The following is a 54,194-nucleotide window of genomic DNA, read 5'->3' as shown; positions in this document are numbered from 1 at the left end:
CGTCAGCTCGCAGCCGGCCGTGGTCACCCCCGCGACCCGGCTGCGCAGTCCGTCCGGCACGTGCTCGTAGACCACCGTGGACAGGATCGGGTTGAGCATGCCCGCCCCGAGCCCGGACAGGACCATCGTCACCGCGAGCGGCAGCGGGGTGCCGGTGAGGGCGGCCACCGCGAACCGGGGCGCCCCGCACAGCAGGAACGCCACCGCGAACACCGCCCTGCGGCTCAGCCGCTCGCCCCACGCCCCGTACAGCAGGGCGCCGAGCAGCGCGGAGCCGCCGAAGAGGGACACCATCAGGCCGAGCGCGGTGGGGCCGCCGAGGGCCTCGCGGCCGTGCACGGGCAGCAGCACCGAAGACCAGCCCTGGTCCAGGCCGTTGGTCATCATGACCATCCCGGTGATGCCCAGCAGCAGCCGCGACCGGGTCAGGAAGGCCCAGCCTTCGGCGAGTTCGGCACGGTAGCCGGAGAAGGAGATCTTCCCGGCGGCGCGGTGCGGTTCGGCCGCCGGGACTCCGCGCAGGAAAGCGGTGACCAGCAGCGCCGACGCGCCGAAGGTGGCGGCGTCCACCAGCAGGATGGACTCGGTCCCGAACGCGGCGATCAGCAATCCGGCCAGCGCGGCCCCGATCATGCGGGCCCCGCGGGAGACGCCGTCGTAGAGGCTGGCCGCGCGGGCGAGGGTGGTCCCGGCGTGCTCGGCGAGGTCCGGGAGCAGGACGCCGCGGGCGGTCAGGCCCGGCGTGTGCACGAGGCCGCCGAGGGCCATCAGGGCGCACAGCATCCAGAACTCCAGCACCCCCGCGTAGTGCAGCAGCGGGATCGCGGCCACGGACAGGGCGCAGACCAGGTCGGAGACGGCGGAGACGCGCCGGCGCCCGATGCGGTCGATGACGGGGCCGCCGACGAGGGCCGCCACGACGACGGGCAGGGTGGCGCAGAAGGCGACGACACCGGCCCGGCCGGCGCTGCCCGTGGTCTGGAGCACGAACCACGGAACGCCGATGAGGGTGAGGGAACTTCCGGCTATGGAGATCGTGTTGGCGGCCAGCACCGCCGCGAAGGGGCGCCTGCTCATGCCGTGCGCCGGGTGCGGTCGTCTTCGCGGGGGAAGGTGTGCGTGTGGACGCGGACGGGCTGCCGGCCTTCCGCGGGCGGCAGGTCGCGGTAGCTGTTCACCAGGTCGTGCATCTTGTGGATCAGCTCCAGGGTCTCTTCGGCCGTCAGGTGCAGCGTGAAGTCGCTGAGGTCGGAGCCGCGCCGCCATTCGACGGACCACGCCTGGGCGCTGCCGAGCCAGGAGTTCACCTCCTGCGCGTGGATCGTCGCGATCTCGTGCAGGAAGAGGTCCGCCGCGCCGCGGGTCGACGGGTCGTCGTCGTAGAGCAGGGACTCGTCGAACCGCGTCCCGTCGTGCGAGGCCTTCCACCACCGCTCACGGCCCTTGCCGTGCTCGGGTGCGTCCTCGACGAAGCCGTAGGCGGCGAGTTGGCGCAGGTGGTAGCTGGTGGAGCCGCTGGACTCGCCCAGCCGCTCGGCCAGTTGGGAGGCGGTGGCGGGCCCTTCGTGGCGCAGCGCGGCCAGCATGCGCATGCGCAGCGGGTGGGCGAGCCCGCGCAACGAGCGGGCGTCGAGGGTGCGGAGCTGGGGCTGTGGGACTTCCGGTGTCTCGGGCACGACTCAACGGTAGAGTTGCAAAGACTTCTCTGCAAGGGTTTCTTTGCAACTGGTTCGCGCCCAACTCCCTTGGCAGGTAAGGCTCATCGGCCGTCGGCCGGTCAGTCGTCCGGCCGGTCAGTCGTCCGGCCGGTCAGTCGTCCGGCTCGTCAGTCGTCCGCAGCCGCCTGCTCCACCAGGGGGATGATGCGCAAGGGGACGGGGTTCTCCATGACGATCGCCGTCGACGCCCGCACGATCCCCTCGAAGCCGACCACCCGGTCGATCACCCGTTGCAGATCGGCGTTGGAGCGGGCGACCAGCCGGCAGAGCATGTCCCCCTGGCCGGTCGTCGTGTGCAGCTCCAGCACCTCCGGCACCCCGTCCAGGTGGGCCCGTACGTCGGCGCCCTGCCCCTGCTTGATCTCCAGCGTGGCGAACGCGGTCACCGGGTACCCCAGCGCCGCCGGGTCGACCTGGGGGCCGAAGCCGCGGATCACCCCGTTCGACTGGAGCCGGTCCAGGCGCGCCTGGGCCGTGCCGCGCGCCACGCCGAGCCGCCGGGACGCCTCCAGGACCCCGATCCGGGGTTCGCGCGCCAGCAGCACGATCAGACGCCCGTCCAGTTCGTCGATTCCCATGGCTGCCTCCGGACGGCTCGGCTGGTGGTCATCCTGCACAGATCTCTCAGTCATCCTCTGCCCGCGCTGGTCAATCTGTACAGCAGAAACGGAAACTATTGCGCAGCTTGTGGATCGGCGGGACTCTGCGCTCATGACTGAGTCTTTGGCGAACCTCGAAACCACCCCGGCCACCGCGCGTGAGGCGGACCCCTTCCCGGTGAAGGGCATGGACGCCGTCGTCTTCGCCGTGGGCAACGCCAAGCAGGCCGCGCACTACTACTCCACCGCGTTCGGCATGAAGCTCGTCGCCTACTCCGGACCGGAGAACGGCGTCCGCGAGACGGCCAGCTACGTCCTGACCAACGGCTCCGCCCGCTTCGTCCTGACCTCCGTCATCAAGGCGGCCACGGACCACGGCCGGTTCCTCGCCGAGCACGTCGCCGAGCACGGCGACGGCGTGATCGACCTCGCCATCGAGGTCCCCGACGCCCGGGCGGCGTACGCGTACGCCGTCGAGCACGGCGCGCGCGGGCTGGACGAGCCGTACGAGGTCAAGGACGAGCACGGCACGGTCGTGCTCGCCGCGATCGCGACGTACGGGCAGACCCGCCACACGCTGGTGGAGCGCAAGGACTACTCCGGCCCCTACCTGCCGGGCTTCGTCGCCGTCGACCCGATGGTCGAGCCGCCGGCCAAGCGGACCTTCCAGGCGATCGACCACTGCGTGGGCAACGTCGAGCTGGGCCGGATGAACGAGTGGGTGGCGTTCTACAACAAGGTCATGGGCTTCACGAACATGAAGGAGTTCGTGGGCGACGACATCGCCACCGAGTACTCGGCGCTGATGTCGAAGGTGGTCGCGGACGGCACCCTCAAGGTGAAGTTCCCGATCAACGAGCCGGCGATCGCGAAGAAGAAGTCGCAGATCGACGAGTACCTGGAGTTCTACGGCGGTGCGGGCGTCCAGCACATCGCGCTGGCGTCGAACGACATCGTGGCGACGGTGCGGTCCATGCGGGCGGCGGGCGTGCAGTTCCTGGACACCCCGGACTCGTACTACGACACGCTGGGCGAGTGGGCCGGCGAGACGCGGGTGCCGGTGGAGACGCTGCGCGAGCTCAAGATCCTCGTCGACCGCGACGAGGACGGGTACCTGCTGCAGATCTTCACGAAGCCGGTGCAGGACCGGCCGACGGTGTTCTTCGAGATCATCGAGCGGCACGGGTCGATGGGCTTCGGCAAGGGCAACTTCAAGGCGCTGTTCGAGGCGATCGAGCGGGAGCAGGAGAAGCGGGGCAACCTGTAGGTTGCGGTTGCGCCGAGCTGTGGCCCCGGCCCCGCCGGTCCCCTCACGGGGGCGGCGGGGCCGGGGCATGCGGTCGGCCCGTGCGGGGCCGCCGTGCGCAGTGGCCCCGGCTGCGCCGGGCTGCGCGGGGCTCCGCCCCGCACCCCGCGCCTCAATCGCTGGCGGGGCTGGATCTGCCCGGCCTCGCGCCTCAATCGCCGGCGGGGCTGGATCTGCCCGGCCTCGCGCCTCAATCGCCGGCGGGGCCGGATCTGCCCGGCCCGCGCCTCGAACGGGGCTCCCGGCCCGTGTCTCAGGCCGTTGACGATGGTTTCGGGGACGGCTGGGCGGGTTTGGGCTTCGGGGCGGCCTTCGGGAGGTCCGGGGCGACCCAGGGGGTGGTCGGCTGCATGTTCTCCGGGCCGCCCGGCGGGGGCTGGGCCAGGGCGGCCAGAGCCTCCTTCGCCAAGGGCCCCCGCACCGGCGAGAAGCCCGGGTTCGTCCGCAGGGCCTCCTGCAAGTGCCGCCGGGCCCCCGCCTCGTCGCCCAGGGCGCGCTCGATCATCGCCCGGTGGAAAGAGAACTCCGCGCTGCGCAGCCCCGGTTCCGTCGCCTTCTTCGCGTACTCCAGCGCCATCGCGTCGTCGCCCGTCCTGTGCAGCGCCCACCCCAGCGCGTCGGCGACCTCCATGCTCTTGTGCCGCCCCCACTCCTGCGTGAGCCGCCGCACCGCCGCCTCCGGATCGCGGTGGTCGGCCTCGAACAGCCCGAGCACCACGTTCTCGTTCACCGGCTGCGTGCCCTCCAGCCCCGCCAGCGCCCCCAGCGCCTCGTACTGTGCCCGCGCCTCGTCCGGCCGCCCCAGGGACTCCAGCAGCTCGCCCAGCTCCAGCTGCAGCCGCGGTACCGCCGCCCGCCCCAGCGCCATCCGGTAGTCGCGGACCGCCTCCCCGCCCCGCCCCAGCGAGGCCAGCGCCCGCGCCCGGCCGCCCAGCGCCTCCGCCTGCGCCGGGTCCGTCCGCAGCGCCGCCTCGTACTGGCCCAGCGCCTCCTCCGCGTCGCCCCGCTCCCAGGACAGCTCCCCGAGCCGGAACAGCGCGTACGCCTTCTCCGCCGGGGCCTTCGCCGCCCCGGCCGCGTGCTCCATCGCCATCACCGCGTCCTCGCGCCAGCCGCGGTCCCGGTACACCTGCGAGGCCTTGACGTACGCCGCCAGCCCCGAGTGCAGTTCGTCCAGCTGCTCCAGCGCCTTCTGCGCGGCCTTGTAGTCGCCGAGCCCGGAGTACGCGTCCACGAGCACCGGGTACGCCGTCCAGCGCCGCGGCGCCTGCGCCCGTACGAGTTCGCCCCACTTCTTCGCGGTCCCGAAGTCGCGCCGGGCGTTGGCCAGCGCGCCCATGCCCGTCATCGCGTCGAGGTTGCCCTTCTCCGCGGGCCGCAGCTCCAGCGACCGTTTCAGCGCCCCCTCGGCCTTCGGGAACCAGTCCGGGGCGGCCGTGCGCCGTGCCTGCTCCAGGTACGCCGATCCGAGCACCGCCCACGACGCGTCGTCGCGGGGGTGCCCCGCGAGCCACTTCTCCCGGTCCGTGACCAGCGCCGTCAGGTCCACCGCCGCCGCCGGGGCGCCCAGGCCCATCGCCGCCGCCGCCCGTTCGCCGGGCCCCGGCGGCCGCGCGTCGTCCCCCGTCCTCGCCGGCCTGATCACCAGGGCCCCGACGATCAGGACCACCGCGACCGCGGCCGCCACGAGCGTCTTGCGGCCGGTGAACGTCACGGCCGGCTCGGCCTGCTCCGATGCGTAGTCGATACGGTCCATGCGTTCACTGTGCGTCAATATGAAGAGTACGCCGGGGTGTCCGAAGAAGGTCGCGTCCGTGTTCACACCTATGGCCCCAGCTGCCACGCTGACCCCATGGATGATGACCTCTCCACCCCACCGCGCGCGGACCTCCTCACAGCGCTCCACGAGGCGCTCCTCGAAGGACTACCGGCCGAAGCGGTCCTGGCCGACGCTCAGGTGACCGCCTCCTACGCCACCGACATGGCGAGCTTCTGCGCCGCCGGCACACCGGCCGCCGTCGTCCTGCCCCGGACCGTCGAGCAGGTGCAGCACGTCATGCGCACCGCGACCGCACTGCGCGTACCCGTCGTCCCCCAAGGCGCCCGGACGGGCCTGTCCGGGGGCGCCAACGCCTCCGAGGGCTGCATCGTGCTCTCCCTGGTGAAAATGGACCGGATCCTGGAGGTCAGCGCCGTCGACCGGATCGCCGTCGTCGAGCCCGGCGTGGTCAACGCCGTCCTCTCCCGCGCCGTCGCCGAACAGGGCTTGTACTACCCGCCCGACCCCTCCAGCTGGGAACAGTGCACCATCGGCGGCAACATCGGCACCGCGTCCGGCGGCCTGTGCTGCGTCAAGTACGGGGTCACCGCCGAGTACGTCCTCGGCCTCGACGTGGTCCTCGCCGACGGGCGGCTGCTGCGCACCGGCCGGCGCACCGCCAAGGGCGTCGCCGGGTACGACGTCACCCGCCTGTTCGTCGGCTCCGAGGGCAGCCTGGGCGTCGTCGTCCAGGCGGTACTCGCGCTGCGCCCCGCGCCGCCCCGGCAGCTCGCGCTCGCCGCCGAGTTCCCCTCGGCCGCGGCGGCCTGCGAGGCCGTGTGCGCCGTCATGGAGGCCGGTCTGACGCCCTCGCTGCTGGAACTGATGGACCGTACGACCGTCAGGGCGGTCAACGCCCTCGGCAAGATGGGCCTGCCCGAGACCACCGAGGCGCTGCTGCTCGCCGCCTTCGACACCCCGCACGCGCCTGACGACCTCGCCGCCGTCGGTGCACTGTGCACGGCCGCGGGCGCCACCGCCGTCGTACCGGCCGAGGACGAGGCGGAGTCGGAGCTGCTGCTCCAGGCCCGGCGGATGTCGCTGACCGCGCTGGAGGCCCTGCGGCCCGCGACGATGATCGACGACGTGTGCGTCCCGCGCTCGCGGCTCGCCGAGATGCTCGACGGGACCGCCGCGATCGCCCGTACGCACGACCTGCTCATCGGGGTGTGCGCCCACGCGGGCGACGGCAACACCCACCCGGTGGTCTGCTTCGACCCCGCCGACGAGGACGAGACGCGCCGGGCCCGCGAGTCTTTCGACGCCATCATGGCCCTCGGGCTGTCGCTGGGCGGCACCATCACCGGCGAACACGGGGTCGGGGTCCTCAAGAAGGAGTGGCTCGCCCGCGAGCTGGGGCCGGTGGGGCTGGAGGTGCAGCGCAACCTGAAGCGCGCCTTCGACCCGCTGGGGCTGCTGAACCCCGGCAAGCTGTTCTGACGGGACGCCCGGCGCCGGGGGCCGTTCACGCGCGGGCCCTCAACGGTCCCCGTCCGGCGACTCGTCCGAAGGCCAGGGGTCCCGCAGCCACAGGTCGTCCGCCGGGGTCGGGGTGAGCAGCTCCGCCAGCGCCGCGTCCAGGCCGAGCCGCTCGGCCTCCGTCCCCGGCGGGACCACGCGCAGGGTCCGCTCCAGCCAGGCCGACACGGCGGTGGCGGGCGCCTCCAGCAGGGCGTCGCCGTCGGGCGAGCTGAGCGCCATGCACAGCACCGACCGGTCGTCGGACTTCGTGGGCCAGATCCGGACGTCTCCGTGGCCGCACGGGCGGAACACCCCCTCGACCAGCAGCTCGCGTGCGAAGGTCCAGTTCACCGGGGCGCTGGAGCCGGTGTGGAAGGTGATGTGCACGGCGTACGGGTCGTCGGTCAGGTAGAGCAGCCTGGCGGGGACGGGGATGCTGCGCTCGGGGGACATGACCAGCTTGAGTTCCAGCTCGCGCTCGACGACGGGGTGGTGCATGACGGCCTCACTTCTCTGCGGATCTCGCGTGCGGTGCGCGGGGCCGGTCGTGGCCCCGCGTTCGGAGAGAGCCCCGGTGTGCCGGGGTATGACGCGACTTCGCGCGGTGCGGCGGAGATTGGCCTGAATCTGTCGGATGACCGAAAAGGGGCGGCTGGGGAAAGGATTCGCTCGAAGGCTTGGATTCTCCCGTTACCGGACCGGCCGGAGGGAGGTTCTTCGCTATGGTCCTGCCCTTCACAAGCCTCAAGCCACGATCGGAGTTGGGGACATTGACGGCCTCCCCTGGTGACGGCGAGCACGCGGCCCGCGAGGGCTACTACCCCGATCCCTCCATCCCCGGGTACGTCCGGTACTGGAACGGCTCCGCCTGGGTCCCGGGCACGAGCAGGCCGGCCACGCCCGCCGACGAGACGGGTCCGGTGTTCCTGGACGAGACGTCGGCGACCGAGGCCCTGCCGGACCCCGACCCGGACCGGGACCCGGATTCGGATGCGGACGCCGGGCCCGGGCCGGAGGGCGGGCCCGGGCCGGTGGCCGCCGCCGTGGCGGGGGTGGCGGCCTGGCAGGCGGACCCGGCGCACCAGGCCGGCTTCGGCGGCCCGCGCGACGTCCGCGTGTCCTGGGGCCACGCCGAGGAGCCGGCCGGGGCGCTGCCCGCCCGGGCGGTGGTGGCCGCGCCGCCCGTGGAGCGGTTCCCCGCGCAGACCCCGGCGGAGGCGGTGGGCATCCTGTCGGCCCGGTCGCCGGTGGCGGCCGCCGCCCCGGCCGCCGCGCCGCCCGTCACCGTCCCGGCTGCCGTCCCGGCCCCGGCCGCCGTCGCCGCCGCGCCGTCCGTCCCCGCCCCGGCTCCCGCGTGGCCCGCGGCTCCCGGGGGCGGCGACACCCCCTCCGGGGTCACCTCCTCCTGGCCCGAGGCCGCCGAGGCCCCCCGCCCGGCCCCGGCGCGACCCCGTGCGGTGGTGACCGCGCCCCGGCCGGCCCCCGGACCCCCGCGGCCCGCGCCGGTCGCCGCCCGGCGTGACCCCGCCCCCCAGGCCCCCGCCCCCCAGGCCCCCGCCCCCCAGGCCCCCGCCCCGCAGGCTCCCGCCCCCCAGGCCTCCGCCCCGCAGGCCCCCCTCCCGCAGGCCCCCGCACCCGTCCCCGCCCCGCAGGCTCCCGCCCCGCAGGCCCCGGCACCGCTCCCCACCGCGCACGCCGTCTTCGAACGCATGGCAGAGCGGGCCGTCCGCCCCGCCGGGCTGGTCCGCCGCGGCGTGGCCCGGCTCCTGGACTCCCTCGTGCTCGGAGCCGTCGCGACGGGGGCCGCCCTGCCCCTCGTCCCCCGGGCGACGGCCCACATCGAGGCCAAGGTCGACGCCGCCCGGGGGATGGGCAGACACACCACCGTCTGGCTGCTCGACGCCACCGTCACCGGCTACCTGGGCCTCGTACTCGCCGCCGTCCTGCTCTTCGGGATCCTCTACGAGGTCGCCCCCACCGCCCGCTGGGGCCGCACCCCGGGCAAGAAGCTGCTCGGCGTCCGCGTCCTGACCACCGCCACCCGGCGCCCGCCCACCTTCGGCGCGGCCCTGGGCCGCTGGCTGGTGTACGCGACCCTCGGCCTCCCGGGCGGCCTGTGGTGCCTGGTCGACCGCCCGCGCCGCCAGGCCTGGCACGACAAGGCGGCAGGGACCTACGTGTCCCGCTGAGGGTTGCCCCGTCGTCGCGGCACCCCCCGGACGGACGCCGTCCCGTTGCGGGGTCCGCGCGCGCGGGGTCGACTCGGGCCATGAGCACCGATCAGCCGCCGCCGGGGCAACCGCCCGAGGACGATCCGTTCCGCAAGAGGCCCCAGGAGCCGACGCCCCCGTCGGGCGGTTCGCCGTACGGTTCGCCGCCGCCCGGCGCGGGCGGGTACCCCCCGCCCCCGGGCGGACCCGGAGGAGCCGGCGGAGGCGGGGGTTACCCGCCTCCGCCGGGCCCGTACAACGGCAGCGGCGGCGCCGGGGGCCCGTACGGGATGCCGGACCCGCTCGCCGGCATGCCCCCGCTCGCGGACTTCGGCAAGCGGCTCGGCGCGCGGATCATCGACCTGATCATCGTCGCGGTCCCGCTGTTCCTCATCCAGCTGCCGTTCGGCACGCGGCGGTACGTCGTCGACACGGGCAAGGGCGAGGACGTCACCGAGGTCATCACCAAGTCGTACAACGGCACCGGGCTGCTCTGGACGCTGATCTCGATCATCGCGTACGTCGGCTACGACTGGTGGTTCACCAAGAGGCACGGCCAGACGATCGGCAAGCGTGCGCTCGGCCTGCGCGTCGCGATGCTCAACGACGGCAGCGTGCCGCCGTCCGGCGCCGCGCTCAGCCGGGGCGCGGTGCTGTGGGTGCCGACCCTGATCTGCTGCTTCTGCCTGTGGCCGCTCGCGCTGATCATCTCGATGCTGATCGACAAGCCGTACAAGCAGGGGCTGCACGACAAGGTGGCGAAGACCGTGGTGGTCCGCACCACTTGAGTCCGCGGCCCGTCATGCGCCCGGTGCGGGCGGCCGCCCCCCGGGGACCGGCCGCCCGCACCGTCGTACGCGTACGCGTCAGTGGTGCACGGGGTGTTCGGACGCGGCCCTCTGCTCGGGCACCCGCGCTCCCGGCGTGACCTCGACGGGGGCGGCGGAGTCCTGCGGCCCCGCACCGGAGCGTCCGGCGGCGTGCCGGCCGCGCCGGCGCGGGATCGGCACCGTGAGCGCGACGAGGAGCCCGAGGGCGAGCGCGGCCGCGGAGATGACCGCGATGCCGATCCCCGTGCTGGTCTGCGACAGCAGCAGCATGGCGATCGTCGACACGATGACGGTGGCGGACCCGTAGGCGAGCTGTGCGGCAGTCGGACGCGGCATGGCGGTATCCGTCCTCAAGGCGGTGAGGGAGAGTCGGCTCAACTCGTCGCGCGGCAAAAGACTCTACGACGGGGCATGCCCGAGCGGAACCGTCAGTAAGCGTGCCCTAACCGAACGGTCGCCCCGCGCGGGAGCACAGGGGGCGCACGGCGTCACGAACCGTGCATCCTCCGGCATTTCCCCGGCAGTTGTCCGGCAGTCATCCGGCCGTCCTGTGGTGTTCCTCCGCCGGTCCGCCGGCGTTCCCCCAGGGGGCGGGAACCTACCCTTCGCCCCGACTGGTGACGAACGTCCGAATAGCGGAACCAGCTGCCCGCATAGTGCAGTTGTAAGGAACAAGTCAAGGTCTGTCTTTTCTCCCTTCTCTCCGGTCAAATGTCGTCACTTGAGACGCGCGCCGCGCGGAACCCCCCACTCCTTTGGAGACGTTCCGACCAACGCTGCGGCCGCGGGAGGGGAACGACATCAAGTGACCGGCAACTCCACGAGAAGGCGCACGCTGCGTACCGCGGCCGTCGCCGTGACGCTGGCCGCCACCGCGGCCTCGGGCGCCTTTCTCACCACGGCACAGGCCGACCCGAGCCGGGCCGCAGCGCCCGCAGCGGAACGCCAGGACCCGACGGCTCCGAACAAGGAGCAGGTCCAGCACGACCTGCCCGGCCCGTTCAGCAAGCAGCAGGCGCAGGCGCGCGAGGCCGCCCTCGACCAGGTGCTGAGCGGCAAGAAGGCGGTCGAGCAGCGCGGGGCCTCCAAGGTCGTCAAGCTGGACGACAAGAAGTACGTCGAGCTGGGCCGCGAGAAGACCGACAAGATCTTCACGATCCTCGTCGAGTTCGGCGACCAGGTCGACAACACGACCATGTACGACCCGGACGGCCCGAACGGCCCCAAGCCCCCGGCCCCGAAGTACGGCGGCACCCCGGGCCCGGCACACAACACGATCGCGCAGCCCGACCGCGCGACGAACAACAGCACGGCCTGGCGCAAGGACTTCAGCCGCGACTACTTCCAGGACCTGTACTTCGGTACCGGCCAGGGCAAGAACTCGCTGAAGACCTACTACGAGAAGACCTCCTCGGGCCGCTACTCGGTCGACGGCCAGGTCGCCGACTGGGTCAAGATCCCGTACAACGAGGCCCGTTACGGCTCGAACTACTGCGGCCAGACGAACTGCTCCAACGTCTGGGACACCGTCAGGGACGGCGTCAACGCGTGGGTCGACGGCCAGAAGAAGGCCGGCAAGACCGACGCCGAGATCAAGGCGACCCTGGCGCAGTACGACCAGTGGGACCGCAACGACTACGACGGCGACGGCAACTTCAACGAGCCCGACGGCTACATCGACCACTTCCAGATCGTCCACGCGGGCGAGGACGAGTCGGCCGGCGGCGGCGTGCAGGGCACCAGCGCCCTGTGGGCGCACCGCTGGTACGCCTACGGCACCGACGTCGGCAAGACCGGCCCGGCGAACAACAAGGCCGGCGGCACGCAGATCGGCGACACCGGCATCTGGGTCGGCGACTACACGATGCAGCCGGAGAACGGCGGCCTCGGCGTCTTCGCGCACGAGTACGGCCACGACCTGGGCCTGCCCGACCTGTACGACACCAGCGGTGGCGGCGACAACAGCGTCGGCTTCTGGTCCCTGATGTCGGCGGGCTCCTGGCTCGGCGACGGCAAGGACTCCATAGGCAACCTTCCGGGCGACATGGACGCCTGGAGCAAGCTGCAGCTGGGCTGGCTGAACTACGACAAGGCCAAGGCCGCGACGAAGTCCACCCACAAGCTGGGCGTCGCCGAGTACAACACCAAGGACAAGCAGGGTCTGCTCGTCGAGCTGCCGAAGAAGCAGGTCAAGACGGACATCGTCGCTCCCGCCGAGGGTTCCTCGCAGTGGTGGAGCAACATGGGTGACGACCTAAAGAACACCCTGACCCGCTCGGTCGACCTGACCGGCAAGTCCTCCGCCGCCCTGTCCCTCAAGAGCTGGTGGGACATCGAGCAGGACTACGACTTCCTGTACACCGAGGTGTCCACGGACGGCGGCGCCACCTGGACCGCCCTCGCCGGCACCGCCGACGGCGCCGCCCTCCCGGTCGACGCCTCCGGCGCCCCCTCGCTGACCGGTGCCTCCGGCGCCTGGAAGCAGCTGAACTTCCCGCTGGACGCCTACGCGGGCAAGAAGATCGACCTCCGCTTCCGCTACCAGACGGACGGCGGCGCGGGCGGCAAGGGCTTCACCGCCGACGCCATCGACATCACCGCGGACGGCTCCACGCTGTTCACTGACGGCGCCGAGAACGGCGACAACGGCTGGACCGGCAAGGGCTTCTCCCGGGTCGGCGCCGGCTTCACCAAGGAGTACCCGCAGTACTACCTGGCGGAGAACCGTCGCTACGTCTCGTACGACTCGACCCTCAAGGTCGGCCCGTACAACTTCGGCTTCGCCAACACCAAGCCGAACTGGGTGGAGCACTACCCGTACCAGGACGGTCTGCTGATCTGGCTCTGGGACACCTCCCAGAAGGACAACAACACGAGCCAGCACCCGGGCTCGGGTCTGATCCTGCCGATCGACGCCAACGCCAAGCCCATGAAGTGGGCGGACGGCACCCTGCTGCGGAACAAGATCCAGCCGTACGACGCGACGTTCAGCGCGTACTCGACGGACGCCTTCACCCTGCACAAGAACGGTGAGGAGCTGTTCCTCAAGCCGAAGCCCGCGAACCTCGTCTTCGACGACCACAAGGGCAAGTACTTCTACGACGAGAACCCGACCGGTTCGGTGAAGACCACTGACACCAACACCAAGATCAAGATCGTCAAGGAGCCGTACGACGGTCTCCAGATGACGGTCGAGGTCGGTCCCGCCGCCAAGTAGTCCGGCAAAACTGCAGGTCAAAACATGATCGGCCGTCGCCCCCTAGCGGGCGGCGGCCGATCGCGTTTAGATGCGGGTCGGAAGTTGTCTTATTGACGGGGGAGCTGAAGATCATGCCCGGTGGAGGATTCGTCAGACTGCCAGGCGGCAGCGTGGTGGTCGCGCTCATGCTGCCGAGGCCGTCCGGCGAGGACGGGAACGTCCGCGTGCTCGTCCACGCCGCGAACCGGGCCCGCGCCCTGACCAGGCTGCGGAACCTCGGCATGCGCGCCGTCTACCTGCGGGGCAACACCCACCCCCCGACCCCCGACGAGGTCACCGCCGTCCTCCACCACCCGGACGGCCTGCTGTGGCGCTGCACCCCGGACCGCGCCCAAGAGCTCTGGCACCCGATCCGCGCCCTCCTGCCGGGCGCGTAGGCGCCGCTACGCCCCTCCGAGCACCGGGGCGCCGGTGAGGCGCACGCCGGCCGTGCGCAGGTCCTCCAGGGCCCGCGCGGTGGTGTGGGGGGCGACGCCCGCCGTGAGGTCGAGCAGGACCTGCGTGCGGAAGCCCTCGCGGGCGGCGTCCAGGGCGGTGGCCCGGACGCAGTGGTCGGTGGCGATGCCGACCACGTCGACCTCCGTGACGCCCCGCTCCCGCAGCCAGTCGGCCAGGCCCGAGCCGTTCTCGTCGCGGCCCTCGAACCCGCTGTACGCGGCCTCGTACGCCCCCTTGTCGAAGACTGCGGCGATCGCGCCGGAGGCCACGGCGGGGGCGAAGTTCGGGTGGAACCCGACGCCCTCGGTCCCGGCGACGCAGTGCACCGGCCAGGTGCTCTCGTAGTCGGGCGCGGCCGGCGGGTGCGCGAAGTGCGGACCGGGGTCGATGTGGTGGTCGCGGGTGGCGACGACGTGCCGGTAGCCCGGCGTGGCCTGACCGATCAGCTCGGTGATCGCGGCGGCGACGTCGGCCCCGCCGGTGACCGCGAGGCTGCCGCCTTCGCAGAAGTCGTTCTGTACGTCGACGACGATCAGTGCGCGGTGCATGTCGCGTGTCCTTAGGTCGATGTGGTTGCCGCTGGGCGGGCTCTTCCCCCACCCGGCCCCTTCCCGAACCTGCGGCCGCAAGCCGCAAGCCGCAAGCCGCAAGCCGCAAGCCGCAAGCCGCGGGGCCGGGGCCGGGGCGGGAGCGGGGCCTAGACGTACTCCGTCGGGATCACGGCCTCGCCGCGCGAGAGCTGCGTCGCGGACAGCGGCAGGCCCGCCCGGGCCGCGAGGTGGCGCTCCCTGGCCGCCTCCAGGGGCTCGCGGGCCACGACCTCGCCGCCCTTGACCAGCTGGACCAGCAGCTGCCGGTCCGCCAGGGCCGTCGGCACGGGGCCCACGCCCACGACCTCCGCCTCGGCGACCCCCTCCGGGTCCGTCCTGCGGGCCGCCCACTTGCGGCCGCCCAGCGAGGTCTTGCCGCCCGAGGACTTCTTCGCCACCGGCAGCAGCGGCGCCTTGGGGTCCGCCGAGACGGCCCGGGCCACCAGCTTGTAGACCATCGAGCAGGTCGGGTGCCCGCTGCCCGTCACCAGCTGCGTGCCGACCCCGTACGCGTCCACGGGCGCCGCCGCCAGCGAGGCGATCGCGTACTCGTCCAGGTCGGAGGTGACCACGATCCGCGTCCCCTTCGCGCCCAGCTCGTCCAGCTGCTGCCGCACCCGGTGCGCGACCAGCAGCAGGTCCCCGGAGTCGATGCGCACCGCGCCCAGGCCCGTCCCGGCGACCTCCACGGCCGTGCGCACCGCCTCGGCGACGTCGTACGTGTCCACCAGCAGGGTGGTGCCGCTGCCCAGCGAGGCGACCTGCGCGGTGAACGCGTCGCGCTCGCTGTCGTGCACCAGGGTGAAGGCGTGCGCGCTGGTGCCGACCGTCGGGATCCCGTAGCGGAACCCCGCCGCCAGGTCCGAGGTGGAGGTGAAGCCGCCGACGTACGCGGCGCGCGAGGCGGCCACGGCCGCCAGCTCGTGGGTGCGCCGGGCGCCCATCTCGATCAGCGGCCGTCCGCCCGCCGCCGAGGCCATCCGGGAGGCGGCCGCGGCGATCGCCGAGTCGTGGTTGAGGATCGACAGGACGACGGTCTCCAGCAGGACGCACTCGGCGAAGCTGCCCTCGACCCGCAGGACGGGGGAACCGGGGAAGTAGACCTCGCCCTCGGGGTAGCCCCAGATGTCGCCCGAGAAGCGGTACGAGGACAGCCAGTCCAGCGTCCGCGCGTCGACCACGGCCCGCTCCCGCAGGAACTCCAGTACGGCGCCGTCGAAGCGGAAGTTCTCGACCGCGTCCAGCACCCGCCCGGTGCCCGCCACCACGCCGTAGCGCCGCCCCTCGGGCAGCCGCCGGGTGAAGACCTCGAAGACCGAGCGCCGGTCGGCGGTGCCGTTGGCCAGCGCGGCCTGGAGCATCGTGAGCTCGTAATGGTCCGTGAAGAGCGCTGTCGACGGCACGTCCACCGGCAGGCCCAGGTCCGCAGGGTTCATGTCACGGATGCTAGCGCACATCTCGTCAGAGTGACGAGATGTAGGGCCGGTTTGTGCGACGGGCCCGTCACAGTGGCAGCATGGGACGGGTGAGTGTTGCTCCCATTGAGATCGAACGCACCGAATCGGCCGAAGAGACCTCCGCGGTCCCCGAACCCGACGTCCCGTGGGTGACCCTGGTGCACAACGACCCGGTCAACCTCATGAGCTACGTGACGTACGTGTTCCAGGCGTACTTCGGCTACCCCAAGGACAAGGCGAACCGGCTGATGCTCGACGTCCACCACAAGGGCCGGGCGGTCGTCTCCAGCGGCACCCGCGAGGAGATGGAACGGGACGTGCAGGCCATGCACGGCTACGGGCTCTGGGCGACGCTGTCGCAGGACCGCGGCTGATGGGCACCTTCGAGTCCCGTCAGGGCGGCGGCGCCGCGATCGCGCTCGACGACATCGAGATCTCCATCCTGCGCTCCCTGGCCGTGCAGCTGCTGGAGCTGATCGGGCCGGGCGAGCCGGAGCCGGCCGAGGACGCCGACCCGCTGGCCGTGCTGTTCGCCTCGGACGGCCCGACCGAGCCCCCGTCCGATCCGGCGCTCGCCCGCCTGTTCCCCGACGCGTACGGGGCCGGCCCGGACGCGCGGGACGGTCTCGGTGACGGCTCGCAGGGCGGTCTCCCGGCCGCCGAGGAGCGGGAGCTGCGGGCCCGCTCGGCCGAGTTCCGCCGCTTCACCGAGAACGACCTGCGCACCCGCAAGCGGGAGGACGCGCTGGCCGTCGTCCGCAGCCTGGACGGGCTCACCCCGGCCGGGGACGGGGCGGCCGTACTGGAGCTGACCGGGGAGCTGCCGCTGCGCTGGCTCGGTGCGCTCAACGACCTGCGCCTGACCATCGCCGCCCGGCTGGAGATCACCGAGGACGACGAGAGCGCGACGCTGTTCCGGCTGCCGGACGACGATCCGCGCAAGCCGATGGTGATGGCGTACCTGTGGCTCGGCGGGCTCCAGGAGAGCCTGATCGAGACCCTCTGAGCCCACCGCCCGCCCGGTAGCGGCTCTGTTCGCTCAGCGAACGCTCAAATCCGGATAACGATCAGATCACCGCGATGCGGTGATCTGATCTGTTTCGGGACCTATGTCCTTGTTTGGCTGTGCAGTGCGTCACATTCCGCCCTCTCGATCACCCGTAAGCACGTGATAAATCTTCACGACTGCCGACGGGACGCCACCCATGTCCCCCGGCTCGCTTGAACCGGCTGATCGCCGGCGTGCAACTCCATCCGTATCCGGGGGGATCGAGGACCCGATCCGCAGCCATCGAAGGCGCGGGTCGGCGTGGAGAAAGGCGCACCAGACATGACCTCTGTGCAGGTCGAGCAGCACGACAAGAAGCCCGGCGCGGACGCCGGGTCCGAGGGTGGCGGCGAGGGGTACCACCGCGCGCTCGGAGCCCGTCAGATCCAGATGATCGCGATCGGCGGTGCCATCGGCACCGGCCTGTTCCTCGGCGCGGGCAAGGCCATCTCCAAGGCCGGCCCCAGCCTGATCCTGGCCTACGCCATCGCGGGCCTGGTCATCTTCTTCATCATGCGGGCCCTGGGCGAGCTGCTCATGTACCGCCCGGTCTCCGGATCGTTCTCGGACTACGCCCGCCAGTTCCTGGGCCCCTTCTGGGGATACGTGACCGGCTGGACGTACTGGCTGTTCTGGGTGGTCACCGGCATCACCGAGGTCACCGCCGCCGCGCAGTACATGTCGTACTGGACGCACGACAGCTTCCCGCAGTGGGCGTACGCGCTGATCTTCACCGTCGTCCTCTACGCCGCCAACCTGATCTCCGTGAAGCTCTTCGGTGAGCTGGAGTTCTGGTTCTCCATGGTCAAGGTCACCGCCATCGTCGGCATGATCCTGATCTGCGCCGGCATCCTCACCGTCGGGTTCTCCGACGCCGCCGACACCGCGACCGTCGCCAACCTGTGGAACGACGGCGGCTTCTTCCCCAAGGGCATCGGCGGCACGCTGATGACCCTGCAGATCGTGATGTTCGCCTTCCTGGCGGTCGAGCTGGTGGGCGTCACCGCCGGCGAGTCGAAGGACCCCGAGAAGACCCTCCCCAAGGCCATCAACACCGTGCCGTGGCGGATCGCCGTCTTCTACGTCGGCGCGCTGATCATGATCCTTTCGGTCGTCCCGTGGCACGAGTTCCAGCCCGGCGTCAGCCCCTTCGTCGCCGCCTTCGAGAAGATGGGCCTCGGCGTCGGCGCCGCCATCGTCAACTTCGTGGTGCTCACCGCCGCGCTGTCGTCCTGCAACTCCGGCATGTACTCCACCGGCCGCATGCTGCGCGACCTCGCGCTCAACGGCCAGGGTCCGAAGGTCTTCACCAAGCTGACCAGGAGCGGCACCCCGCTCGTCGGCACGACCTTCTCCGCCGCGCTGATGCTGGTCGGCGTCTGGATCAACTACGTCGCGCCGGGCAAGGCCTTCGACTACGTCGTCTCCTTCGCCACGATCTCCGGCATGTGGGCCTGGATCATGATCCTCGTCTGCCAGATCCGCTACCGGGCCGCCTCCGACCGCGGCGACCTGCCGAAGTCCCCGTTCCGGGCGCCCGGAGCCCCGTACACCAGCTGGTTCGCGCTCCTGTTCATCGGCATGGTCATCGTGATGATGGGCGCCGACAAGGACTCCCGCGTCTCGCTCTACTGCGCCCCCCTGTGGGGTGTCATCCTGGGCGTCTCGTACCTGTTCATGAAGTCCCGCAACCCGCGCGGTGCGGCCTTCACCAAGGCCGAGTAGACGCCGGGCGGACGCAGGCGCCCCGCGGCGTCCGTCCACCATTCGGGCCCTCCCGTACCACTCCTCGGTACGGGAGGGCCCGTCTGTTTATCCTGTCGCTCATGCTGACCCTCACCCAGGCCCTGTACGACCAGATCGTGGAACACGCCCGCAAGGACCACCCCGACGAGGCCTGCGGGGTCGTGGCCGGCCCGGCCGGAACCGGCCGGCCCGAACGCTTCATCCCGATGCTGAACGCCGCCCGCTCGCCCACGTTCTACGAGTTCGACTCCAAGGACCTGCTGCGGCTCTACCGGGAGCTGGACGACCGGGACGAGGACCCCGTGATCGTCTACCACTCGCACACCGCGACCGAGGCCTACCCCTCGCGCACCGACGTCACCTACGCGAACGAGCCCGCGGCGCACTACGTGCTCGTCTCCACCGCCGACCACGACGGCCTCGGCGAGTTCCAGTTCCGCTCCTACCGCATCGTCGACGGAGTGATCACCGAGGAAGAAGTGCAGGTCGTGGAAGCCTACTGACCAGCATGTGAGCACAGGGGGTCCACGATGCGGGATCACACTCCAAACGGGGGACCGGGAATCGTTAACATGACCGCATGGTTTCCCACGACGTGAGCAACGAGACGCCCGGCAGGCCGCTGCTGCTCGTGGCGCGGCTGCACGTCGACCTGTGCCGCCTCGCGAGCGCCATCTGTCCTGCTGCTGCCTGAGCACGAGCACCACAGCCCTGCCGGGGGCACCACGCGCACTCGACCCCGCACGCCCCCTCCGCACGCCCCTTCACGCTTTGACGACTTGACGACACTGGAGCCCGCCATGGCCATCGAGGTCCGCATCCCCACCATCCTCCGCACCTACACCGACGGCGAGAAGGCCGTCACGGGCGAAGGCAGCACCCTGGCCGACCTCTTCGCGGACCTCGAAACCCGCCACAAGGGCATCCAGGAGCGCATCGTCGACGACACGAAGGGCGGCGAGCTGCGCCGCTTCGTGAACGTCTACCTCAACGACGAGGACGTCCGCTTCCTGGACGGCATCTCCACCGCGCTCAAGGACGGCGACAGCGTCACCATCCTCCCGGCCGTGGCCGGCGGATCGAAGTAATGCGCTACGACTCCCCCCTCGCGGCGGTCGGGAACACCCCGCTCGTCAGGCTGCCCCGGCTCTCGCCCTCCGACGACGTACGGATCTGGGCGAAGCTGGAGGACCGCAACCCCACCGGCTCGATCAAGGACCGCCCCGCGCTCCACATGGTCGAGCAGGCGGAGAAGGACGGCCGCCTGTTCCCCGGCTGCACCATCCTGGAACCCACCTCCGGCAACACGGGCATCTCGCTCGCGATGGCCGCGAAGCTCAAGGGCTACCGGATCGTGTGCGTGATGCCGGAGAACACCAGCCAGGAGCGCCGGGACCTGCTGACGATGTGGGGAGCCGAGATCATCCCGTCCCCGGCGGCCGGCGGCTCGAACACCGCCGTCCGGGTGGCCAAGGAACTCGCGGCCGAACACCCCGACTGGGTGATGCTCTACCAGTACGGCAACCCGGACAACGCGGGCGCGCACTACGCCACGACCGGTCCCGAGATCCTGCGCGACCTGCCGTCCGTGACCCACTTCGTGGCGGGCCTCGGTACGACGGGCACGCTGATGGGCGTCGGCCGCTACCTGCGCGAGCACGTGCCGGGCGTCAAGATCGTGGCCGCCGAGCCGCGCTACGACGACCTCGTCTACGGCCTGCGCAACCTCGACGAGGGGTTCGTCCCCGAGCTCTACGACGCCTCGGTGCTCACCACCCGATTCTCGGTGGGGTCCGCGGACGCGGTGACCCGGACCCGGGAACTGCTGCGCGAGGAGGGCATTTTCGCGGGCGTCTCCACGGGCGCGGCGCTCCACGCGGCCATCGGTGTCGGCCGCAAGGCGGTGGCCGCCGGCGAACAGGCGGACATCGTGTTCGTCGTGGCCGACGGCGGCTGGAAGTACCTCTCGACGGGCGTCTACACGGCGGCCACGACCGAGGAAGCCATCGAGGTCCTCCAGGGACAGCTCTGGGCCTGATCCCGCCCGGGCGGATCCGGCCCGTCCTTTCCCGGCCCCGCCGGCGTTTGAGGCGCGGGTCCGGGCGGTGCCGGGTTGCGGGAAGGGGCGGGGTGGGGGAGGGCCCCGTGCAGCGGCACCCCGCCCCGGCCCGGCCGCCCCGGCCCGCCCGGCGGACCGGCTCCGGACTCACCGCGCCAGCAGCTCCGCCAGCACCGCCGCGTGGCTGCCCTGCGGGTCCTTGACCGCCGTCAGCAGCGTCACCCGCCCCGCCGCGGCCAGCCCCCGCAGCCGCTCCAGCTCCGCAACCGCCTCCGGCTCCGCCAACTCCGCCTCGTACCGGGCCCGGAACTCCGCCTCCGTCCCCCCGCCCCCGTGGTACCACTTCCGCAGCTCCGCCGACGGCGTCACCGCCTTCGGCCACTCGTCCACCGCCGCCTCGGCCTTCGCCAGCCCCCGTGGCCAGAGCCGGTCCACGAGGACCCGTACCCCGTCGCCGTCCGCCCCCGGCTCGGGGGGATCGTAGACCCGCCGCACCCTGATCACCGGCTCGCTCACCCGTAGCCTCCGCCCAGTCCTTTGACTTCGTCCCACACCGTCGGGTCCAGCGTGCCCAGCCGCCTGTCGAACTCGGCCGGCGACACCTCCGCGGGCCGGTCCGCCTCCAGGTAGCCCGTCCGCCCCGGCCGCCCGCCGGCCCCCGGCGGCAACGGGATCACCCCGGCGCGCCGGTCGTCGTACTTCCCCGTGATCCACGCGACCCGCGCCCGCCCCCGCGCCCCCACCGCCAGCACCAGGCACGACCGCCCGTCCGCCAGACACCACAGCTCACCCGGCCGCACCCGGCCCGCGGCCCCCGGCGCACGCCGCCGCGCCGCGCCCCGTACACCCGGCCGGGGCAGCAGCACCAACACCACGACGGCGACCACCGCCACCGCGGCCGGCCACCAGGACGTGTCCATAACCCGACCGTAGCCGCGGCCCCCGCCCCCGGCGCGGCAACGCCCGTACGCGGTGTCGCTCCCCCGGGTGACAGCACAGGTGATTCCCCCCACAACGGCCCGCCGCGGAGGAGCGACCGGAGGTTTCGCGCCTTACGCTCGACCCACGCTCGGCCCGCATTCCGTCCACGGACCGTCCACGGAGGTTCACGCTCCATGAAGCTCACCGTCGTCGGCTGCTCGGGGTCGTTCCCGTCCGCGGAATCGGCATGTTCGAGCTACCTCGTCGAGGCCGACGGCTTCCGGCTGCTCCTCGACATGGGCAACGGCGCCCTCGGCGCGCTCCAGCGCCACATCGGTCTCTACGACCTCGACGCGATCTTCCTGAGCCACCTGCACGCCGACCACTGCATCGACATGTGCGCGTACTTCGTGGCCCGCTACTACCGGCACGAGGGCGGCCGCTGCGGCACGATCCCGGTCTACGGTCCCGAGGGCACCGAGCAGCGGCTGACGGCGGCCTACGACGACGTCCCCGACGCGCGCTCGATGAGCGAGGTCTTCGACTTCCGGACCCTCAAGTCCGGCGCCTTCGAGATCGGCCCGTTCCAGGTCCGCACGGAGCGGGTGTGCCACCCCGTCGAGTCGTACGCGATCCGCGTCGAGCACGGCGGCCGCTCGCTCACGTACTCGGGGGACACCGGTGCCTGCCCGGAGCTGGCCACGCTGGCCGAGGGCGCGGACCTGTTCCTGTGCGAGGCGTCCTTCACGCACGGCAAGGAGGACATCCCGGACCTCCACCTCAACGGGCGCGAGGCGGGCCGGTACGCGGCCGGCGCCGGAGCGGGCCGGCTGGTCCTGACCCACGTCCCGCCGTGGACGGACGCCGCCCGCAACCTCGCCGATGCCCGCGCGGTCTACGACGGCCGGGTCGACCTCGCGCAGCCGGGCGCGGTCTACGAGGTCTGACGCCCCGGCGGCACACGACGGAGCCCCCGCCCTCCCTTTCCGGGAGAGCGGGGGCTCCGTCGTACGGGGGACCGACCGGCCTACTTGGCCTCGGCCTTCGCCAGCTCGGCGAGCTCCTCGTCGGACTCGCGGCCCGGCGTGGGGAGGTTGAACTTCGTGATCGCGAAACGGAAGACGACGTAGTAGACCGCGGCGAAGCACAGGCCGACCGCGGCCAGGCCCCACGGGTTGGTCGCCTTGCCCAGGTTCAGCAGGTAGTCGATGGCGCCGGCGGAGAAGCCGAAGCCGTCCTTCATGCCGAGCCCCCAGGTCAGCGCCATCGAGAGACCGGTGAGTACCGCGTGGACCGCGTACAGCACCGGGGCGATGAACATGAACGTGAACTCGATCGGCTCGGTGACACCGGTGACGAAGGAGGTCAGCGCGAGCGAGAACATCATGCCGCCGACCACCTTGCGGCGCTCGGGGCGGGCGCAGTGGACGATGGCGAGGCAGGCTGCCGGGAGGGCGAACATCATGATCGGGAAGAAGCCGGTCATGAACTGTCCGGCGCTCGGGTCGCCCGCGAGGAAGCGGCCGATGTCGCCGCTCTTGCCGTGGTAATCGCCGGCCTGGAACCACGGGAAGGAGTTCAGCAGGTGGTGCATGCCGACCGGGATCAGCGCACGGTTGAAGACACCGAAGATGCCCGCGCCGACCGCGCCGGAACCGACGAGCCACTCACCGAAGTTGTGCAGACCCGTGCCGAGGACCGGCCAGATCAGGCCGAAGGCGATGCCGATGACCAGACCCGCGAAAGCGGAGAGGATCGGGACCAGGCGGCGGCCGCCGAAGAACCCCGCCCACTCGGGCAGCTTCGTCCGGTAGAACTTCTGGTAGATCAGGGCGACCACGATGCCCATGACGACACCGCCGAGAACCTTCGCGTCGACCGGCGCGTCGACCATGACGACCTTGCCGTCGATGGCCTTGGCGATCTTCGGGAGGTTGGAGTCGGTGAACGTGGCGAGCACGCTCTTGAAGACCAGGTAGCCGGTCACCGCGGCGAGCGCGGTCGAGCCGTCCGACTTCTTGGCGAAGCCGATCGCGATGCCGACGGCGAACAACAGCGCCATGTTGTCGAGGATCGCGCCGCCGCCGGCCGACATGTAACCGGCGATCTTGGTGAGGAACGTCGGCAGCGAGGGGTCGCCGAGCATGTCCTTGTCACCGAGACGGACGAGCAGCGCGGCGGCCGGCAGTACCGCGACGGGGAGCATGAGGCTCCTGCCGATGCGCTGCATGACGGCCATCACGCCAGCGCCCTTCTTCTTCTCGGCTGCCGGGGCAGCGCTAGCCGTGGTCACAACTTCCTCCAGTGGGCAAGGCGCCGCCGGGGCAAGCCGGGGGACGGCGGCGTCTCGAAAAAGGGGGTTACGGGAGCACCAGAGGCTCGCGTGCTCGCGTGGTCTACACCAATGTATGGTGTAGACCAGTTGTAGCACGGTCGGGGATAGATAAGGAACCTTCGATTTCCTGTGGCCTGGGCCACACCCGGCGCCCGCACCCGTGCCATCTCCCGCCCCGGGGCGCAGGCGGCCCGCGCGACCGGCCCCGGACATGGCACGAAGCCCCCGGATCCCGGGATCCAGGGGCCCTTCGGCCGGGCGGAGCGCAGGCGCTCAGGCCTTGGTGACCTCCGCCTGCATCGCCTCGATCTCCTCGTCCGATTCCCGGCCCGGCGTCGGGATGTCGAACTTCGTGATCGCGAAGCGGAAGACCGCGTAGTACACCACCGCGAAGCCCAGGCCGATCGGGACGATCAGCCACGGCTTCGTCGCCAGCCCCCAGTTGATGACGTAGTCGATCAGACCCGCCGAGAAGCTGAACCCGTCGTGGACCCCCAGCGCCCACGTCACCGCCATCGACGCACCCGTCAGCACCGCGTGGACCGCGTACAGCGCGGGCGCGACGAACAGGAACGAGTACTCCAGCGGCTCCGTGATCCCCGTGACGAACGACGTCAGGGCCACCGACAGCATCAGGCCGCCCACCTCCTTGCGCCGCTGCGGCTTCGCACAGTGCGTGATGGCCAGCGCCGCCGCCGGCAGTGCGAACATCATGATCGGGAAGAAGCCGGACAGGAACTGCCCCGCGTGCGGGTCACCCGCCAGGAACATGTTGATGTCGCCGTGCTTGATCTCCCCGGTCGGGGTCACGTACGTACCGAACTGGAACCACACCGGCACGTTCAGGAACTGGTGCAGTCCGATCACCAGCAGCGCCCGGTTCGCGACGCCGAAGATGCCCGCACCCCAGGACCCCAGACCCACCAGCCAGTCCGAGAAGCTCTCCAGCCCGTCACCGATCGGCGGCCAGATCCACTGGCACAGCGCGGCGACCGCGATCGCGACGAACGACATGATGATCGGGACGAGCCGGCGGCCGTTGAAGAAGCCGAGCCAGTCCACCAGCTTCACCCGGTGGTAGCGCTGCCAGAACCAGGCCGCCAGCAACCCCATCACGATGCCGCCGAACACCCCCGGGTTCTGGTACGTGTACCCCGCGAAGGTGTCCGCCGGCGTCAGGCAGCCGCCCCCGATGTCCTTCGTCCCCGCCGGGCAGGGCTTGGGAAAGGCGTGCAGCACGCCCCGGTAGACGAGGAACCCCGCCACCGCCGCCAGCGCCGTCGAACCGTCCGCCTTCTTCGCCATGCCGATCGCGACGCCCACGCAGAACAGCAGCGGCAGGCCCAGGTCGGCGTCCAGCAGCGCACCGCCCGCGCCCGCCATGACCTTGGCGACGTCCGTCCAGTCCAGCCCGTCCTTGCCGAAGACGTCGGGCTGGCCCAGGCGGTTCAGGATGCCCGCGGCGGGCAGGACGGCGATCGGCAGCTGGAGGCTGCGCCCCATCTTCTGGAGCCCCTGGAACAGCCCGTTCCACCACTGGGGCCGCGGCCTGGCTGCGGCGCTGTTCGCGCTCATCGGCGTCCTCCCTGACCGGCCCGTTTTTGGCAGGTGCGGCACGTACGGCACACTGGTGTAGACCACTGTCAAGACCGCTTGCCAGGCGGTCACATCCCCGGCCCACACGGCGGACGGATGTTGATCGTTATCATTCGGCAGGTGCCGGGCACGCGCTCGCATAGATGGGCCAACCGTGAGTTACCGTGACAAAGCGGACCTCCGGGTGGGCGAACCAGGCATCCGGCCGCCGAGACTCGTTCTTCGTCATACGCAGGGAGACACACATGGCCACCAAGGCTGAGAAGATCGTCGCCGGGCTCGGCGGTATCGAAAACATCGAAGAAGTCGAGGGCTGCATCACCCGCCTGCGCACCGAGGTCATCGACCCGAGCAAGGTCGACGAAGCCGCCCTCAAGGCCGCCGGCGCCCACGGCGTCGTCAAGATGGGCACCGCGATCCAGGTCGTCATCGGCACCGACGCCGACCCCATCGCCGCCGACATCGAAGACATGATGTGAGCTGAGCCCACCCGCTCACCCGCTCTCCCTCGCAGGCAGTACGGCAGGACCGCAGCACGGCAGGACGGCAGGCGGCAGTGCCGCAGCACGGCAGGACCGCGGCACGGTCGTACGGCCGCACGGAAGACCCCGTACCGGAACCACCCGGACGGGGTCTTCCCGTACCCCCGCACCGACTAGGCTCGACAGCATGTCTCGCATCGACGGCCGCACGCCCGAACAGCTCCGCCCGGTCACCATCGAACGCGGATGGAGCAAGCACGCCGAGGGCTCCGTCCTCATCTCCTTCGGAGACACCAAGGTCTTCTGCACCGCCTCCTTCAGCGAAGGCGTCCCCCGCTGGCGCAAGGGCAGCGGCGAAGGCTGGGTCACCTCCGAGTACTCGATGCTGCCCCGCTCCACCAACACCCGCGGCGACCGCGAATCCGTCCGCGGCAAGATCGGCGGCCGCACCCACGAGATCTCCCGCCTCATCGGCCGCTCCCTGCGCGCCGTCATCGACTACAAGGCCCTCGGCGAAAACACCATCGTCCTGGACTGCGACGTCCTCCAGGCCGACGGCGGCACCCGCACCGCCGCCATCACCGGCGCCTACGTCGCCCTCGCCGACGCCGTCGCGTGGGGCCAGAAGAAGAAGCTGATCAAGGCGGGCCGCAAGCCCCTCACCGGAACCGTCGCCGCCGTCAGCGTCGGCATCGTCGACGGCGAACCCCTCCTCGACCTCTGCTACGAGGAAGACGTCCGGGCCGAGACCGACATGAACGTCGTCTGCACCGGCGACGGCCGCTTCGTCGAGGTCCAGGGCACCGCCGAAGGCGAGCCCTTCGACCGCAAGGAACTCAACGCCCTCCTCGACCTCGCTGCCGGCGGCTGCGCCGACCTCCAGGCGCTCCAGCTCAGCGCCCTGGACCTGGCCGCCTCCTAAGCCGTTCCTTCGAGGGGCAACCGCCGGGCCGGGCGCGGCGTCTACGCCGGTACGGGCGCACGGTGTCAAAGCCGTGCGCCCGTCCACGTACCCGAGCACCTGTACCTGGCCGCCGCACCTGCACCGAGCCCGAGCCCCTGGGGGACCCGAATGAAGCCCACGCACCGCGTCGCGGCCATCGCCGCCGCAGCCGCCCTGGCCGTCCCGGCGCTCTCCGCCTGCGACACCCTCAACACCGCGATGGACTGCGCCAACACCGCCGTCGCCATAACCGACGGCGCGAACGACCTCCAGCAGGCCGTCTCCCAGGCCGGCAACAGCCCGCAGGACGCGCAGAACGCCCTCAACCAGATCGAGACGAGCCTCAAGAAGATCGGCGAACAGACGGACAACGCCGACCTGGGCAAGGCCATCGACTCCATGAAGACGGCCGTCGCGAACGTCCGCACCTCCATCGACAACGGCAACGCCACCCCGGACATCACGCCCGTCGGCAACGCCGCGGAGGAAATCTCCAAGGTCTGCACCCCCGGCTGACCGCCCACCGGCGCGGCGGCCGCGCCGGGCCCTGGTCGATACTGGTCGCCATGACCCGCCTGATCCTCGCCACCCGCAATGCGGGCAAAGTCACCGAACTCCGCGCCATCCTGTCCGACGCCGGCCTGCCGCACGAACTGGTCGGCGCGGACGCGTACCCCGAGATCCCGGACGTCAAGGAAACCGGCGTCACCTTCGCCGAGAACGCCCTCCTCAAGGCCCACGCCCTGGCCCGCGCCACCGGCCTGCCCGCCATCGCCGACGACTCCGGCCTGTGCGTCGACGTCCTGGGCGGCGCCCCCGGCATCTTCTCCGCCCGCTGGGCCGGCCGCCACGGCGACGACAAGGCCAACCTGGACCTCCTGCTGGCCCAGCTCTCCGACATCGACGCCCCCCACCGCGGCGCGCACTTCGCCTGCGCGGCCGCCCTCGCCCTCCCGGACGGCACGGAACGCGTCGTGGAAGGCCGCCTCCTGGGCACCCTCCGCCACACCCCCTCGGGCACCGGCGGCTTCGGCTACGACCCGATCCTCCAGCCGGACGGCGAGACCCGCACCTGCGCGGAACTCACCGCGGCGGAGAAGAACGCCATCTCCCACCGCGGCCAGGCCTTCCGCGCCCTGGTCCCGTTCATCCGCGCCCTGACGACCTGACGCCCTGACGACCTGACGCCCTGACGACTTGACGCCCTGGCGGCCACCGAACTACGCAGAAGGCCCCGTACGCGATACGCGCGTACGGGGCCTTCGTACGGGTGGGCCCGGTGGGACTCGAACCCACGACACACCGGACCTAAACCGGCGCCCTCTGGCCAGCTGGGGTACGGGCCCATCTGCGCCTACTCTACTGCGCCTTCCTTCGTGCCGTACGGGGAGAGCGGGTCGCGAACGTCGCCGTCTGGCTGTGGCAGGACGGGCACAGGTACCGGAGGTTCTCGATCCGGTTGTCTAGTCGGTCGCCACTGATGTGGTCGATCTCCAGCACCAGGCGCTTGCCTCGCCAGGTGTCCCCGATTCCACACTCGTCACAAGCATGCGGTACACCGACTTCATCGAGGGCGCGGCGCAATACGGCCGTCTTCTCCCGGCCTGAACCGTTCTCACGCTGCTTGAGGATGTCCTCCGCCGGTTTGCGGGTCGGCGGAGGCCGACCGGTCATGTGACCCTGCCCGGTGAAATGGTCGGGGGTGATGCGGGCGCTCGGGCACCACGACGGTGACGGCCCGTGTGAGCTCCTCTCGAGGGAAGAGACGCTCCCGGCCGCTTGGCCCCTCGGTGAAGTGCGACGTATCGATCCCGTACTGATCGAGTTTCGTTCGGAGGTACCCGAAAGCGCTGGCATAAGGCACGACTCCCATATGGGCGAGCATGTTGGCGATGGAGTGGGACCGGCTCGCGGCCTCCGTGAGCCGGTCCCTCGTGTACGACTGCGGGCTTCGTGCGGGCAATGGCTCGTCGACGAAGTGCGATACGTCGATGCCGTAGTGGGCCAGCCGCTTGCTGAGGTAAGTGCGGGCCCCGCTGCCCATCGGCATGTCGAGCCGGTGCATCAGATCGACGAGGCTGGTTGCCCGCGGGGTCGCGGTGGACAGCAGCTCGCGGGTGTACCGCGGGCGGCTCACGCGGCTCCCCTCCGCTTCCGGCCGCGGTAGGTGTCTGTCGTGGCAATTGGGGCAGAGGAGGCGCAGGTTCTCCGGCCGGTTGTCCCACCAATTGCCGTTGACGTGATCGACTTCGTGCCGGAGCGGCTTGCCGTTCCACGAAGCTCCCACACCGCAGTCCGAGCATTCCTCGGGCAGACCGGAACCGACGAGAGCCTTCTGGAGGCGTTCCCCGGGACCCGGCCGGCTTCGGGCGCCCGGAGCGCGAGGACGGACTGCGAGGGCCCCTTCGCGTGTTGCCTTCGGGCTGTGGTGAAGTGCGAAGTGTCGATGCCCAGCGCCGCTATTCGGCGACTGATGTGCGTTTGATCGCCGCCCACTTGGCTGATGCCGAGCCGAGAGACCACCTCCCTGACGGAGGTCGAGGCCGCGACCAGCTCCCGAAGGAGTTGCTCCGTATGCCGCACCCACTGCTTCGGGAAATGCGAGAAGTCGACGCCCGCTTCGTCCATCTTCGTCCGTAGGTAACGGCGCGAGCCCGGTGTAGGGGTGCCTCCGCACCAGGTCACCGCCTCGTCGAAGTTCGATGTCTCCCGGGCTGCCTGTTCGAGCGGTTCTCGGGTGTACCGCACCGCCATCTGTTGCCTCCGCGTTCCGGCCGCGCGTGCGGCTCTCGTACGGAGTAGCGGGGGGGGGTGGGTGGTCGGGGGGTTACGGGTGGTTTCGTCCTACAAGCGGAGCGGCCCGCACCGGTGGGGGTGCGGGCCGCTGGCGCGGGGAAGGGCGGGATCAGATGCCGAGGTCCTTGATGATCTTGGCTACGTGGCCCGTCGCCTTGACGTTGTAGAGGGCGCGCTCGACCTTGCCCTCCTCGTCCACGATCACCGTCGAGCGGATGACCCCGGTGACCGTCTTGCCGTACAGCTTCTTCTCACCGAACGCGCCGTACGCCGTCAGGACCTCCTTGGAGGGGTCGCCGACCAGGGTCACCTTCAAGTGCTCCTGCTCGCGGAACTTCGCCAGCTTCTCCGGCTTGTCCGGCGACACGCCGATCACGTCGTAACCCGCCTGGGCCAACACGGCCAGGTTGTCCGTGAAGTCGCACGCCTGCTTGGTGCAGCCCGGCGTCAGGGCTGCCGGGTAGAAGTACACGATGACCTTGCGGCCCTTATGGTCGGCGAGCGAGACCTCGTTGCCGTCCGCGTCGGGCAGGGTGAAGGCGGGGGCGGTGTCGCCCGGCTCAAGTCGCTCGCTCATGTCAGCAGTCTCCTCGGGAGGGGATCGGTACGGTCCGAGACTAAGCTGACAGACTGTTCATGGTGGGCCACGCCCCTGTGGCCGAGCAGGACCGATCACGACGACCGACCACACCGACCACGACGACGACGGAGGCAGCGCGGTGCCGGAAGCCAGGACCCCCGCACAGATCGAGGCGGACATCGTCCGCCGCCGTGAGCAGCTCGCCGAGACGCTCGACGAGATCGGCGTGCGCATGCATCCGAAGACGATCGTCGGGGACGCGAAGGCCAAGGTCGCGTCCAAGGTCGACCACACCGCCGGCCGTGCCGTCGTGGCCGTGAACCGCCTGGTCACCGATGTGAAGGGTGGTCTGCGTCATGAGGACGGGGCGCCCCGCATCGAGCGGATCGTGCCGGTCGCGCTGGTGGCGGCGGGGCTGGTGGGGCTGCTCGTGCTGACGGCGCGCCGCAAGCGCGGATGACGCCGGTGACCCTGCGGGGTGCCGGTCGGGCAGGGGCGGGTAGGTTCGGGTCGTGAGCGAGAACACCACCACCCACGACAAGCTGCCGATCCGCATGCTGCACGACCGTGTGCTCGTACGTTCCGACCTGCCGGAGGGCGAGCGCCGCTCGGGCGGCGGCATCCTGATTCCCGCGACGGCCGCCGTAGGCAAGCGGCTGGCCTGGGCCGAGGTGGTCGCGGTCGGCCAGAACGTGCGCAGTGTCGAGCCGGGCGACCGGGTGCTGTACGACCCGGAGGACCGGGCGGAGGTCGAGGTGCGCGGGGCGACGTACGTGCTGATGCGCGAGCGGGACCTGCACGCCGTGGCCGCGGAGCGGCTGGAGGGGTCGAAGGACTCCACCGGGTTGTACCTGTGACCGCTTGAGGGACTCTGAGGGACGCTGAGGGCCTTCCGAGGGCCGCTGACGGCCCGGGACGTCCGCCGATCGGAACCCCCGAGGGCCGGTGACCGAGGTCACCGGCCCTCGCGTGTGCCCTTTGCTACGGTGGTGGGGAACCCCCGACGAGACGCGCCGTACCGGGTAGCTGGACGCAAAGACGACGCACCCCGTTCCGCTCTCGTTCCGGAGGTGCCTGTCATGGCCTGGGTTCTGCTTCTCGTCGCCGGTCTGCTCGAAGTCGGCTGGTCGATCGGTATGAAGTTCACCGACGGTTTCACCCGGCTGTGGCCCAGTGTGTTCACGGGCGCCGGCATCGTCGCGAGCATGGTGTTGCTGTCGTACGCGGCGAAGACGCTGCCCATCGGTACGGCCTACGGCGTGTGGGTGGGCATCGGCGCGGCCGGTGCGGCGGTGCTCGGGATGGCGGTGCTGGGGGAGCCCGTCACCGCTGCCCGGATCTTCTTCATCTCCCTGCTGCTGGTCGCGGTGGTGGGGTTGAAGGCGACCTCCGGTCATTGACGGCCGCCGCCTCACCGCGACCCGCGCGCGGCCCGGCCTATTCGAGGTAGCGCGACGGTGGGCGGGGCCGGCGGGCCGCGTCTGTGCCGCCGAGGACGCCGGCGGTGGTGCCCGCGAGGGTCCCGCCCGGGCCGGCTCCCGTGCCCGTTCCCGTGGTGCTGCCGGCGGTGGTGCCGGTGGTGGTCCCGCTGTCGGTGCCCGCGTCGCCCTGGCCGCCGTCCGTGCGGCCGCCGTCGGTGCGGCCGCCCGTGTCCTGGCCCGCCGTGGTCTCGCCGCCGTCCTGTCCGCCCTGGTCCTGCCCGCCCGTCGGGGGCGTGGGGCGCTGCGGGCGGCCGGGTCGGCTGGGCGGGACGGGCGGGAGGGGGGTGGTGCCCGGGGGCTGCTCCGGGTTGTTCGGCGTGAAGGGCGGCGGGGAGGGTGCCGCGCCCGCCTGGAGTTCGAGGTCGAAGTCGAGGGGGTCGCTGCCGGCCAGTGCCGTCTTCGTGTACTGGGCCCAGATCCTGGCCGGGTATCCGCCGCCGCCGAGGCGCTCTTCGCCCAGTGCCCCGTACAGGGATTCGAGGGCGCCGGTGTCGGGGTCCTGGCCCATCACGGAGACCACCGTGACCAGGTCGGGGGTGTACGCGGCGAACCAGGCGGAGCGGTCGAGTTCCGCGGTGCCGGTCTTGCCGGCGGCCGGGCGGCCGGCCGCGAGGGCGGCGGTGCCGGTGCCGTTGTCGACGACGCTGACCAGCATGGAGGTGGTGGTGTCGGCGGCTTCGCGGCTGATGGCCTGGCGCGGGGCGCGATCGGGCAGCTGGATGTCCTCGTCGCCCTTGCTGATCTTGTCCACGAGGGTGTACGGGGTGTGGCGGCCGTGGTCGGCGAGTGTCGCGTAGGCCTGGGTCATGTCGAGGACGCTGGCCTGGAGGGTGCCGAGCGCCATGGCCGGTCCGGGGTCGAAGTTGGGGGTGTCCTCGGGGATGCCGAGGGCGATGGCGGTCCGTTTGACCTTGTCGGTGCCGACGTCGACGACCATCTGGGCGAAGACGGTGTTGACGGAGAGGTCGGTGGCGGTGTTGACGGTGATGTCCCCGTAGGACTGCTGGCCCTCGTTTTCTGGAGCGTAGGGGATCCGGGTCCCGACGACGCGGCGCTTGTTGTCGCCGTTGTAGAGGGTGTTGGGGGTGATGCGGCGGCCGTCCTGGGTGCGGGCGTCGTTGTCGACGGCGGATGCGAAGACGAACGGTTTGAAGGTGGAGGCCACTTGGTAGTCGTGCCGGGTGGCGTTGTTGACGTACTGCTTGGTGTAGTCGAGGCCGCCGTACATCGCGACGACCTTGCCCGTGGTGGGGTCGATGGAGACGCCGCCGGCCCGGACCACCCGGTCGGCCTTGTGGGTCTGCGGGTCGAGTTTGCCGATCAGCTGCTTGTCCGTGGCGGCGACGATGGCGTTCTGGCGGCGCTTGTCGATGGTGGTGGTGATGCGGTAGCCGCCTTCGGAGAGCGTCTTGTCGTCGACGATCTTGTGTTCGACGATGTAGTCCTTGACGGCTTCGACGAGGTAGCCGCGCTGGCCGGAGAGGCCGGCGGCGGGGCGGATCTTGCCGGGTTCGGGGAAACGGGCGGCCGCGCGTTCGGCGGGGGTCATCCAGTTCTTCTTGGCCATGCCGTCGAGGACGTAGTTCCAGCGGGCGAGGGCGCGGCCGCGGCCCTGGGGGTGGGCGACGACGTCGAAGGCGCTGGGGGAGTTGAGGAGGGTGGCGAGGTAGGCGCCCTCGGTGGTGGTGAGTCTGCCGACGTCCTTGCCGTAGTAGGCCTGGGCGGCGGCCTGGATGCCGTAGGCGTTCCGGCCGAAGTAGCTCGTGTTCAGGTATCCCTCGAAGATGTAGTCCTTCGACTTCTCGCGTCCGAGTTTGATCGCGATGAAGAATTCCTTGGCTTTGCGCTCGACCGTCTGTTCCTGGCCCAAGTAGTAGTTCTTGACGTATTGCTGGGTGATGGTGGAGCCGGACTGGGTGCCCTTGCCGGCGAGCGTGTTCCAGGCGGCGCGCAGCATCGCCTTCGGGTCCACCGCCCGTTCGGAGTAGAAGTCCCGGTCCTCTGCCGCCAGTACCGTCTCCTGCACCGTTCGGGGGATCTGTGAGAGGGCGACATTGACGCGGTTGACCTCGCCGTCACGGGCGAGTTGGGAGCCGTCGGCGTAGAGGTAGAGGTTGGACTGGGCGGTGGCGGTGGCGTTGGCGGGCGGGATGTCGACCAGGAGGTAGCCGGCGATCAGGGCGCCGCCGATCAGCAGGGCGATGAGCAGGATGCCGCCGAGGAGCATGCGCCAGGTGGGGAAGGCCCTGCGCCATCCGGTCCGCTTCCGGTTCCGCTTGCGCCCGGCCTGCGGTCCGGCCTGCGCCCCGGTCTGTGGCCCGGCCGTTGGGCCGGGCGCCGGTTCGGGCGGCGGTGGCGGTCCGGCGTCGGCTCGGGGGGTGTCGGGGTCGCGAGGGGTCCAGCCCGGGGGTGGTGACTGGTCGTTCATCTCCGGGGCTCCTCGACGGTGTACGACATATCCGCATCTGTACCAATGGTGTCTACCTGATAGCCGATGTGCGTGCTTCGGACGGGCGTAAATCCGTCGCGTGGCTCGCCCCTCCGCACTAAGCTCGCGCGCTTTGGCCGACGTAGGAACGACCTGGGAAGGGGAGGGATACGGTGCGCCAGCAAGTGGGCCCGGGAGCGGAAGCGGAAACGGAAACGGAAGCCGGCACGGGGAGCGGGGACATACGCCGGAGGGCGGGGGTACGGGACGCGTGTCACCGCTTACGGCTCTACGGGGCCGTAGCGGTCGGCGGGTTCCGGCGTTACGCCACCTACGGGACGGCGACGGCGGCAGGCGTGTTCACCAACACCGTGTTCGGCTTCATCCTCGCGTACACGTACGTGGCGCTGTGGGACGAGCGGCCCGGCCTCGGCGGCTACAGCCAGGGGCAGGCACTGGCCTTCATCTGGGTCAGCCAGTCGCTGCTGGCCGCCGCCGCTCTGATGGGCGGCGGGTTCCAGGAGGAGTTCCAGGAGCGCGTCCGTACGGGTGACATCGCCGTCGACCTGTACCGCCCGGCCGACCTCCAGCTGTGGTGGCTCGCGGCCGACATGGGCAGGGCCGCCTTCCAGCTGCTGGGACGCGGGCTGGTCCCGGTCCTGGCGGGGGCGCTCGCCTTCCCACTCGCGCTGCCCGCCGACCCGGTGCGCTGGCTGCTGTTCCTGGCGGCCGTGGTGCTCGGGCTGGTGGTGAGCTTCGCGGTGCGGTTCCTGCTGGGGCTGGCGGCGTTCTGGCTGATGGACGGCACCGGGGTCAACATGATGGCCGGTCTGGTCTCGGTCTTCTTCTCCGGGATGCTGCTGCCGCTCACCGTCTTCCCGGGCGGCTTCGGTGACGTGGTCCGGATGCTGCCGTGGGCCGCGATGCTCCAGGTGCCGATGGACGTCCTGCTGGGTGAGGGGGCGGGCGCGGGCGCCGCGGTACGGGCGTTCGCGTTCCAGGCCGGGTGGGCGCTGGCGCTGCTGGGCGCGGGCCGGCTGATGCAGGCGGCCGCGACGCGGAAGGTGGTGGTCCAGGGTGGCTGACGCGGTGCTCGGGCGTGAGCGGGAGCAGCCGCCGGCGGCGGTGCGGGAGCGGGAGCGGGATCGGGAGCCGGAACGCCACCGTGCGCTGGAGGGGCTGCGCGGCTACGGCCTGATCGCCGCGATGTGGATCCGCTCGGCCATGACGTACCGGATGTCCTTCCTGCTGGCCACCGTGGGGAACGCGGCGGTCACCCTCCTCGACTTCGCCGCGATCTCCATCATGTTCATGCACGTGGACGTCCTCGCCGGCTTCTCGCTCCCCGAGATCGCCCTGCTGTACGGGTCCTCCTCGACCTCGCTGGGCCTGGCCAGCCTGCTGCTCGGCAACACCGACCGGATCGGCACGCGGATCCGCGACGGCTCGCTGGACAGCATGCTGGTGCGCCCGGTCCCGGTGCTCGCGCAGGTCGCGGCGGACCGGTTCGCGCTGCGCCGGCTCGGGCGGATCGCGCAGGGCTCCGGGGTGCTGGTGTGGGCGCTGGCGGTGCTCGACGTGGACTGGACGGCCGGGAAGGTGCTGCTGGTGCCGGTGATGGTGCTGGCGGGGACGGCGATCTTCGCGGCGGTGATGGTGGCCGGGGCGGCCTTCCAGTTCGCGGCCGGCGACGCGGCGGAGGTGGTCAACTCCTTCACCTACGGCGGCTGCACGATGCTGGAGTACCCGCCGACGGTGTTCGCGAAGGAGCTGCTGCGCGGGGTCACCTTCATCGTCCCGCTGGCGTTCGTCAACTGGCTGCCCGCGCTGTACGTGCTGGGGCGGCCCGATCCGCTGGGGTTGCCGGGCTGGGTCGCGTTCCTGAGCCCGCTCGTGGCCTTCGCGGTGTTCGTTCCCGCGTCGCTGGCCTGGCGCGCGGGACTTCGTTCGTACCGGAGCACGGGGAGCTGAGGACAGGACATGGGAGACGTACTGATCGAGCTGGACGGCGTCGAGAAGGTGTTCACGGTCCGGCGCCGGGTGGGGCTGGTACGCCGGGAGAAACGGCAGGTGAGGGCCGTGGACGGGATCGGGTTCACGGTGGGCCGGGGGGAGATGGTGGGCTACATCGGGCCCAACGGCGCGGGCAAGTCCACGACGATCAAGATGCTGACCGGGATCCTCACCCCGAGCGCCGGCCGGCTGCGCGTCGCGGGCGTCGACCCGGCCCGCGAGCGGATGCGCCTCGCGCACCGGATGGGGGTGGTGTTCGGGCAGCGCACGACGCTGTGGTGGGACCTGCCGCTCAAGGACTCGTACCGGCTGATGCGGCGGATGTACCGGATCCCGGAGGCGAGGTACCGGGCGAACCTGGAGCGCTGCGTGGAGCGGCTGGACCTGGGGGAGCTGCTGGACGTGCCGGTACGGCAGTTGTCGCTGGGGCAGCGGATGCGCGGGGACATCGCGGCGGCCCTGCTGCACGATCCGGACGTGCTGTACCTGGACGAGCCGACGATCGGGTTGGACGTGGTGAGCAAGGCGAAGGTGCGGGCCTTCCTGCGGCAGCTGAACACGGAACTCGGGACGACGGTGCTGCTCACGACGCACGACCTCCAGGACATCGAGCAGCTGTGCGAGCGGGTGATGGTGATCGACCACGGGCGCCTGATGTACGACGGTCCGCTGGGCGGGCTGCACGCGGCGGGCGGGGCGGGGGAGAGCGAGCGGACGCTGGTGGTGGACCTGGAGCGGGAGCTTCCGCCGCTGGAGGTGGCGGGGGCGCGGGTGGTGCGCGTGGAGGGGACGCGGCAGTGGCTGGCGTTCCCCGCGCAGGCGTCGGCGGCGCCGCTGGTGGCGGCCGTGGCGGCGGGGTACCCGCTGCTGGACCTGTCGGTGCGGGAGCCGGACATCGAGGAGGTCATCGCGCGGATGTACGCGGGGCGGGGGTAGGGGGAAATCAGGGTGGGCCCCGGGGTCCGGTACGGGGACGAGACGTACAACTGCCCGGGCCCAGTACATAGTCTGGTCCCATGAATGAGGAGCGGCCGGAGAAGCCGTTGACGGAGGGGTCGTTGCCGCAGGAGCCGTCCCCGGGGGAGCAGCTTCCGATCGCGCGGAAGCCGTCCCTGGAGAAGCAGCTTCCGATGTCGCAGGAGCCGCCGGCCGGGGGTGCGCTGCCGCAGCTGAGGGCCTCGGATGCGGACCGGGAGCGGGTGGTGGACCGGCTGCGCGACGCCGTCGCCGAGGGCCGGCTCGACATGGAGGAGTTCGAGGAGCGCCTCGACGCGGCCTACAAGTCGCGCACGTACGCGGAGCTGGAGCCGCTGACCCGCGACCTGCCGGAGCCGGGTGTCGAGGCGCCCCTGGCGTCGGCGCCGCCGGGGGCCGGGGTGGCGCGTGCGGCTTCCGGGTCGGCGTGGGCGGACCGCATCGGGGGCCACGGCACCTGGTCGACGGGGATCGCCGTCATGTCCGGGTTCCAGCGCAAGGGCCGCTGGACGGTGCCGGCGCGGTTCGACGCGTTCGCGCTGATGGGGGGCGGGGAGCTCGACCTGCGCGAGGCGAACTTCGCAGAGCCGGAGGTCGTGATCAACTGCATCGCCGTGATGGGCGGCATCGAGATCACCGTCCCGCCGGGCGTGGAGGTCGATGTACGGGGCATCGGCTTCATGGGGGCGTTCGACCACCGCGAGGGCCCGGAGCAGCCGGAGCCGGGCGCACCGCGCGTGGTGGTGACCGGGCTCGCCCTGATGGGCGGGGTGGAGGTACGGGTGAAGGAGCCGAAGGGCGTCAAGAAGGCCAAGGGCGGCAAGGCGACCGGCTCGGTGGACGGCGGGCCGCTCCGGAAGGAGCTGTAAGGGCTCTCGTAGCGGCGTGCTGGCGCGCCGGGAACTCCTCGGACCGCTCGGGAGTCGGATGCTATGCGGACAAAACCGGCCGTGGGGGGAAGGCAGGAGCACGTGGAAGACGTGGACCATCGCGACGCGGACCATCGCACGGGAGCGCAGACCGGGACCGGGGCCCGGACCGGGAGCGGGACCCCGGCCGCCGGGACCCAGGCCGGGGCCGGGGCCCCGGCCGGCGCCCCGGCCGGGGCGGCCGTCGGGCGCGGCGCTTTCGTGTTCAGCGCGGCGGACGAGGAACGGCGGCGCGGGGTCCGCCGGATGAAGACCACCGCGACGGGGCTGCTGACCCTGGTCGCGCTGGTCTACGTACTGGCCAAGTGGGCGCAGCACACCGGCGCGGGCGGCTGGACCGGGTACGTCGCGGCCGCCGCGGAGGCGGGCATGGTCGGCGCGCTCGCGGACTGGTTCGCGGTCACGGCCCTGTTCCGGCGGCCCCTGGGGCTGCCCATCCCGCACACCGCGATCATCCCGACGAAGAAGGACCAGCTGGGTGTGTCGCTGGGCGAGTTCGTGGGCGAGAACTTCCTCTCCGCGGAGGTCGTCCGGGCCCGACTGCACGCCCTCGGCATCGGCGGCCGGCTCGGCTCGTGGCTGGCGGACCCCGCGCACGCGGAGCGGGTCACGGCGGAACTGGCGACGGCCCTGCGCGGAGCACTGGCCGTGCTGCGGGACTCCGACGTGCAGGCCGTGGTGGGCGAGGCGATCACGAGGCGGGCCGAGGGCGCCGAGATCGCTCCGGGGATCGGCAAGACCCTGGAGAAGGTCGTCGCCGACGGTGGTCACCACCGCGCCGTCGACCTGATCTGTGCCAAGGCCCACGACTGGCTCGTCACGCACGGGGACTCGGTCATGGACGCCGTCCAGGGCGGCGCGCCCGGCTGGACCCCGCGCTTCGTGGACCGCAAGGTGGGCGAGCGGGTGTACAAGGAACTGCTGCGCTTCGTGACGGAGATGCGGGACATGCCGGAGCACCCGGCGCGGGGCGCGGTGGACCGCTTCCTGACGGACTTCGCCGCCGACCTGCAGTCGGACACGCGGACCCGGGAGCGGGTGGAGCGCCTCAAGTCGGAGATCCTCGCGCGGGGCGAGGTGCAGGACGTGATCGCCTCGGCGTGGGCCGCGATCCGGTCGATGATCATCGCGGCGGCCGAGGACGAGCAGAGCGAGCTGAGGCTGCGCGTGCGGGCGTCGCTGATGTCCCTGGGCGCCCGGCTCGCGACGGACGGGCGGCTCCAGGCCAAGGTGGAGGGCTGGATCGAGGGCGCGCTGGTGTACGTGGTCACCACCTACCGCACGGAGATCACCTCGCTCATCACCGACACGGTGGCGGCCTGGGACGCCGAACACACCTCCCGCAAGATCGAGGCCCACATCGGCCGCGACCTCCAGTTCATCCGCATCAACGGCACGGTGGTGGGCGCCCTGGCGGGCCTTCTGATCTACACGGTCTCGCGAGCCCTGGGGGCGTAGAGCCCGCCCGGCCCCACCCGCGCCGCCGCGCCGCCGCCGGGCTACCGCCCCCGGCGGCCGACGCCCGAGGCGCGGCGCCAGGTCCTCCGGGACGGAGCGCGGGGGAATGCGCGGCCCGGGGCCGCCCTCCAGCCTCGCCGGCGTTTGAGGCGCGGGTCGAACGTTCAGCCCCCCCGGCGTTTGAGGTACGGGGTCGCACTTTCAGCCTCACCGGCGTTTGAGGCGCGGGGTCGCACTTTCAGCCTCACCGGCGTTTGAGGCGCGGGGTCGCACTTTCAGCCTCACCGGCGTTTGAGGCGCGGGGTCGAACGTTCAGCCTCGCCGGCGTTGGAGGTGCGGGGTCTGGGGCGGGGCCCCGGGAGGTCCGGCGCAGCCAGGTCCGCTCCGCGGGGCGGCGCCGCGGGTAAGGCTGCGTCCCGGGCCGAGTCCGGGCCTCCCGGGTCGCCCCGGACGGAGCCCGGGAAGGTTCGCGGCGCGGGGTCGCACTCTCAGCCTCGCCGGCGTTTGAGGCGCGGTCTGGGGCGGGGCCCCGGGAGGTCCGGCGCAGCCAGGTCCGCTCCGCGGGGCGGCGCCGCGCCCCCGCGAGGCCGTCCCGCTACCCCCGCCGGTCGGCCACGACCCACGCGGCCCCCGCCACAACCCCCGCCGCCCCGAAGACGGCCGGCCACGCCCCGACCTTCCGCGCCAGCGGATGCGCCCCCGCGAACCCGGCCAGGTACAACGCTCCGAGCCCGGCCGCCGCCGGCACGCCGCCGCGCCGGTGCCACTCCCGCCCCGCCGCGATCCCGGCGGCCCCCAGCACCACACCGCCCAGCGGCCGCCTCTTGGTCCAGCGGGCCACCGCGTACCCGCCCACCAGTCCGGCCGCCGCCACCATCGAGGTCGGTACCCGCTCCATGTCCACTCCCTACGCGTCAGCAGTACCCGTACCGCAGTACCCGTACGGGCCGTTTCCGTACGCCCCGAGGCTAACGGGCCCGTCTGACGGCCCTCCGCGCCCCCACCCCGCCCAGCACCAGTACCGCCCCGCCGATCACCCCTTCCGGCACCGCCTCCCGCACGGCGGCCGGCAGCAGCGCCACGACCCCGAGGACGAGGAGGAAGGCGAGGGCGGCCCGCCCAACGGCCCGAAGCAGTCTGTCCACGACCCCTCAACGCGCCCGCCGCCCCCCACGACACGCCCCGCCCCACGCCCCACGGCACCACAACCGCGCCCACACCCGCCCACCCGCCCGAGGGGATTTGTCGCACACTCGCCGCATCCGCCTGATACGCCGCCCGTGGAACCCGGACCGCATAAATTCACTCTCCAAAGACAAACGGGAAAATCCCCGCAACGCGCCCCAGGAGCCCGGACATCGTGATCTGCTACGGACAGGCCGTCCTCGACCTCGTGGACGAACTGGTCGACGCCTACGCCGACGTCTTCTCCGCCCCGCCGTGGAACGAAGACGAAGAAACCATTCGCCAGTTCGCGGACCGCCTCCCCGCCGACGCCAGGCGCCGTGGCTTCCGTACCGCCCTCGCCCAGTCCCCGGCCGGCATCGACGGCTTCGCCACCGCCTGGCTCACCCCGGCCGCCTTCCCCAAGAACCGCGCCTACGGCCAGGTCGCGGCGCAGCTCGGACCCGGCCGGGTCAAGGAACTCCTCGTCGGCGCGCTGGAGATAGACGAACTCGCCGTACGCCCCTACGCGCGCGGCCGCGGCACCGGACGCGCCCTCCTCACCGAGATCACCGCCGACGCCCCCGACCGCCGCGCCTGGCTCCTGACCTCCCGGCTGGCCCGGGACACGGTGGCGACGTACCGCCGCCTGGGCTGGCACGAGGTCGCCGCCCTCCCCGGCACCGAGACCGGCGTCATCGTCTTCCTGGCCCCGGACCACCCGAGCCGCTGACCAGGGGTATCACGTGCCGGGGGCGGGCATACCCGCGCCATGATCACCACTACGCCCCAGCGGCTGGCCCGGCGACAGCTCAACCTGGCCACCCGGCACCAGCTCACCACCGCCGCCGGAGTACCCGACGGCACGATCACCTCCCGCACCCGCCCGGGCGGCCCCTGGCAACGCTTACTGCCCCGGGTCTACCTCCTCCAGACCGGCCCCCCTGACCACCGTCAACGCGCCCTCGCCGCCGTCCTGTACGCCACCGAGCCCACCGCCGACCCCCTCTCGGGCGACACGGCCGCCCTCACCGGCAGCGCAGCGCTCGCCCTGCTCGGCATCCGCGAGGCTCCGTACGCCCCGGCCGACGTCCTGATCCGCGCCCCGCGCCGGCTCACCGCCACCCCCGGGGTCCGCCCGCTGACCACCTCCCGCTGGCCGCGCACCATCACCGTCCGCGGCATCCCGAGCACCCGGCCGGTCCGCGCGGCCGCCGACTTCGCCGCCCGCGCCGACGACCCCGACCGCATCCGCTCGACCCTGGCCCACGTCGTCCAGGCCGGCTGGTGCCACCCGCACGACCTGCACGCCGAACTGCGCTCCTCCCGCCTCCTGGGCCGCCCCGCGATCCGCTCGGCGGCGTCGGAACTCCTGGCCGGCGTCCGCTCGGTCGCCGAAGCCCGGGCCCGCGACACCCTCACGGGGACCGACCTGCCGACCCCGCTGTGGAACGCCCGCCTCTACACCCCGGACGGCACCTTCCTGGCCAGCCCGGACGCCTACTGGCCCGACGAGGGCGTCGCCCTGGAGATCGACTCCGCCGAGTACCACTACACCCGCGACGCCTGGCACGCCACCCTCCGCCGCCGCCTGCGCCTGGAGTCCCACGGCGTCCTGGTGGTCAGCGCCACCCCCTCCATGATCCGCGACACCCCCACCGAAGTCATCGCCGCCCTCCGCGCCCTCTTGACCCTCACCACCCCCCGCCCCCACCCCCCAACGGCCTCCGCCCGCGGCCACGTTCAGCTGGAGCTTTCCGTTCCGTGAGAATGGCGGAGTGGAACCCCTCGAAAGCACCCCGGCCGTCCGGGCTCGGATGAGCCGGCAGAAGAGCAAGAACACCGGGATCGAGATCGCCCTGCGGCGGTCGCTGCACGCCGCAGGGCTGCGGTACCGGGTCCACCGACGCCCTGTTAAAGGGGTGCGACGAGAAGCCGACATCGTGTTCGGCCCGGCGCGGGTCGCGGTCTTCGTGGACGGCTGCTTCTGGCACGGCTGCCCTCTCCACGCCACGTGGCCCCGCAGCAATCCCGAATTCTGGCGCGCGAAGATCGAGGGAAACCGGGCCCGCGACCGCGACACCGACGCCCGGCTGGCGGAGGCCGGCTGGTTGGCGGTGCGGGTCTGGGAACACGAGTCGGTGGAGAAGGCAGCCGAACGCGTGGCGGAGGTCGTCGCGGCGAGGCGATCCGCTCGAACGGAGAAGCCGGGCCGTGAGGGAGGTCAGTCCTCGCTCGCGCCGTGGCACTCCGGGTAGGGCTTGCCCGAGGTGCACCAGCAGGGGGAGCTGGGGGTGGGGGGCCAGGGGGTGGCCTTGCCTCGGGCGGCGAGGGTGGTGGCGTATTCCGCCAGGAGGCTGGGGGAGGCCGGGGAGGTCTTCTCGGAGGCCGCGAAGGCCTCGTACGAGGGGACGCTGGCGGTGACGATGCCGAGGTTGGTGGTGCCGGAGGCGGCCAGGGCGCGGAGGGACGATTCGATCTGTTCCAGGTGCTGCTCGTGCGAGGGGTACTCCGCGGCGAGCGTCGGGTAGCTGGTCAGGAGTTCGGCCAGTTCGCGCTGGGGCCAGTGGAGGATCGCCACCGGGAACGGGCGGGAGAGGGCGGCGCGGCGGTCGCCCAGTTCGGCGCGGAGGCGGGCGATCTCGGCGCGGAGCTCGGCCGGGTCGTCGGAGCCCAGGGCCCAGATGCGCTTCGGGTCGTGGAGCTCGTCCAGCGGGATCGGGCCGATGTGGCGGGTGTCCGCGACCATGTCCCAGTCGTCGTGCGGGCGCCCGAGGAGGCGCCGGACGCGGTGGCGGCCCGTGAGGAGGGCGGTGGTGGCCTGGGTGAGGGGGGTGTTCTCCGGGATGAGGAGGGTCGCCGCCTGCGTGAAGCACTCCTCCGAGGCGGTCAACTCGTCGTGGTTCTCCAGGGTTTCCGCGATGACCTCCCAGGGGGCCGGGTCGGCGGGGGCCGCCGTACGGATGCCCTGGATCAGGGCGCGGGCCTCGGCCTCGTGGCCGTACTCCCACAGGTTCGAGGCTTGGAGCGCCTTGATCAGGTGGGGGTCGTCGGGCTCGGAGGCGAGGAGCCGGTCGTAGAGCGCGCTTGCCCGTTCCCGTTCGTCGGCCAGTTCGAGGTGGGCCGCGGCCTGGAGGAGCAAGGGCTCCTGGTCCTCGGGGTAGCGGGTCGCCGTGCGGATGAGGCGCTCGGCTTCGGCGATGTGCTCGGCAGGCGTGTCGGGGCGCATGGTTCACACCGTACTGCCGCTGGTCAGTTGACGGGGGAGGTCTTATGGTGCCGCCCGTGCGGGATCACATACCTGTGGTGGTGCAGGGGAGCGGCCGGCGAGGGCGCCGGGCCGGTCTCGCGGGGGTGCTGTGGGCGGCCGGCGAACTGGCCGTCACGGTGGGGGCGGTGGTGTTGTTGCTGGTGGTGCACCAGATGTGGTGGACCAACCGGCAGGCCTTGGCGGGCGCCCGGGAGGAAGTGCGGGCGCTGGAGCGGGGGTGGGAGGAGCCGGGGCGCCTGGCCCCGCCCGCGGCTGAGGCGGATGCGGACGCGGAGGCGGATGGGCAGGCGGACGCGCGGCCCGAGCCCGATCCGGGACCGTCGGGGGCGCCTTCGGCGGCCGGGCCGGGGCCGTCACCCTCCGCCCCGGGTGGGGCCGCGCCGCCTGCGGGACGGGCGCCCGCGCGGGACCGGTCGTACGCCGTGCTGCGCATCCCGCGCCTCGGGCTCGTCGTGCCCGTCGCGCAGGGGATCGACAAGAAGGCCGTCCTCGACAAGGGGTACGCCGGGCACTACCCCGGGACCGCGCAGCCGGGCGAGGAGGGGAACTTCGCGCTGGCCGGCCACCGCAACACGCACGGGGAGCCGTTCCGGTACCTGAACCGGCTCAGGGCGGGGGACGAGGTGACGGTCGACCTGCGGGGGCAGAGGTACACCTACGTGGTGGGGCGGATCCTGCCCGAGACCACCGAGCGGGACACGGGCGTGGTGGCACCGGTGCCGCGCAGCGCGGTGAAGCCGGGGTACGGCTACAGCGAACCCGGTGCCTACATCACGCTGACCACCTGCACGCCCGAGTACACCTCCAAGTACCGGCTGGTGGTGTGGGGGACGTTGAAAAGGTGATCGCGGTAAACGGTGATCACGGGAACTGCGGCGCGGGGCGGGGCGTTGTGTCGGTAGGGTAGTTCGTACTGACGGTCGAGGGGCTGAGCGCAAGGGGGTGGGCGGCATGGTCGGGCGTTTGCAGGAGCTGTTGCTGACCCTGCTGCTGCTCGGAGGTCTCCTCGGGCTGCTGCTCGGGGAGAACGTGCTGGCCGGAGTGGTGGTCGCCCTCGCGGCCGCCGTCGCGGTGGCCGCCGCCGCTTTGGCGGCGAGCCGGGTGCGCCCCGTACCGCCGCACCGAATACGTACCGCGATCCGTGATCGCGAGCAGCGCACGGCGTTCCTGCCGCAGCGCGATCCCGACGCCTCGGGCCGGTCGCGGCCCCGGGCTCCCGGCCGCCTCGTCCCGACGGCCGCGTAGGGGCGCGCAGTACATCAGGACGGGGCCGCTGGTCGGCCCTGGCCGTGGCACCATTTTCCGCTCACTGATCATGTCGTCGCCCCTCGCGGGTCGTCACGCCGAAATGCATCTCTTTCGACGTTCGACGAGACCCCTCGGAGGGCCCGCGTGTCCGTTTTCACCCACCTTGTCGTTGAGTTGGGCCGGCTGTTGGAGCCGGTTCTGGCCGAGTCCGCGACCGCTGTGGCGATCGTGCTGTTCACCGTGCTCGTACGCCTCGCGCTGCACCCGCTGAGCCGGGCGGCGGTGCGCGGCGCGACGCCGCTGGCCGGCTGCCTGCCCGCGCTGTTGCAGCTGCCGGTGTTCTACGTGATGTACCGCGGGTTCTCCTCGGCGGAGGTCGGCGGGGCGGCCAACGAACTGCTGGGCCACCGGCTGCTCGCCGCGCCCCTCGGGGACCGCTGGGCCGACGCGCTGGGGCAGGGCGGGGTGTTCGGGGCGCCGGGGCTGGTGTTCCTCGGGCTGTTCGCGGCCATCGGGGCGGTGGCGGCCTGGAGCGCGGTACGCGGGCGCCGGGCGGCGCTGGCGTCCTCGCTCGCAGTGGCGGGCGCGGGTGAAGGCAGTGGCGCCGGCGGTGGTTCCGGCCGTGGTGCTCGGGCGGGGGTCGGCGGGGGCGCTGGTTCCGGCCGCGGCGCGGGGACCGGCCGGGCCGCGGTGGTGGGCGCTTCCGGGACCGGGGCGAAGGCCGGGGCCGCCACGCGCGGGGGAGTGGCGGTGCTGAGCGCCGAGCAGGAGGCGGTGATGCGGAAGATGGGCGGCGTGCTGCCCCTGCTGTCGTTCGGGACGCTGATCACCGCCGCCGTGGTGCCGCTCGCCGCCGGGCTCTACCTGCTGACGACCACCGCCTGGTCGGTCGCCGAGCGGGCCTGGCTACAGCGGGGTGCGGGGCGCGCCTGACGGAGGGTGGCGTTCCAGTCCGTGAACAGGGTCTTGCAGATTGGCCGGACATCTTGGAGGATCGGCCAATCCTCCGATGGCCGCAACCCATCGTCCGGCCCGGGGCATGCCCATGGGCCGACCACCCTCGACCACGGGAGAATGCCCATGAAGCTGCTGCGTGTCGGACCCGTCGGGTCGGAGCGCCCCGCGCTGCTCGACCAGGACGGAACCCTGCGGGACCTGTCCGGACTGATCACGGATGTGGACGGCGCGCTGCTCGCCGACGACTCCGTGCTGTCCCGGGTACGGGACGCGGCGGCGGCGCCCGGGGAACTTCCCGCACTCGACGCCGAAGGGCTGCGCGTGGGCTCCCCGATCGGTCGCATCGGCAAGGTCGTGGGCATCGGCCTGAACTACTTCGGGCACGCCGCCGAGATCGGCGCCGAGCCGCCGGCCGAGCCGATCCTGTTCCTCAAGGCGGCGGACACGGTCGTCGGCCCGGACGACACCGTCCTCATCCCGCGCGGCAGCGTGAAGACGGACTGGGAGGCCGAGCTCGGCGTCGTCATCGGCGCCACCGCCCGCTACCTGGCCTCCGCCGAGGAGGGCCTGGCGCATGTGGGCGGGTACACGGTGGTCAACGACGTATCGGAGCGCGAGTTCCAGATAGAGCGCGGCGGCACCTGGGACAAGGGCAAGAACTGCGAGACGTTCACCCCGCTCGGCCCCTGGCTGGTCACGGCCGACGAGGTCCCGGACCCGCAGGCGCTCGGCGTCCGGCTCTGGGTCAACGGCGAACTCAAGCAGGACGGCAGCACCTCGGACCAGATCTTCCCGGTCGGCGAGGTCGTGCGGTACCTGAGCCAGTTCATGACCCTGTACCCGGGTGACGTCATCGTTACGGGCACCCCGGCGGGCGTGGCCATGGGTCAGCCGGAGCCCAAGCCGTACCTGCGCGCCGGTGACGTCGTGGAGGTGGAGATCGACGGCCTCGGTCGTCAGCGCCAGGAGTTCAAGGGCGCGTAACGAGCCGGCGGCCGGGAAGGGCAGGACGGCGGGAGGGGCGGACCCCCGGGGGGCGGCCCGCCCCTCCCGCCTGCCTGCGCTCCCGGCTGCCCCATGGTGGGTGGGGTGGCTGTGCGGCGGTCCCGGCCTGCGGTGCTCACGGCCGACCCGCGCTGAGAATGCCCGGCGGCCGACCCGCTTTGAGGGGGCCGGCGGCCGGCCGCCTTGAGGGGGCCGGTGGGCGGGCCGCCGTGGCTCCGGGCGGCTTACGCCGCGTCGGCGGGGGAGAGCGTCACCGTGACGCCGTCGCGCGAGGACCGGCGGGCCGCCTCCAGGACCGCCAGGCAGTGCGCCGCCTCACGGGCCGTCACGGGAGCCGGCCCGCCCTCGCGCAGTGCCGCGGCCACCGCCGCGTAGTACGCCGGGTAGTCGCCCGGCGCGGTCGGCACCGGGGTCCCGCCGCCGGTCAGCGGTGATTCGCCCGCGCCCAGCCGGCCCCACAGGTGCTCGGGTTCCACGCCCCATGCCTGGCCGTCCCCGCCCGGTCGGAGCCCCTCGCGCAGCGCGGCCTCCTGGGGGTCGAGGCCGTACTTGACGTAGCCGGCGCGCGAGCCGAGCACGCGGAAGCGCGGACCGAGCTGGGCGGTGGTCGCGCTGACGTACAGGTGCGAGCGGACCCCGCCGGCGTGCGTGATCGCGATGAAGGTGTCGTCGTCGGCCTCCGCGCCCGCGCGGCGCACGTCGGTCTCCGCGTAGACCCGCACGGCCGGACCGAAGAGCACCAGCGCCTGGTCGACGACGTGGCTGCCGAGGTCGTACAGCAGCCCGCCGATCTCCTCCGGCGCCCCCGACTCCCGCCATCCGCCCTTGAGCTGCGGCCGCCAGCGCTCGAAGCGGGACTCGAAGCGCTGCACGTCGCCGAGTTCGCCGTCGGCGAGGAGCCGGCGCAGGGTGAGGAAGTCGTTGTCCCAGCGGCGGTTCTGGAAGACGGACAGGAAGGTGCCGGTCCGCTCCGCGAGCGCGGCGAGTTCGTCGGCCTCGGCGGCGGTGGCGGCCAGCGGCTTGTCCACGACGACGGGGACGCCTGCGGTGAGGGCGGCCCTGGCGAGCGGGACGTGCGTCTTGTTGGGGGAGGCGATGACGACGAGGTCGACGGGATCGGCACCGTCCGATCCGTCCCAGAGCGCGGCGGCGGAGCCGGCGATCCGGATGCCGGGGCAGGCCTCGCGCGCCTGGGCCTGGCGGCCGGGGTCGGAGGTGACGACCGCGTCGAGGACGAGCCCCTCGGTGGCCGTGACCAGAGGGGCGTGGAAGACGGAGCCGGCCAGTCCGTAGCCGATGATTCCGACGCGGAGGGGGGAGGTGGCGTTCAGGGGCATGGGTCATACTTTGGCAACAGTGTTGCGTAAGTGCAAGGAGAGACGGCGGGGTGAATCGGGGCCATCAGGGCAATGGGGTCAACCTGCCCGTGGTGCGGGGGCACAACGAGGCGCTGATCCTCGGGCTGCTGCGGGGGGCGGGGCCCGGCGGGCTGGGCCGCGCCGACCTCGCCGGTCGTACGGGGCTCACCCCGCAGGCCGTCAGCAAGATCACGGCGCGGCTCGCGGCGGAGGGCCTGGTCGCCGAGGCCGGGCGGGGCGCGTCGACGGGCGGCAAGCCGCGGACCCTGCTGAGGCTGGTACCGGAGGCGCGGTCCGCGGTGGGGGTGCAGCTGGACCGGGACGAGCTGACGGCCGTACGGGTGGACCTGGCGGGGCGCGTCGTCGCGCGGTGGCGCGGGCCGCTGGACTTCGCGGCGGGGCCGGTGGCGGCGGTCGAGGCGGTGCTACGGGCGGTCGTGCGGGTTCGCGAGGCGGGCGGGGCGGGGGCGCCGCTGCTCGGGGTGGGGGTCGCGGCGCCGGGCCCGCTGGACTGGCGGGACGGGGTACTGGGGCGGGTGACGGGGTTCCCGGAGTGGGAGGGGTTCCCGTTGCGGGAGGTGCTGGCGGGGCGGCTGGGGGCGCAGGTGCCGGTGGTGGTGGACAAGGACACCAACGCGGGGGTTGCGGCGGTGGCGGCGGGGGACGGGCGGGGTGCGAACTGTGTCTACGTGCACGTCGGGACGGGGGTGGGAGCGGGACTGCGGTTGGACGGTGCGGTGTTCCGGGGGCCGCGCTCGCTGGCGGGGGAGTTCGGGCACCAGGTGCTGGAGCTGGATGGGCCGCCGTGCCGGTGCGGGGGGCGGGGGTGCGTCGAGGCGCTGTGCCTCTCCGCGCTCGCGCGGGGGGATCTGGCGGGGGCGGCGCGGGTGCTGGGGGAGGGGGCGGCGAACGTGGTGGCGCTGCTGGACGTGGAGCGGGTGGTGCTGGGCGGGAGGGTGGTGGAGGCGGAGCCGGGGGTCTTCGTGGAGGGGGTCGAGGCGGTGCTGGTGAGGCGGGCGGGAGTGGCGGTGGCCGTCGCCGTTGCCGGGACGGGGGTGGCGGAGGGGGCGGCGGAGCTGGTGCTGGGCCCGCTGTTCGGGCGGGGCGCCTGAGGTCCCCGGGGCCCCGCCCCGGGCCCGGGCGCCTCAAGTGCCGGGCGGGCTGGATTGTGGTCGGCCTGGCTGGCCTGGCCTGGTTCGGTGCGGCGCCGTTGCGCGGGCGGTCCCGGCTGCGCCGGGCTTTCCGGGGCTCCGCCCCGGACCCCGCGCCTCAAACTCCCCCAGAGTCCGTCCGGGGGACCCCCACGAGGCTGGGTTTGCCGGCCCCGCGCCTCAAGCTCCCCCAGACTTAGTCCGGGGGGACCCCCACGGGGCTGGGTGTGACCCGGCCGGATGAGGCCGGGGCGAGGTGGGGCCCCGCGTCCGATCAGGCGTAATGGTGGGGGGTCCGCGCGCGGATGGGCCGGGGGTGGGGGTGGGGCGTGGGAGAGTGCGGGCGGCGGGGTGATTGTCGCCTCGTCCGATCATCGGCATCATCACTGTTTCCGTCCGGCGAGCTGCGAAGGTCCTCCATGCGACTGCGCGAAGCCCTTGCCCCTCCCGCCCTGTTGGCCGCCGTGTTCCTCTCCCTCCTCGCGCCCGGCACGGCCTCCGCCGACGTCGGCAACGGCGGCGGGGCCCACCCCGCCCCCGCGCTGCCCTCGCGCGCCAAAGCCACCTGCGGGGACGCCAAGAGCAGCGCCTTCCCCATCGGCGCCCGCATCCGCGGCGGCCCGGCCGTGTACCGCACCGGCGACGGACCCCAGACCTGGTACCTGGACCTGACCAACACCACCTCCGGCGAGTGCACGGCCATCCACCCCGTCGTCGTCTTCACCGACAAGGCCCGCACCCTGCGCCCCGCCCACCTCCAAATGGACTTCGAGACCCCCGACGGCCCCCGCCCCGCCACCCTGGAGCGCAGCGACCGCGACGAGATCATCGCCGTGTTCGACGGCGAGGCGTTTCCCGGCTTCGCCATCGGGGCCGGCGGCTCCCGTACCGTCCGCGTCTCCCTCGCCTTCGCCCCCGACGCCCCGCACGGTGAGGTCCTCGCCGACGCCGCCGTCGTCCGGCGCAAGGGCGACGACGGGGACTGGGTCGGCGAGGCGGGCGGCTACCGGTTCTCCGTCGAGGGGCCCGAGGACGAAGCCGGCGAGGCGGGCTCGCTCGCGCACACCGGCCCCCGCCCCTGGGCGTCGGCCGCGGCCGCCGTCGCCACCGTCGCCACCGGCGGCGGGCTGCTGCTCGGCGCCCGGCGGCTGCGGGCCCGCGCCGAGGACTGACGTACACCTGGTCCGCGTACAGTCCGAGGGTGGAACATCTCAGCCAGAGCCAGCCCCACCGCCCCGGGCAGGCCGTGCGGTCCGGCATCCCCGAGCACGGGCGCATCCCCAAGTACTACGCGGTCAAGGCCCGTATCTCCGTCCTGGTCGAGGAACTCGGGGAGGGCGGCCTGCTGCCCACCGAGCGTGATTTCGCCGAGCAGTACGAGGTCTCCCGCGAGACCGTCCGCCAGGCCCTGCGCGAGCTGCTGCTGGAGGGCCGGCTGCGCCGCTCCGGCCGCGGGACCGTCGTCGCCGGGCCCAAGCTGGAGCAGCCGCTGTCCCTCGCGAGCTACACCGAGGGCGTGCGCCGCCAGGGCCGTCGTCCGGGCCGGCACCTCATCGGCCTGGAACGTTTCCCCTGCCCGCCCGAGCTGGCCCGCGGCATCGGCGCCGAGACCGGTGAGCCGGTCTGGCACCTGGAGCGCGTCCTGCTCGCCGACGACGAGCGCGTCGGACTGGAGAGCACGTACCTGCGCGTCGCCCGCGCGCCCCGACTCGACAGCGATTTCCAGCCGGACTCCTCCTTCTACGGGTACCTCCGCGACCGCCTCGGCATCTCGTTCGGCGACGCCGACGAGAAGCTGGAGACGGTCCTTGCCACTCCCCGCGAAGCCCTGCTGATCGGCACCCCGCCCGCGCTGCCCATGCTGCTCATCCACCGCTTCTCCCGCGACCAGGACGGCCGCCCGCTGGAGCGGGTGCGTTCGCTCTACCGAGGCGACCGGTTCAGCTTCACGACCCGCCTGCGTCCCGAGTAGCCTCGGCATTCCCCACCAGAGCGAGCGAAGGGGACGTAGTGTTGTCACAGAAAGGTAACGGGTCTAGTCCAGGCGTCGAGCCCTGTTCACCGGCCCGCCATCGCGCCGCCCTCTCCCTGCCCCGGGCCGCGCCCACCGTGGACGGCGTGAGAGTCATAGTCGTCGGAGGCGGCGTGGTCGGCACCATGCACGCCTGGCAAGCAGTCGAACGCGGCCACGAGGTCGTCCAGATCGAACGGGAAGCCGAGGCCCGCGGCGCGTCCCTGCGCAATTTCGGCCAGATCTGGATCAGCGGGCGGGCCGGGGGAGAGGAGCTCGACACCGCCCTGCGCGCCCGCGAGCTCTGGGAGCGGATCGGCGCACAGGTGCCCGGCCTGGGCTTCCGCGCGATCGGCTCCCTCACCCCAGTCCGCACCCCCCGCGAACGCGCGGTCGCCGAAGCGGCCGTGGCCCGCACCGACGCCGCCGCCCGCGGCTACAAGCTGGTCACCGCCGAGGAGGCCCGGGCGATCAACCCGGCGCTGCGCGGCGCTTTCGAGGCCGCCCTGTGGTGCGAGCGGGACGCGGCCGTGGAACCGCGCACGGCGCAGCTCCACCTGCGCGACGCCCTGCGCGCCACCGGCCGGTACACCTTCCTCCCCGGGCGCGAGGTGCGCGAGGTCATCGGGACCGGCGCGGTCCGCGACGACCACGGTGACGTCCACCGCGGCGACGCCGTCGTCCTCGCCACCGGTGCCTGGCTGTCCGGCCTGGTCCGCGAGCTGGTCCCGGACCTGCCCGTGCGCCGCGTCCGGCTCCAGATGATGCAGACCGCCCCGCTCGGCGAGCCGCTGACCACCTCGGTCGCGGACGCCGACAGCTTCCGCTACTACCCCGCGTACCGCTCGGAAGCCCTCGACGCCCTCGACTCCGGGCAGGCGCAGGCGCCGGTCGCGGCCGCCCACAAGATGCAGCTGCTGATGGTCCAGCGCCGGGACGGCGGGCTGACCATCGGTGACACCCATGAATACGAGCACCCGTTCGCGTTCGACACCGACGAGGACCCGTACGAGCACCTCACCGAGGTGGTCGAGTCCTTCCTGGGCCGCCCGCTGCCCAGGATCCGGCGCCGGTGGGCGGGCGTGTACGCGCAGTGCACCGACACCACCCGCGTCGTCCACCGCCAGCAGGTCGCCGACGGCGTCTGGCTGGTGACCGGACCCGGCGGGCGCGGCATGACCTGCTCGCCCGCGATAGCCGAGACCACCGCGAACGAACTGGGCTGGTAACCGACATGACAGACACCGCCACCGCCACCACCACCCGGAACCATGGCCTGGTCGTCCTCGACATGGCCGGCACCACCGTCTCCGACGGCGGTCTCGTCGAGCGCGCCTTCGAGCGCGCCGCCGAACGCCTCGGCGTCGAGCCGGGCAGCGCCGACCACGCCGCCAAGCTCCAGTACGTCCGCGACACCATGGGCGAGTCGAAGATCTCCGTCTTCCGGCACCTCTTCGGTACGGAGGACCTCGCCCGGCGCGCCAACGCGGCTTTCGAGGAGGCGTACGGGGAACTCGTCGACGGCGGCCTCATCGCCCCGGTCCCCGGCGCCCGCGAGGCCATCGGGAAGCTGCGCGCCGAGGGCCGCACCGTCGTACTGACCACCGGCTTCGCCCGCGTCACCCAGGACGCCATCCTCGACGCACTCGGCTGGCGCGACCTCGCCGACCTCACCCTCTGCCCGGCCGACGCCGGCGGCCGCGGCCGCCCCTACCCCGACATGGTGCTGGCGGCCTTCCTGCGGACGGGCGCGGTGGCCGACGTACGGGACGCCGTGGTCGTGGGCGACACCGCGTACGACATGCTCAGCGGTGTCCGCGCGGGCGCGGGGATCGTGGCCGGCGTCCTCACCGGCGCCCACGGCCGTGAGGCGCTCACCGCCAACGGCGCGACCCACGTCCTCGCCTCCGTCGCCGAACTGCCCGCCCTGCTGGTGGAGTCGGCGTGAGCGGCATCCGCTTCGACTCGGTCTCGGTCGCCTACCACGGCACGACCGTCCTGGACCGGCTCGACCCCACCGTCGAGCCGGGCGAGGTGATGGCGCTGCTCGGCCCCTCCGGCTCGGTGGCCGACTCCGACGAGTGGGACGACAAGAGCGAGTGGGACGACACGAGCGAGTGGGACGACACGAGCGAGTGGACGACAGGAGCCACACCGGCTCCTTCGACTCCACGCTGATCACCCCCAAGTGGCCGGTCAGCGGCGGCGCGAGCGGTTCCACGGTGAACCTCGGCCACCAGACGCACTACCGCCACGAGGCCGGCCAGAGCGCCCAAGTCCTGGTCTCCTACAACGGCGGTACGCCGACGGTCGTCACGAGCTACACGGCCGACGCCGTCGCCAGGAGCGAGTCCCTCACCCTCCGGGTCCCGGCCGGGGCCACCGACGTACAGGTCCGCTTCCGCTACAGCGGCGCCCACAACTGGTACTGGACCGTCGACAACGTCACACTCGGCTGACGCCGACCCCCCCTTCCTGCCCTCCCCGTCCGGGCCGTGGACGCCCCCCGCGCCCACGGCCCGCGCCGGATAGGGTGGTACGGACCGGAGGCC

59 protein-coding genes, 1 tRNA gene, 2 pseudogenes and 1 riboswitch (1 of these 63 cut by a window edge) are annotated in these 54,194 nt (G+C 72.3%); of the genes and pseudogenes, 40 read left to right on the top strand and 22 right to left on the bottom strand.

Going from position 1 to position 54,194, the window contains the following annotated elements:
* The 3 genes from ACIA6C_RS04520 to ACIA6C_RS04510 form a co-directional block, all read right to left on the bottom strand.
* On the bottom strand, positions 1–1,077 hold the 5' portion of the coding sequence (locus tag ACIA6C_RS04520) for an MFS transporter (RefSeq protein ID WP_399272866.1). 312 nt of this gene lie to the left of the window's left edge; 1,077 of the gene's 1,389 nt are visible here — the first part of the coding sequence; the start codon lies at positions 1,075–1,077; its stop codon lies beyond the left edge, outside the window.
* Complete coding sequence (locus ACIA6C_RS04515; protein ID WP_399272864.1) at positions 1,074–1,676, bottom strand: ArsR/SmtB family transcription factor; 603 nt, start codon at positions 1,674–1,676, stop codon at positions 1,074–1,076. Before ACIA6C_RS04515 ends, ACIA6C_RS04520 begins: the two co-directional genes overlap by 4 nt.
* Before the next feature lie 149 nt (positions 1,677–1,825).
* Complete coding sequence (locus tag ACIA6C_RS04510; protein WP_399272862.1) at positions 1,826–2,296, bottom strand: Lrp/AsnC family transcriptional regulator; 471 nt, start codon at positions 2,294–2,296, stop codon at positions 1,826–1,828.
* Between the two features lie 133 nt (positions 2,297–2,429).
* Between ACIA6C_RS04510 and hppD the strand changes: the two genes are divergently transcribed.
* Positions 2,430–3,584 (top strand): 4-hydroxyphenylpyruvate dioxygenase, encoded by a 1,155-nt coding sequence (hppD, locus tag ACIA6C_RS04505; protein ID WP_399272860.1) that lies wholly within the window; start codon positions 2,430–2,432, stop codon positions 3,582–3,584.
* A gap of 292 nt (positions 3,585–3,876) precedes the next feature.
* Here the strand turns inward: hppD and ACIA6C_RS04500 are convergent, their stop codons facing one another.
* Positions 3,877–5,379: a tetratricopeptide repeat protein gene (locus ACIA6C_RS04500; protein WP_399272858.1), complete on the bottom strand. Its 1,503-nt coding sequence runs from the start codon at positions 5,377–5,379 to the stop codon at positions 3,877–3,879.
* Between the two features lie 96 nt (positions 5,380–5,475).
* On the opposite strand from ACIA6C_RS04500, the gene ACIA6C_RS04495 reads away from it, so the two are divergent.
* Positions 5,476–6,882, top strand: a complete 1,407-nt coding sequence (locus tag ACIA6C_RS04495; RefSeq protein WP_399272856.1) for an FAD-binding oxidoreductase — start codon at positions 5,476–5,478, stop codon at positions 6,880–6,882.
* A gap of 39 nt (positions 6,883–6,921) precedes the next feature.
* Here the strand turns inward: ACIA6C_RS04495 and ACIA6C_RS04490 are convergent, their stop codons facing one another.
* Positions 6,922–7,401 carry an SsgA family sporulation/cell division regulator gene (locus tag ACIA6C_RS04490; RefSeq protein ID WP_361137733.1) on the bottom strand — a complete coding sequence of 160 codons (480 nt, stop codon included), beginning with the start codon at positions 7,399–7,401 and terminating at the stop codon, positions 6,922–6,924.
* 272 nt (positions 7,402–7,673) lie between these two features.
* Between ACIA6C_RS04490 and ACIA6C_RS04485 the strand changes: the two genes are divergently transcribed.
* Together ACIA6C_RS04485 and ACIA6C_RS04480 are read left to right on the top strand one after the other, a co-directional pair.
* Positions 7,674–9,092: an RDD family protein gene (locus ACIA6C_RS04485; protein WP_399272854.1), complete on the top strand. Its 1,419-nt coding sequence runs from the start codon at positions 7,674–7,676 to the stop codon at positions 9,090–9,092.
* A gap of 80 nt (positions 9,093–9,172) precedes the next feature.
* Positions 9,173–9,901, top strand: a complete 729-nt coding sequence (locus tag ACIA6C_RS04480; protein ID WP_399272852.1) for an RDD family protein — start codon at positions 9,173–9,175, stop codon at positions 9,899–9,901.
* A 78-nt stretch (positions 9,902–9,979) separates the two neighbouring features.
* On the opposite strand, the gene ACIA6C_RS04475 is transcribed toward ACIA6C_RS04480, so the two are convergent.
* Positions 9,980–10,279 carry a hypothetical protein gene (locus ACIA6C_RS04475; protein WP_399272850.1) on the bottom strand — a complete coding sequence of 100 codons (300 nt, stop codon included), beginning with the start codon at positions 10,277–10,279 and terminating at the stop codon, positions 9,980–9,982.
* A 469-nt stretch (positions 10,280–10,748) separates the two neighbouring features.
* Between ACIA6C_RS04475 and ACIA6C_RS04470 the strand changes: the two genes are divergently transcribed.
* Both ACIA6C_RS04470 and ACIA6C_RS04465 read left to right on the top strand, forming a co-directional pair.
* Positions 10,749–13,160: an immune inhibitor A domain-containing protein gene (locus tag ACIA6C_RS04470; RefSeq protein WP_399272848.1), complete on the top strand. Its 2,412-nt coding sequence runs from the start codon at positions 10,749–10,751 to the stop codon at positions 13,158–13,160.
* A 113-nt stretch (positions 13,161–13,273) separates the two neighbouring features.
* The gene (locus ACIA6C_RS04465; protein WP_399272846.1) at positions 13,274–13,579 is read left to right on the top strand and encodes a hypothetical protein; all 306 of its coding nucleotides are present in this window, start codon (positions 13,274–13,276) and stop codon (positions 13,577–13,579) included.
* Between the two features lie 6 nt (positions 13,580–13,585).
* Here the strand turns inward: ACIA6C_RS04465 and ACIA6C_RS04460 are convergent, their stop codons facing one another.
* Both ACIA6C_RS04460 and ACIA6C_RS04455 read right to left on the bottom strand, forming a co-directional pair.
* Positions 13,586–14,188 (bottom strand): nicotinamidase, encoded by a 603-nt coding sequence (locus ACIA6C_RS04460; protein WP_361137727.1) that lies wholly within the window; start codon positions 14,186–14,188, stop codon positions 13,586–13,588.
* Positions 14,189–14,337: 149 nt separating this feature from the next.
* Positions 14,338–15,666 carry a nicotinate phosphoribosyltransferase gene (locus ACIA6C_RS04455; protein ID WP_399272844.1) on the bottom strand — a complete coding sequence of 443 codons (1,329 nt, stop codon included), beginning with the start codon at positions 15,664–15,666 and terminating at the stop codon, positions 14,338–14,340.
* 80 nt (positions 15,667–15,746) lie between these two features.
* On the opposite strand from ACIA6C_RS04455, the gene clpS reads away from it, so the two are divergent.
* From clpS to ACIA6C_RS04420, 7 genes are all read left to right on the top strand, one after another.
* Positions 15,747–16,061, top strand: a complete 315-nt coding sequence (gene clpS, locus ACIA6C_RS04450; protein WP_329195563.1) for an ATP-dependent Clp protease adapter ClpS — start codon at positions 15,747–15,749, stop codon at positions 16,059–16,061.
* Entirely contained in the window at positions 16,058–16,693 is a 636-nt protein-coding gene (locus tag ACIA6C_RS04445; protein ID WP_399274473.1) for a DUF2017 domain-containing protein, read from the top strand. The genes clpS and ACIA6C_RS04445 overlap by 4 nt, the downstream gene beginning before the upstream one ends.
* A gap of 324 nt (positions 16,694–17,017) precedes the next feature.
* Entirely contained in the window at positions 17,018–18,460 is a 1,443-nt protein-coding gene (locus ACIA6C_RS04440; protein WP_361137725.1) for an amino acid permease, read from the top strand.
* Between the two features lie 101 nt (positions 18,461–18,561).
* Entirely contained in the window at positions 18,562–18,984 is a 423-nt protein-coding gene (locus ACIA6C_RS04435) for a M67 family metallopeptidase (RefSeq protein WP_361137724.1), read from the top strand.
* Positions 18,985–19,061: 77 nt separating this feature from the next.
* Positions 19,062–19,175, top strand: coding sequence for a putative leader peptide (locus tag ACIA6C_RS04430; RefSeq protein WP_361137723.1), 114 nt, complete (start codon positions 19,062–19,064; stop codon positions 19,173–19,175).
* Between the two features lie 106 nt (positions 19,176–19,281).
* On the top strand, positions 19,282–19,569 hold the full coding sequence (locus tag ACIA6C_RS04425) for a MoaD/ThiS family protein (RefSeq protein ID WP_329202215.1): 288 nt from the start codon (positions 19,282–19,284) through the stop codon (positions 19,567–19,569).
* Complete coding sequence (locus ACIA6C_RS04420) at positions 19,569–20,519, top strand: PLP-dependent cysteine synthase family protein (RefSeq protein ID WP_136214408.1); 951 nt, start codon at positions 19,569–19,571, stop codon at positions 20,517–20,519. Before ACIA6C_RS04425 ends, ACIA6C_RS04420 begins: the two co-directional genes overlap by 1 nt.
* Positions 20,520–20,687: 168 nt before the next feature.
* On the opposite strand, the gene ACIA6C_RS04415 is transcribed toward ACIA6C_RS04420, so the two are convergent.
* Both ACIA6C_RS04415 and ACIA6C_RS04410 read right to left on the bottom strand, forming a co-directional pair.
* Entirely contained in the window at positions 20,688–21,056 is a 369-nt protein-coding gene (locus ACIA6C_RS04415) for a DUF488 domain-containing protein (RefSeq protein ID WP_399272840.1), read from the bottom strand.
* Complete coding sequence (locus ACIA6C_RS04410) at positions 21,053–21,460, bottom strand: hypothetical protein (RefSeq protein ID WP_366081906.1); 408 nt, start codon at positions 21,458–21,460, stop codon at positions 21,053–21,055. Before ACIA6C_RS04410 ends, ACIA6C_RS04415 begins: the two co-directional genes overlap by 4 nt.
* Positions 21,461–21,655: 195 nt before the next feature.
* On the opposite strand from ACIA6C_RS04410, the gene ACIA6C_RS04405 reads away from it, so the two are divergent.
* Positions 21,656–22,408, top strand: coding sequence for an MBL fold metallo-hydrolase (locus ACIA6C_RS04405; RefSeq protein WP_366081907.1), 753 nt, complete (start codon positions 21,656–21,658; stop codon positions 22,406–22,408).
* An 80-nt stretch (positions 22,409–22,488) separates the two neighbouring features.
* Here ACIA6C_RS04405 and ACIA6C_RS04400 read toward each other — a convergent pair whose 3' ends face one another.
* Both ACIA6C_RS04400 and ACIA6C_RS04395 read right to left on the bottom strand, forming a co-directional pair.
* Entirely contained in the window at positions 22,489–23,754 is a 1,266-nt protein-coding gene (locus ACIA6C_RS04400; RefSeq protein WP_399272838.1) for a PTS transporter subunit EIIC, read from the bottom strand.
* A 315-nt stretch (positions 23,755–24,069) separates the two neighbouring features.
* On the bottom strand, positions 24,070–25,371 hold the full coding sequence (locus tag ACIA6C_RS04395; protein ID WP_361137718.1) for a PTS transporter subunit EIIC: 1,302 nt from the start codon (positions 25,369–25,371) through the stop codon (positions 24,070–24,072).
* A 266-nt stretch (positions 25,372–25,637) separates the two neighbouring features.
* Here ACIA6C_RS04395 and ACIA6C_RS04390 point away from each other — a divergent pair, with 266 nt between their 5' ends.
* From ACIA6C_RS04390 to rdgB, 4 genes are all read left to right on the top strand, one after another.
* Positions 25,638–25,871 (top strand): glucose PTS transporter subunit EIIB, encoded by a 234-nt coding sequence (locus ACIA6C_RS04390; protein WP_112449866.1) that lies wholly within the window; start codon positions 25,638–25,640, stop codon positions 25,869–25,871.
* Positions 25,872–26,061: 190 nt separating this feature from the next.
* Positions 26,062–26,796 (top strand): ribonuclease PH, encoded by a 735-nt coding sequence (gene rph / locus ACIA6C_RS04385; protein WP_190182629.1) that lies wholly within the window; start codon positions 26,062–26,064, stop codon positions 26,794–26,796.
* A gap of 150 nt (positions 26,797–26,946) precedes the next feature.
* Positions 26,947–27,333, top strand: coding sequence for a hypothetical protein (locus ACIA6C_RS04380; protein ID WP_366081910.1), 387 nt, complete (start codon positions 26,947–26,949; stop codon positions 27,331–27,333).
* Positions 27,334–27,383: 50 nt separating this feature from the next.
* Complete coding sequence (gene rdgB, locus ACIA6C_RS04375) at positions 27,384–27,986, top strand: RdgB/HAM1 family non-canonical purine NTP pyrophosphatase (protein WP_366081911.1); 603 nt, start codon at positions 27,384–27,386, stop codon at positions 27,984–27,986.
* A gap of 102 nt (positions 27,987–28,088) precedes the next feature.
* Here rdgB and ACIA6C_RS04370 read toward each other — a convergent pair.
* The 5 genes and pseudogenes from ACIA6C_RS04370 to bcp all read right to left on the bottom strand — a co-directional run bounded on the left by ACIA6C_RS04370 (position 28,089) and on the right by bcp (position 30,190).
* Positions 28,089–28,163, bottom strand: a tRNA-Leu gene (locus tag ACIA6C_RS04370).
* 13 nt (positions 28,164–28,176) lie between these two features.
* Positions 28,177–28,491, bottom strand: a complete 315-nt coding sequence (locus tag ACIA6C_RS04365; RefSeq protein ID WP_399272834.1) for an HNH endonuclease — start codon at positions 28,489–28,491, stop codon at positions 28,177–28,179.
* Positions 28,433–28,954, bottom strand: coding sequence for a hypothetical protein (locus ACIA6C_RS04360; protein ID WP_399274571.1), 522 nt, complete (start codon positions 28,952–28,954; stop codon positions 28,433–28,435). The genes ACIA6C_RS04365 and ACIA6C_RS04360 overlap by 59 nt, the downstream gene beginning before the upstream one ends.
* 87 nt (positions 28,955–29,041) lie before the next feature.
* Positions 29,042–29,104 (bottom strand): annotated as a pseudogene (locus ACIA6C_RS04355) (HNH endonuclease); the annotation flags it as partial.
* 618 nt (positions 29,105–29,722) lie between these two features.
* Entirely contained in the window at positions 29,723–30,190 is a 468-nt protein-coding gene (gene bcp / locus ACIA6C_RS04350) for a thioredoxin-dependent thiol peroxidase (RefSeq protein ID WP_190182626.1), read from the bottom strand.
* A gap of 142 nt (positions 30,191–30,332) precedes the next feature.
* Between bcp and ACIA6C_RS04345 the strand changes: the two genes are divergently transcribed.
* The 3 genes from ACIA6C_RS04345 to ACIA6C_RS04335 all read left to right on the top strand — a co-directional run bounded on the left by ACIA6C_RS04345 (position 30,333) and on the right by ACIA6C_RS04335 (position 31,593).
* Complete coding sequence (locus tag ACIA6C_RS04345; protein WP_361137714.1) at positions 30,333–30,653, top strand: DUF3618 domain-containing protein; 321 nt, start codon at positions 30,333–30,335, stop codon at positions 30,651–30,653.
* A gap of 52 nt (positions 30,654–30,705) precedes the next feature.
* Positions 30,706–31,050 carry a co-chaperone GroES gene (locus ACIA6C_RS04340; protein ID WP_361137713.1) on the top strand — a complete coding sequence of 115 codons (345 nt, stop codon included), beginning with the start codon at positions 30,706–30,708 and terminating at the stop codon, positions 31,048–31,050.
* 112 nt (positions 31,051–31,162) lie between these two features.
* Positions 31,163–31,241: riboswitch (guanidine-III (ykkC-III) riboswitch) on the top strand.
* A 31-nt stretch (positions 31,242–31,272) separates the two neighbouring features.
* The gene (locus tag ACIA6C_RS04335) at positions 31,273–31,593 is read left to right on the top strand and encodes a multidrug efflux SMR transporter (protein WP_361137712.1); all 321 of its coding nucleotides are present in this window, start codon (positions 31,273–31,275) and stop codon (positions 31,591–31,593) included.
* A gap of 37 nt (positions 31,594–31,630) precedes the next feature.
* On the opposite strand, the gene ACIA6C_RS04330 is transcribed toward ACIA6C_RS04335, so the two are convergent.
* On the bottom strand, positions 31,631–34,102 hold the full coding sequence (locus ACIA6C_RS04330; RefSeq protein WP_399272831.1) for a transglycosylase domain-containing protein: 2,472 nt from the start codon (positions 34,100–34,102) through the stop codon (positions 31,631–31,633).
* A 242-nt stretch (positions 34,103–34,344) separates the two neighbouring features.
* On the opposite strand from ACIA6C_RS04330, the gene ACIA6C_RS04325 reads away from it, so the two are divergent.
* The 5 genes from ACIA6C_RS04325 (at position 34,345) to ACIA6C_RS04305 (ending at position 39,477) form a co-directional block, all read left to right on the top strand.
* Positions 34,345–35,187, top strand: coding sequence for an ABC transporter permease (locus ACIA6C_RS04325; RefSeq protein WP_399274471.1), 843 nt, complete (start codon positions 34,345–34,347; stop codon positions 35,185–35,187).
* A 121-nt stretch (positions 35,188–35,308) separates the two neighbouring features.
* Positions 35,309–36,073 (top strand): ABC transporter permease, encoded by a 765-nt coding sequence (locus tag ACIA6C_RS04320; RefSeq protein WP_399274469.1) that lies wholly within the window; start codon positions 35,309–35,311, stop codon positions 36,071–36,073.
* 9 nt (positions 36,074–36,082) lie between these two features.
* On the top strand, positions 36,083–37,051 hold the full coding sequence (locus ACIA6C_RS04315) for an ATP-binding cassette domain-containing protein (protein WP_399272829.1): 969 nt from the start codon (positions 36,083–36,085) through the stop codon (positions 37,049–37,051).
* An 80-nt stretch (positions 37,052–37,131) separates the two neighbouring features.
* Positions 37,132–37,959 carry a DUF1707 domain-containing protein gene (locus ACIA6C_RS04310; RefSeq protein WP_399272827.1) on the top strand — a complete coding sequence of 276 codons (828 nt, stop codon included), beginning with the start codon at positions 37,132–37,134 and terminating at the stop codon, positions 37,957–37,959.
* A 63-nt stretch (positions 37,960–38,022) separates the two neighbouring features.
* The gene (locus ACIA6C_RS04305) at positions 38,023–39,477 is read left to right on the top strand and encodes a DUF445 domain-containing protein (protein ID WP_399272825.1); all 1,455 of its coding nucleotides are present in this window, start codon (positions 38,023–38,025) and stop codon (positions 39,475–39,477) included.
* 595 nt (positions 39,478–40,072) lie between these two features.
* Here ACIA6C_RS04305 and ACIA6C_RS04300 read toward each other — a convergent pair.
* On the bottom strand, positions 40,073–40,375 hold the full coding sequence (locus ACIA6C_RS04300; protein ID WP_399272823.1) for a hypothetical protein: 303 nt from the start codon (positions 40,373–40,375) through the stop codon (positions 40,073–40,075).
* Positions 40,376–40,445: 70 nt separating this feature from the next.
* Entirely contained in the window at positions 40,446–40,622 is a 177-nt protein-coding gene (locus tag ACIA6C_RS04295) for a hypothetical protein (protein WP_361137708.1), read from the bottom strand.
* A gap of 215 nt (positions 40,623–40,837) precedes the next feature.
* On the opposite strand from ACIA6C_RS04295, the gene ACIA6C_RS04290 reads away from it, so the two are divergent.
* From ACIA6C_RS04290 to ACIA6C_RS04280, 3 genes are read left to right on the top strand one after another with little or no spacing between them, the layout of a single operon-like run.
* The gene (locus tag ACIA6C_RS04290; protein ID WP_329195522.1) at positions 40,838–41,374 is read left to right on the top strand and encodes a GNAT family N-acetyltransferase; all 537 of its coding nucleotides are present in this window, start codon (positions 40,838–40,840) and stop codon (positions 41,372–41,374) included.
* A 39-nt stretch (positions 41,375–41,413) separates the two neighbouring features.
* Entirely contained in the window at positions 41,414–42,409 is a 996-nt protein-coding gene (locus ACIA6C_RS04285) for a hypothetical protein (RefSeq protein ID WP_399272821.1), read from the top strand.
* A gap of 10 nt (positions 42,410–42,419) precedes the next feature.
* Positions 42,420–42,899 carry a very short patch repair endonuclease gene (locus ACIA6C_RS04280; protein ID WP_399272819.1) on the top strand — a complete coding sequence of 160 codons (480 nt, stop codon included), beginning with the start codon at positions 42,420–42,422 and terminating at the stop codon, positions 42,897–42,899.
* Here ACIA6C_RS04280 and ACIA6C_RS04275 read toward each other — a convergent pair.
* Positions 42,866–43,870 (bottom strand): hypothetical protein, encoded by a 1,005-nt coding sequence (locus ACIA6C_RS04275; protein WP_399272817.1) that lies wholly within the window; start codon positions 43,868–43,870, stop codon positions 42,866–42,868. The genes ACIA6C_RS04280 and ACIA6C_RS04275 overlap by 34 nt on opposite strands.
* A 44-nt stretch (positions 43,871–43,914) precedes the next feature.
* On the opposite strand from ACIA6C_RS04275, the gene ACIA6C_RS04270 reads away from it, so the two are divergent.
* From ACIA6C_RS04270 to ACIA6C_RS04255, 4 genes are all read left to right on the top strand, one after another.
* On the top strand, positions 43,915–44,757 hold the full coding sequence (locus ACIA6C_RS04270; protein ID WP_399272815.1) for a class E sortase: 843 nt from the start codon (positions 43,915–43,917) through the stop codon (positions 44,755–44,757).
* Between the two features lie 106 nt (positions 44,758–44,863).
* Entirely contained in the window at positions 44,864–45,157 is a 294-nt protein-coding gene (locus ACIA6C_RS04265) for a DUF6412 domain-containing protein (protein ID WP_366080844.1), read from the top strand.
* 147 nt (positions 45,158–45,304) lie between these two features.
* Complete coding sequence (locus tag ACIA6C_RS04260) at positions 45,305–46,093, top strand: hypothetical protein (RefSeq protein WP_399272813.1); 789 nt, start codon at positions 45,305–45,307, stop codon at positions 46,091–46,093.
* 147 nt (positions 46,094–46,240) lie between these two features.
* Entirely contained in the window at positions 46,241–47,101 is an 861-nt protein-coding gene (locus ACIA6C_RS04255; protein WP_399272811.1) for a fumarylacetoacetate hydrolase family protein, read from the top strand.
* A gap of 245 nt (positions 47,102–47,346) precedes the next feature.
* Here the strand turns inward: ACIA6C_RS04255 and ACIA6C_RS04250 are convergent, their stop codons facing one another.
* Entirely contained in the window at positions 47,347–48,459 is a 1,113-nt protein-coding gene (locus tag ACIA6C_RS04250) for a Gfo/Idh/MocA family oxidoreductase (RefSeq protein ID WP_399272809.1), read from the bottom strand.
* 50 nt (positions 48,460–48,509) lie between these two features.
* Between ACIA6C_RS04250 and ACIA6C_RS04245 the strand changes: the two genes are divergently transcribed.
* The 7 genes and pseudogenes from ACIA6C_RS04245 to ACIA6C_RS04215 all read left to right on the top strand — a co-directional run bounded on the left by ACIA6C_RS04245 (position 48,510) and on the right by ACIA6C_RS04215 (position 54,101).
* Entirely contained in the window at positions 48,510–49,592 is a 1,083-nt protein-coding gene (locus ACIA6C_RS04245; RefSeq protein ID WP_399272807.1) for an ROK family protein, read from the top strand.
* Between the two features lie 458 nt (positions 49,593–50,050).
* The gene (locus ACIA6C_RS04240) at positions 50,051–50,803 is read left to right on the top strand and encodes a hypothetical protein (RefSeq protein WP_399272805.1); all 753 of its coding nucleotides are present in this window, start codon (positions 50,051–50,053) and stop codon (positions 50,801–50,803) included.
* Between the two features lie 29 nt (positions 50,804–50,832).
* Positions 50,833–51,603, top strand: a complete 771-nt coding sequence (locus ACIA6C_RS04235; RefSeq protein WP_399272803.1) for a GntR family transcriptional regulator — start codon at positions 50,833–50,835, stop codon at positions 51,601–51,603.
* 146 nt (positions 51,604–51,749) lie between these two features.
* Complete coding sequence (locus ACIA6C_RS04230) at positions 51,750–52,871, top strand: TIGR03364 family FAD-dependent oxidoreductase (RefSeq protein ID WP_399272801.1); 1,122 nt, start codon at positions 51,750–51,752, stop codon at positions 52,869–52,871.
* A 5-nt stretch (positions 52,872–52,876) separates the two neighbouring features.
* Complete coding sequence (locus ACIA6C_RS04225; RefSeq protein ID WP_399272799.1) at positions 52,877–53,590, top strand: phosphonatase-like hydrolase; 714 nt, start codon at positions 52,877–52,879, stop codon at positions 53,588–53,590.
* Positions 53,587–53,706 (top strand): annotated as a pseudogene (locus ACIA6C_RS04220) (2-aminoethylphosphonate ABC transport system ATP-binding subunit PhnT); the annotation flags it as partial. The gene ACIA6C_RS04225 and the pseudogene ACIA6C_RS04220, both read left to right, overlap by 4 nt.
* A gap of 71 nt (positions 53,707–53,777) precedes the next feature.
* The gene (locus ACIA6C_RS04215; RefSeq protein ID WP_399272797.1) at positions 53,778–54,101 is read left to right on the top strand and encodes a hypothetical protein; all 324 of its coding nucleotides are present in this window, start codon (positions 53,778–53,780) and stop codon (positions 54,099–54,101) included.
* Positions 54,102–54,194: the final 93 nt, after the last annotated feature.

The organism is Streptomyces sp. NPDC051578, from assembly GCF_044454045.1.
Classification (GTDB): domain Bacteria; phylum Actinomycetota; class Actinomycetes; order Streptomycetales; family Streptomycetaceae; genus Streptomyces.
The sequence above is the reverse complement of the archived record's forward strand: the minus strand, read 5'-3'. Positions and strand labels throughout refer to the sequence as shown.

Excerpts from the sequence above, each read along its gene's own strand:
- ACIA6C_RS04510 (WP_399272862.1), bottom strand. The coding sequence starts at position 2,296 with ATGGGAATCGACGAACTGGACGGGCGTCTGATCGTGCTGCTGGCGCGC.
- hppD (WP_399272860.1), top strand. The coding sequence starts at position 2,430 with ATGACTGAGTCTTTGGCGAACCTCGAAACCACCCCGGCCACCGCGCGT.
- ACIA6C_RS04500 (WP_399272858.1), bottom strand. The coding sequence starts at position 5,379 with ATGGACCGTATCGACTACGCATCGGAGCAGGCCGAGCCGGCCGTGACG.
- ACIA6C_RS04495 (WP_399272856.1), top strand. The coding sequence starts at position 5,476 with ATGGATGATGACCTCTCCACCCCACCGCGCGCGGACCTCCTCACAGCG.
- ACIA6C_RS04490 (WP_361137733.1), bottom strand. The coding sequence starts at position 7,401 with ATGCACCACCCCGTCGTCGAGCGCGAGCTGGAACTCAAGCTGGTCATG.
- ACIA6C_RS04480 (WP_399272852.1), top strand. The coding sequence starts at position 9,173 with ATGAGCACCGATCAGCCGCCGCCGGGGCAACCGCCCGAGGACGATCCG.
- ACIA6C_RS04475 (WP_399272850.1), bottom strand. The coding sequence starts at position 10,279 with ATGCCGCGTCCGACTGCCGCACAGCTCGCCTACGGGTCCGCCACCGTC.
- ACIA6C_RS04465 (WP_399272846.1), top strand. The coding sequence starts at position 13,274 with ATGCCCGGTGGAGGATTCGTCAGACTGCCAGGCGGCAGCGTGGTGGTC.
- ACIA6C_RS04460 (WP_361137727.1), bottom strand. The coding sequence starts at position 14,188 with ATGCACCGCGCACTGATCGTCGTCGACGTACAGAACGACTTCTGCGAA.
- ACIA6C_RS04455 (WP_399272844.1), bottom strand. The coding sequence starts at position 15,666 with ATGAACCCTGCGGACCTGGGCCTGCCGGTGGACGTGCCGTCGACAGCG.
- clpS (WP_329195563.1), top strand. The coding sequence starts at position 15,747 with ATGGGACGGGTGAGTGTTGCTCCCATTGAGATCGAACGCACCGAATCG.
- ACIA6C_RS04440 (WP_361137725.1), top strand. The coding sequence starts at position 17,018 with ATGACCTCTGTGCAGGTCGAGCAGCACGACAAGAAGCCCGGCGCGGAC.
- ACIA6C_RS04435 (WP_361137724.1), top strand. The coding sequence starts at position 18,562 with ATGCTGACCCTCACCCAGGCCCTGTACGACCAGATCGTGGAACACGCC.
- ACIA6C_RS04430 (WP_361137723.1), top strand. The coding sequence starts at position 19,062 with ATGGTTTCCCACGACGTGAGCAACGAGACGCCCGGCAGGCCGCTGCTG.
- ACIA6C_RS04425 (WP_329202215.1), top strand. The coding sequence starts at position 19,282 with ATGGCCATCGAGGTCCGCATCCCCACCATCCTCCGCACCTACACCGAC.
- ACIA6C_RS04420 (WP_136214408.1), top strand. The coding sequence starts at position 19,569 with ATGCGCTACGACTCCCCCCTCGCGGCGGTCGGGAACACCCCGCTCGTC.
- ACIA6C_RS04410 (WP_366081906.1), bottom strand. The coding sequence starts at position 21,460 with ATGGACACGTCCTGGTGGCCGGCCGCGGTGGCGGTGGTCGCCGTCGTG.
- ACIA6C_RS04405 (WP_366081907.1), top strand. The coding sequence starts at position 21,656 with ATGAAGCTCACCGTCGTCGGCTGCTCGGGGTCGTTCCCGTCCGCGGAA.
- ACIA6C_RS04395 (WP_361137718.1), bottom strand. The coding sequence starts at position 25,371 with ATGAGCGCGAACAGCGCCGCAGCCAGGCCGCGGCCCCAGTGGTGGAAC.
- ACIA6C_RS04390 (WP_112449866.1), top strand. The coding sequence starts at position 25,638 with ATGGCCACCAAGGCTGAGAAGATCGTCGCCGGGCTCGGCGGTATCGAA.
- rph (WP_190182629.1), top strand. The coding sequence starts at position 26,062 with ATGTCTCGCATCGACGGCCGCACGCCCGAACAGCTCCGCCCGGTCACC.
- ACIA6C_RS04380 (WP_366081910.1), top strand. The coding sequence starts at position 26,947 with ATGAAGCCCACGCACCGCGTCGCGGCCATCGCCGCCGCAGCCGCCCTG.
- rdgB (WP_366081911.1), top strand. The coding sequence starts at position 27,384 with ATGACCCGCCTGATCCTCGCCACCCGCAATGCGGGCAAAGTCACCGAA.
- ACIA6C_RS04365 (WP_399272834.1), bottom strand. The coding sequence starts at position 28,491 with ATGACCGGTCGGCCTCCGCCGACCCGCAAACCGGCGGAGGACATCCTC.
- bcp (WP_190182626.1), bottom strand. The coding sequence starts at position 30,190 with ATGAGCGAGCGACTTGAGCCGGGCGACACCGCCCCCGCCTTCACCCTG.
- ACIA6C_RS04335 (WP_361137712.1), top strand. The coding sequence starts at position 31,273 with ATGGCCTGGGTTCTGCTTCTCGTCGCCGGTCTGCTCGAAGTCGGCTGG.
- ACIA6C_RS04330 (WP_399272831.1), bottom strand. The coding sequence starts at position 34,102 with ATGAACGACCAGTCACCACCCCCGGGCTGGACCCCTCGCGACCCCGAC.
- ACIA6C_RS04320 (WP_399274469.1), top strand. The coding sequence starts at position 35,309 with ATGTGGATCCGCTCGGCCATGACGTACCGGATGTCCTTCCTGCTGGCC.
- ACIA6C_RS04315 (WP_399272829.1), top strand. The coding sequence starts at position 36,083 with ATGGGAGACGTACTGATCGAGCTGGACGGCGTCGAGAAGGTGTTCACG.
- ACIA6C_RS04310 (WP_399272827.1), top strand. The coding sequence starts at position 37,132 with ATGAATGAGGAGCGGCCGGAGAAGCCGTTGACGGAGGGGTCGTTGCCG.
- ACIA6C_RS04305 (WP_399272825.1), top strand. The coding sequence starts at position 38,023 with ATGCGGACAAAACCGGCCGTGGGGGGAAGGCAGGAGCACGTGGAAGAC.
- ACIA6C_RS04300 (WP_399272823.1), bottom strand. The coding sequence starts at position 40,375 with ATGGAGCGGGTACCGACCTCGATGGTGGCGGCGGCCGGACTGGTGGGC.
- ACIA6C_RS04285 (WP_399272821.1), top strand. The coding sequence starts at position 41,414 with ATGATCACCACTACGCCCCAGCGGCTGGCCCGGCGACAGCTCAACCTG.
- ACIA6C_RS04275 (WP_399272817.1), bottom strand. The coding sequence starts at position 43,870 with ATGCGCCCCGACACGCCTGCCGAGCACATCGCCGAAGCCGAGCGCCTC.
- ACIA6C_RS04270 (WP_399272815.1), top strand. The coding sequence starts at position 43,915 with ATGGTGCCGCCCGTGCGGGATCACATACCTGTGGTGGTGCAGGGGAGC.
- ACIA6C_RS04265 (WP_366080844.1), top strand. The coding sequence starts at position 44,864 with ATGGTCGGGCGTTTGCAGGAGCTGTTGCTGACCCTGCTGCTGCTCGGA.
- ACIA6C_RS04255 (WP_399272811.1), top strand. The coding sequence starts at position 46,241 with ATGAAGCTGCTGCGTGTCGGACCCGTCGGGTCGGAGCGCCCCGCGCTG.
- ACIA6C_RS04250 (WP_399272809.1), bottom strand. The coding sequence starts at position 48,459 with ATGCCCCTGAACGCCACCTCCCCCCTCCGCGTCGGAATCATCGGCTAC.
- ACIA6C_RS04240 (WP_399272805.1), top strand. The coding sequence starts at position 50,051 with ATGCGACTGCGCGAAGCCCTTGCCCCTCCCGCCCTGTTGGCCGCCGTG.
- ACIA6C_RS04225 (WP_399272799.1), top strand. The coding sequence starts at position 52,877 with ATGACAGACACCGCCACCGCCACCACCACCCGGAACCATGGCCTGGTC.